This is a genomic window from Agrobacterium sp. DSM 25558 (assembly GCF_900100825.1).
Taxonomy (GTDB): Bacteria; Pseudomonadota; Alphaproteobacteria; order Rhizobiales; family Rhizobiaceae; genus Agrobacterium.
This window is the reverse complement of sequence record NZ_FMUD01000033.1, coordinates 1-53,965: the sequence shown is the minus strand read 5'-3', so window position 1 is coordinate 53,965 and position 53,965 is coordinate 1. Positions and strand designations below refer to the sequence as shown.

Here is a 53,965-nt window from a genome sequence, read left to right as displayed (position 1 = left end):
CGCTGTTTAGGGAATTCGGCAGCTTCCGGGTGGTCTATGCGGCTGCAAACCTGCTGTCGCTCACGCACCGCCAGCCGCCCTTGCCGGTCATGCCACTCAGCGTCAGCGATTGCGCGCGCGTGGAAGACGCCTTGGCCAAGCTTTCGGAACTCGATGGCCTGCCTGCCGCAACGCCATAATTCCGGCACTTTGCGGGCAGAATTGCCTTGGCATCGAAGATTGAAGGCCCTTGAAATGCGCAAGTCCCTGACGGTTGTCTCCCTGCTGGCTGTAATGGCATCTCCCGCATTTGCAGGTTCGGGCCTTGTCGAGCCGACACTGCACATGCAGCCGGGCAAGGCGCATGCGCCGCGTGTCGCCATCACGCTGGATGCCTGCATGGGCAAAACGGATTTCCGCATTCTCGATACGCTCGTCAGCGAGAAAATTCCGGCCACCATCTTCGTCACGGCCCGCTGGCTCAAGCACAACCCGCAGGCACTCGCCGTGCTGATGTCACATCCCGACCTGTTCGAGTTGGAAAATCACGGCGAAAACCATATTCCGGCTGTGGACAAGCCCGTCTCCATCTACGGCATCGCCGCGGCTGGCTCGACTGCGGCGGTAGAGCAGGAAGTGGAAGGCGGCAGGCTCGCCATCGCCGCTGCCACCGGCCATCAACCGCAATGGTTCCGCGGTGCCACGGCCAAATACACCAACTCATCCATGGCCACCATCAATCAACTCGGAGAACGGGTCGCCGGCTACTCCATCAACGGGGATGGCGGCTCGCTGCTGGGCGCGAGCATGACGGCAAAGCACATCGCTTCCGCCAAGGATGGCGACGTCGTCATCTCCCACATCAACCAGCCCACCCACGAAGCCGGGGAAGGCGTCGTTCGCGGCCTTCTCGCCCTCAAAGCCCGCGGCGTGATCTTCACCCGCCTGGACGACCCAGCCTTCAACGCGCCATCGAACTAAGAAGGCAAGTTCGGTACGACGCGGCGGGAGGGGAAGAGCTCTCGGGCTATGGTCATGCCGATCAGTGAGAGGGGCAGGGCCAGCATTGCGCCGGGAGCGCCCCACATCCATGTCCAGAAAATGATGGCGACGAAGACGAGGAATGGGTTGATTTCCATGTTTTTGCCAACCACCGCCGGGAAGGCCAGATTTTCCATCAGCAGGTGAATGGTGAAGAAAACGATGGCGGGCAGGAAGGCGAAGAGAAGGCTGTCATGGGTCAGAATACCTGCAATTGCCAGCGAAAGTGTCATGGCGGTAATGCCGAGGAATGGCACGAAGCTGGAGAGGAATGCAAACAATCCCCACAGGAATGGCATGGCGAGGCCGCCGGCATAGGCGATGATGACCATGGTCACGCCCAACCCGGCATACATCAGCGATGCCGTGGCGAAGTAGGAGCTGAGAACATGCTCGATAGATGCGATTGTGCGGATGGTGCGCAGGCGCTGATGTCTCTGCGGAAACGCCATGATCATGGCTTTGCGCAGGCGAATGCGGCTATAGAGGAACAACAGCAGTGCTGCAAAGAAGATCAGGCCCTGAACGATGGCTGGTGTGAGGTTGGATCCGACGACGGAAATAATGTCACCGCTGCGCGAGATGATGGATTCGAGCGAGATCGAGCTTAGACTGAAGGTCGCGGCGGAAAAGTTCAGCCAGCGCAGGCTTTGCAGATAGGGCACAAACCGGTCGATGGCCTTCTCGATAATGCCTGGGCCTTCCGAGGCCAAAGTGGAAAGCGGGTCGATCAGCGAGTTGATGACGAGGAACAGCACGAAGGCGACAGCGGATGAGAGAATGAGCGCCACCGCAAATCCGGGAATGCCGTAGGAGTTCAGCTTGCTTGCCGCAACGCCAAGGATCATGCCGACGACGATGGCCATGACAACCGGGATAAGAATGATCGACAGCGAGTGGATGACACCCATCAATATGATGAAGAAGATGCCGACGATGGACCATGCCACCGCCACATCCAACGCTTCGCGCCCCAGTGGCTGCTGGCTGCGTTCGTCATCTTGCGCGGAACCCAGCGCGCCGCGCATGACGATATCGCCTGCCGCTATGTTTGCCGCGTGTTTGCGGTTGGTAATCGTCTGATCATTCATCGAGCAGTCCCCCATCAGGCCGTATAACGCGTGACCGATAGTGCGGTTCCGGGGACTGAATCATTAAATGGGCAGACGTCAGCACACTGCCCGACCGGTCATCACGCCGAGAGCTTCAGACCGATCCCCCAGGGGTCTTTTACCACAATGCCGTCGCTCTGCCGTTCGGTGGCGATTTCCATCTTGTCCAGTGCCGCCAGAGCCTTGTCGAATTCCGCTTTTTCGTTGAATTTCAACGAGTAGCCGGAAAGTCCCGTCATGTTGTCTGAGCGAGCCACAGCACCACGGCTGTTCCATATATTAGCCGCGACATGGTGGTGATACGCGCCGGAGCCGAAGAAGCTCGCGCCTGGGTAACGCGCCATGATCTTGAGACCCAGCACGTCCTGATAAAACGCATCCGCCTGTGGAATGTCGCCAACCTGCAAGTGAATATGCCCGATGGCCGTACCATCCGCAGCCTTTGCGAAGGTCGCCTTCGGCGCGCTGTCATAGAGCTCCTGAAGATTGAGGCGCAGCGTCGACATGGCAACGGTACCGTCCGGCTGGTACGTCCATTCGTCCGGCGACCGGTCACGATAGACCTCGATGCCGTTGCCTTCCGGGTCGGACAGATAGATGGCTTCGCTGACGAGATGGTCCGATGCGCCCTGAAGTCCCACATTGTTGTGAGCCACATGCGTCAGCCACAAGGCCAGATCGCTGCGGCTCGGCATCAGGAAAGCGGTGTGAAAAAGACCAGCCGCACCGCTTGGCGCGCGTGTGGCGTTCTGCGATGTCGTCAGCGTCAGAAGCGGTTGGCCGTTCACGCCCAGCACTTCGCCGCTGGGCGATTTTTCGATGATCGAAAGCCCGATGATGGTCTGGTAGAATTCGGATACCAGTGGCAAATCCCGCACCACGAGATGGGCTTGGCCGACATAGGCCGGGCGGGTCAGCGCAAATTGCTTGTTTTCATTCATGCCACGCACTCCTGTTCACGTCATCACGGGAACTATGAACCGAGTTGATCGTTCAGAAAAGATAGCCATTTGGCGATGCAGCGTGTGCTATTTGTTGACAATGATACGACCGCGCAAACGCGCTTTACTTTTACGACAAGCGAGAATGCAAAGTGATCGGCTTTCGTGCCGATGGTCTTGTTCCCGTCTCATATTGCCTGCATGATCTCTAAACCAAACCGCGGGAACAGACTATGAGTGAGCTTTGGCGCTTTGGACGCCGCTATGATCTTCCAGAAATCGTCGCCGACGGAATCGTGCATGGGGTGGGCATCGTTTTTGCGCTGATCGGCGCAACGGCGCTTATCTTCTACGTCACCCTGTGGGGAAGTCTCAGCGCCATTGCGGCTGTGTGGATCTATGCGTTCGGGCTTGTCGCCTGCCTGTCCATCTCATTTACCTATAACATCTGGCCGCATTCCAACGTCAAATGGTATCTGCGCAGGCTGGATCACTCCGGTATTTTCATCCTCATCGCCGCGACATACACGCCCATTCTCCAGCGCGGTATCGAAGACCCCTTGATCGCCGTGACGCTGGCCGGAATATGGGTGGCCGCGATCTCCGGCATTCTGCTGAAATGCTTCTTTCCCGGTCGGTTCGATCGTCTGACGATCCTGCTTTATCTCAGCATGGGCTGGAGCGGCGTGATGGTGGCGGATCGTCTGTCTTACCATCTGCCGCCCTTGAGCCTGTGGCTCATCGTCATCGGCGGTATCATTTATTCCATGGGTGTCATCTTCCATGTGTGGGAACGCCTGCGGTTTCAAAATGCCATCTGGCACGGCTTCGTGGTGGTTGCCGCCGCTGTGCACTACACCGCCGTCATGACCAGTTTCAGCATGACACCAGTGACCGCTTAAAATCGCTGCACAGTTTTGCGACATGCATTATGGTCGCCGGACATTGATTTGCAGCGGATATACAGCATGACCACAGAACTACGCGACGCCACCGTCGATGATCTTCCCGGCATCATGGAGATTTATAACGATGCGGTTTTGAACACGACCGCGATCTGGAACGAGATTCTGGTCGATCTGGAAAACCGCAAGGAGTGGTTCAAGCTCCGCAAAGACCGAGGCTTTCCGGTCATCGTCGCCATAAAGGACGGAGCCGTTGCCGGTTACGCCTCTTATGGCGATTGGCGTGCCTTCGATGGCTACCGCCACACCCGCGAACACTCCATCTATGTGCATAAGGACGCGCGCGGTGCTGGCCTCGGCAAATTGTTGATGCAAGCTTTGATCGATCACGCCAAAAACAATGACGTGCATGTGCTGATCGGTGCCATCGAATCGGAGAACACCGCCTCCATTCGTCTTCATGAAACGCTCGGTTTTCGCGTTGCTGGCCGCTTCTCGGAGGTTGGCACCAAGTTCGGTCGCTGGCTGGACCTCACCTGCATGGAACTGAAACTTCCGCTCTAAGCGGCCCGCCCACCGAAGCGTTCGCGGTACGCCGCGGGCGTGGTGGAAAACTGCTGGCGGAAGTGGTGGCGCAGATTGGCGGCGCTGCCAAGCCCGCTCGTTTCCGCAATGGCCTCGATGCCCAGACTGGATGTTTCCAGCAGGTCTTTGGCCTTTGACAGCCGTTGCAACAGCAACCATTTGGCAGGCGTCGTACCCGTCGCAGCCTCGAACCGGCGCAGAAATGTACGGTTGCTCATGCCCGCCATGCTGGCCAGCCGTGCGACGGTGTAATCGTCCGTCAGCTTCGCCTGCATAGCGTCCAGCAAGGGGCCAAGCCGCGCCTTCTCATGGGTTTCGGGAACCGCCTTGTCGATGAATTGTGCCTGCCCGCCATCACGGTGCGGCACGACCACCAGCCGCCGTGCCACGGAATTGGCAGCCTTGGTGCCGAAATCACGACGGATCAGGTGCAGGCAAAGGTCGATGCCCGCAGCACTTCCCGCAGCGGTCAGCACATTGCCGCCATCCACATAGAGCACATCCGGCAGCACTTGGATGTCGCTGAACCGTGCCTTGAGCGCATCGGTGTAGCGCCAATGCGTTGTGGCCTGTCTGCCGTCGAGAAGCCCTGCAGCGGCCAGCACGAAAACGCCGGAACACAGTGACAGAAGCCGCGCGCCACTGTCATGCGCCCTGCGCAGAGCCACACATAAGGCCTCCGGCACCGGCTCGTCGATGCCGCGCCAGCCCGGTACGATGATGGTGCCTGCCTGCTCGATCAGATCCAGCCCGCCATCGGTAACGAAGCGCATGCCGCCCATTGCCCGCATTTCACCCTCATCCACTGCAGCTACGGCAAAGCGATACCAGTCCTCACCCATTTCCGGTCGCGGCAGGCCGAAGACTTCGACGGCAACGCCGAATTCGAATGTGCACAGCCTGTCATAGGCAAGGGCAACGACGAGGCGGTTGGGTTTGGATGGCGAGATCGAACGGTTTGGCATGATATTTACGATATATGGCAATCATGCCATCTGCCAGTGTTTTCGTGTCGGGCGTAGACTCTTTTCAGCAAAACACAGGAGAGACCCGTGAGCTACGTAACCGATATTCCCGCCGCATCATCGCAGGTCGCGATCGACCATTTTGTCCAGCGGCTCTCGCTTGAAACCGATTGTGCTGACGTGGCCGCATCCATGAAAAATGCAGAGCAGGATTTCGTTCTCCTGCATGTCGTCGGCTCGCCGGACATTTTTGCCCGCAAGCACATTCCCGGTGCCATTCACCTGCGCCATGCGGATATGACGGCAGAGCGCATGGCGCAGTGGCCGGTGGATACCCTGTTCGTGGTCTATTGCGCTGGCCCGCACTGCAACGGAGCCGACCGTGCTGCACTCAACCTTGCGCGTCTTGGGCGGCCGGTCAAAATCATGATCGGCGGCATCACCGGTTGGGAGGATGAGGGGTTCTCATTTGCATTAGGGGAGGTTTGAGACATCAAAAAGCCACGCCGCCTTCCGGTAACGTGGCTTTCTGAATATCAACAAACAACTCAGTCCTGCGGTTCGAAGACCATGGAATGGCCGTTGATGCAGTAGCGCAGGCCGGTTGGCGGTGGGCCGTCTGGGAAGACGTGGCCGAGGTGGCCGCCGCAATTGGTGCAGCGTATTTCGGTTCGCACCATGCCGAAGGCGGTATCGCGATGTTCGGTGACGGCATCGGGCGTTACCGGTTCGAAGTAGCTCGGCCAGCCGCAGCCGGCATCGAATTTAGTATCCGAAATGAACAGCGGCTCGTCGCAGGCGGCGCAGCGATACAAACCTTTTTCAGTGCTGTTCCAGTAGGGGCCGGTAAACGGGCGCTCGGTGCCGTGTTCGCGCAGAATGCGGTACTGGTCCGCCGTCAGTTCCTCGCGCCACTGCGCATCGGACTTGGTGATTTTGGGTGATTTGAGATCGCTCATGCTCAGATCCTTTCGTTTGTCCCCAAGATAGTGCACCAACCGCCCGGTTAAAAGAGGATGCGGGTTTAACTTGGCATCAAGGCGCTGTTATCTTCGCACCGGGCCAAAATATAAAACGCAGTCGCAAACGGCAGCAGGGTGGGGGGAGACGAGATGATCGCAAATGTCGCGCTGCTGACATTCGCCGTGCTGTTTTTGCCCTTCGTCATGGCTTTGTGCGCACCCATCGCTATCGGCAGGCTCGGCCATCGTGGCGTCTGGGTGCTGGCACTTGCGCCTGCCTTGGCCTTCGTCCACTTCTTGCGGTTCATTCCGGAAATCGCTGCTGGGGAAGTCGTGACCGGCGGTTATGTGTGGGTGCCTAGCTTCAATCTCAGCTTCTCCTGGTTCATCGATGGTCTGTCGCTCGTCTTCGCGCTTTTGATCACCGGCATCGGCACGCTGGTCGTCCTTTACGCGGGTGCCTATATGAAAGGTCACCCGCAGCAGGGCCGTTTCATGGCGTTCCTGCTTCTCTTCATGGGCGCGATGCTTGGCGTGGTGGTGTCAGATAGCCTGATGATGCTGTTCGTCTATTGGGAATTGACCTCGATCACATCGTTCCTGCTGATCGGCTTCGATCATAAGCGGGAAGCCGCCCGGCGTGCGGCCTTGCAGGCGCTGGTGGTCACCGGCGGCGGCGGACTGGCGCTTCTGGCGGGCCTCATCTTCATCTGGAACATCAGCGGCACCACCCAGCTTTCCTTGCTGGTCCATGGTGGCGATGTGCTGCGCCAGAGCCCATTTTATTTCGCCACGCTGCTGCTGGTTCTGGGCGCGGCCTTTACCAAATCGGCACAGTTTCCGTTCCATTTCTGGCTGCCCAACGCCATGGAAGCGCCGACGCCGGTCTCGGCCTATCTGCACTCCGCCACCATGGTGAAAGCCGGCGTCTACCTGCTGATGCGGCTCAACCCCATCATGGGCGAAACGGCGGCGTGGGAAATTCTGCTGCCCTTTTTCGGCGGGCTGACGATGCTGACGGGCGCGTGTCTCGCGATCCGCCAGACCGATCTCAAGCTGATGCTGGCCTATACCACCGTCTCATCGCTCGGCCTTCTGGTCATGCTCACCGGCTTCGGTTCGGAACACGCCATCGAAGCGGCGGTGCTTTATCTGGTCGCCCATTCGCTGTTCAAGGGTGCGCTGTTTATGGTCGCTGGAATCATCGATCATGAGGCGGGAACGCGGGATGTGACGAAGCTTGGCGGCCTGCGCAAAGCCATGCCCATAACCTTCATTGCGGCCATGGCAGCTGCCTTTTCCATGGCGGGCTTTCCGCCTTTGCTCGGCTTTCTTGCCAAGGAAGAAATCTATTACGCGCTGGCGCACCCCAATCCGCGTGCCATTCTCTTCACCGGCATCGCCATAACGGGCAATGCCCTGATGCTGGCCGTCGCATTTGCTGTCGCGCTGAAACCCTTCGTTGGAAAACTGACCAGAACGCCGAAACAGGCCCATGAAGGCCCAGTTCTGCTCTGGCTCGGCCCTGCCTTGCTGGCATTCGCCGGTCTTCTTGCCGCTTTGTTTTCCGGAGTTTTTCACGAATATGTCTCCACGCCCATGGCCACGGCTATCGCGGGTGAAACACGCATCGTCGACATGTCATTGGTCCCGCATATCGGCGTTCCGCTGGCGCTGTCGCTTTTCACCGTGGCGCTGGGTGTGATGGTCTATACGAAATTATCCTTCGCCCGCAGGCTGATGAACCATGCGCTGGATGCTGCCGGTCCGGGACCGGACAAGGCGTTCGATGGCGTCATGTCCGCTCTGGTAAAACTCTCGTTTCACACCACCCGCACCATCCAGACCGGCAGGCTGAAATCCTACGTCGCCATCACCTTCGCCATCATCGCACTGGTGCTGCTGGTGTCGCTGTCGGTCTATGATGAACTGCCTGCCATGCCCGCCTGGCCAGCGGATATTCAACTGCACGAACTCACCTTCATCGCCATTGCCATCATCGGGCTCATCGCCGTGCTGATCGCGACGAGCCGCCTGACGGCGATCGTCGCGCTCGGCATTCAGGGTTTTGCCGTCGCCGTGCTGTTCCTGCTGTTCGGCGCACCGGATCTGTCGTTTACCCAATTCATGGTGGAAACGCTGTCCGTCGTCATTCTCACGCTGGTCATGACGCGGCTGCACCTCTCGCCATCCGATCACCGGGAATTCCGCCAGAAACTGCTGGATGGCATCATCGCTGCTGCGTGCGGCACGGGCTTCGCGCTGATGCTGCTGAAATCCATCGAACGTCCATTCGACGCTAGCCTCACCCAATTCTTCAGCGCCTATTCCAAGCTCATCGCGCACGGAAACAATGTGGTGAATGTCATCATCGTGGACTTTCGCGGCACCGACACGCTGGGCGAAATCGCCGTGGTCATGATCACCGGCCTTGCCATTCTGGCGCTCATCCGTATCCGTTCAAAGCTCGCCGCCAATGCGGCCAAAGAAGAGGGCAGGGCATGAATACGCTGATTTTCCGCACTATTGCGCCTGTCATGACCAGCCTCATGCTGCTGTTTTCCATCTTCGTGCTGCTGCGCGGCCATAACGAACCCGGCGGCGGCTTCATTGGCGGGCTGATTGCGGTGTCGGCGCTGGCGATCTATGGCATCGCATTCGGGGTTGAAGCCGTGCGCCGCGCCATCGTCTTCCACCCGCTGTCCATCGCAGGCTTCGGCCTGCTGCTCGCCACGCTGTCCGGCATCGCATCTGTCTTTGTCGGCGTGCCGTTCATGACCGGGCTTTGGATCTATCCAAGCTTTGCCGGTGTGGAGGTGCCGCTGGCCACCGTCATCTCCTTCGATATCGGCGTCTATCTGGTCGTGGTCGGCGGCTTTACGGCCATTGCGCTCGCGCTGGAAGACAGGGAGCACGACTGATGGAAACCGTTTTTTCTGTCCTTGTCGGCATCTTCTTTTTCGCGGCGGTCTATCTCATGCTGTCGCGCCACACGGTGCGCATGCTGCTCGGCATCGCCATTCTCGGCAATGCCGTCAATTTGCTGCTTTTCACGGCGGGAAGACTAACGCGCGGCGTGCCGCCCATCATCGGCACCGGCGAGGATGTGCTGGCGTCCCATGCTGCAAACCCGTTGCCACAGGCGCTCATCCTCACGGCCATCGTTATCTCCTTCTGCTTCTTCTGCTTTCTGGCCGTGCTGGTCTGGCGGTCGTTTCAGGCGTTGAAAACCGACGACAGCAACGAGATGCGCGCCGCAGAACCGCGAAGCGAACCGCTTCCACCACTCGGCTACTGAGAAACGGACAAAATACATGGCCGTTTCCGGCTCCGCCCCCATCGATCTGACCGCCGCACTCGTCATGCAGCCGACGGCGCTTGCCGACTGGTTGATCGTGGCTCCCGTTGCGCTCTGCATTAGCGTTGGCGCAATCCTGATGATAGTGCGTCACTCAACCCGCCTTCACGCTGGCATTGCCATAATCGGCTTGGTCCTGCTTGTTGTCATCGATGGGGCATTGTTGTGGAAAGTCGCAACGCACGGCCCCTTCACCATGGTCATGGGCCGCTGGCTTCCACCCTTCGGCATCGCATTCACCGCAGACATGGCCGGTGCGGCCCTTGCGCTTGCCGGTGCCATCGTCGCCCTTGCCTGCGCCGTGCATGCCAGTGCGGATGTGGATGACAGCGGTCGGCGTTACGGCTTCTATCCGTTCCTGATGTTGCTCATGGCGGGTGTCAGCGGCGCGTTCCTGACCGGCGATATCTTCAATCTCTATGTCTGGTTCGAGGTGCTGCTGGTCTCATCCTTCGGCCTCATCGTGCTGGGTTCGACGAAGGAGCAGATCGACGGTGCGCTGAAATATGCCGTGCTCAATCTCATCGGCACCACCCTGTTCCTGATTGCCGTCGGCTATCTCTACGCCATCTTCGGCACACTCAACATGGCCGATATCGTCTTGAAGGTCACCGGAGCGGGTGAAGGCGCGCCGTTGATGACGCTGGCCGCTCTTTTCACGCTGGCCTTCGCCATGAAGGCCGCAGCTTTTCCCGTCAATTTCTGGCTGCCCGCATCCTATCACACGCCCAAAATCGTCGTATCGGCGCTGTTTGGCGGGTTGCTGACGAAGGTTGGCATCTATGCGCTGCTGCGCGTCATGATCATGCTGTTTCCCGTGCAGCGGGACGAACTGAGCCTTGCCATCGCCCTCGTTGCGGCTCTTACCATGATCCTCGGTGCCATGGGTGCGCTGGCCCAGAACGATATCAGGCGTATGCTGGGCTATGTCATCATCTCCGGCATCGGCACCATGCTCGCAGGCGTGGCCATCGGTTCTCCCTCTGCCGTGGCTGGCGTCATCTTTTATGCGCTGAATTCCGTTGTGGTCATGACGGCGCTGTACCTCACCATCGGTCACGCCGCACGGCTCGGTGGCGGGTGGACGCTGTCGGAGCTGAGTGGGCTTTATGCCAAGGCACCCTGGTTTTCGGCAATGGCGCTTGCCCTGTTTTTTGCAGGCTCCGGCCTGCCGCCCTTTTCCGGCTTCTGGCCCAAGGCCATGCTGACCAAATCCGCGATCGATATCGGTGCCTGGTGGCTGGCGACGGCGATCCTTGTTTCCGGGTTTCTGTGCACCATCGCTTTTGCCCGTGTGTTCCTGCTGTGCTTCTGGCGTCCATCACCCGCAGGCATGAAGGCGATAACCGTCTCAGCCCAACCGCCGTCGTTTGCGCCTTTGGCCGCTTTGACGCTTCTCGTCATTGGTTTCGGTCTGTTTCCGGAAGGCGTGATGCGGCTCAGCCAACACGCGGCAGATGGCCTTGCTGATCCATCGGCCTATATCCGCTCCGTCTTTCCGAATGGAGCCGCCCGATGAGCCGCTATGTGCTTGGTTTGCTGTTCGTCGTCATCTGGCTTGCCATCTCCGGCAGCCTCACCATCGCCAACACGCTGTTGGGCACGCTGGTCGCCATTCTGTCTCTCGGCCTCGTCCGCCATCGGTTGAAGGCCGCTGAAACGCATTGGCCGCGCGTACCTGCCATTGCCTCGCTCGCCCTGCTGTTCCTGAAGGAGCTCGCTCTGTCGGCTTGGACGGTCGCCATGCTCGCCATCAGGCCTAGGCTTGTGCTCAAGCCCGGAATATTCGCCTATCCACTGAAAGTGAACAGCGACTTCGAAATCACCCTGCTCGCCAATCTCATTACCCTGACGCCCGGCACACTTTCCGTCGATGTATCCGAGGATCGCGCAACGCTGTATGTCCACGCGCTGGATTGCAGCGACGTGGAGGCGACGAAACGGTCGATTGCGAACGGTTTCGAGAAAAAGATCATGGAGGCGTTTCGCACATGACACCAGAATCGCTGGTCTCCGTAGCAACCACCGTTGCCACCGTCATTCTGTCCATCGCATTCCTGATGACGGTTTACCGCGTCATCGTCGGCCCGACGTTGCCAGACAGGGTTGTCGCGCTGGACATGCTGGTCGGCATCGCCACCGGTTTTATCGCCGTCATCGCTATCAGCACCGGCTTCGATCTCTACGTCGATATTGCCCTGGCACTCTGCCTTGTCGGGTTTCTTGCAACGGTTGCATTCGCGCGGTTCATCCTGTCGCGAAACGCAGAGCAGGGGCCGCGCCGGAAAGGGGTGCTGGACGGTGCCGATGGACCGGTCGAGACCGCGAAATCCACACGGAAAAAGTCAGCTAGAACCACAAGCAGGAAAGGCCGCAAATGAGCTGGTCTATCGCCATTATCATCACGTTTCTGTTACTCGTAGGAGCGCTCTTTTCACTGGCTGCAGCCATTGGAATAAACCGGTTTCCCGACGTCTATACTCGCCTGCATGCAGCTTCGAAGGCGGGAACTGTTGGCTCGGGACTTCTTCTTGTTGCGGTGGGTATCAATGCGCTGGATATTTCTATTTTGGCGCGTTCTCTCGCAGCGTTTTGTTTTGTTGTTTTGACTGCCCCAGTATCAGCGCATTTGCTTGCCAAAGCTGCTTATCAGATGGGATATCGCCTGTCTGGCGCAACTGTAATCAATGAGTTTGAAGCAGACCGTAAGTTGAATTGATATGTTGTTAGCGCGTTAACTTTGATGCGATGCGGACATACATCCATATTTTGTTACCTGTGATTTCTTGTAGATAGAATAGCTGCTTTTTGCTTTGAAATATTGCAAAATAATAATTGGACTTTTTTTGGTTTGGTGCTATCCACATCAGGTAAAGTAACTGATGTTGATTTGCGTCGTGCGTCACTGATAGTCCGGTTAACCATTTTACTGATGGCTAATCTATTTCTTTGTAGAATATCTGGGCATCTTTTCCGTTTAACGCAGTTGTCGCAAGAATTCTCGGCCCTTTCTGTATTGTTCAGAAGTGCGGGTGGGTCTTTCGGCAAGCGCAAATCAGTGGGTTTGGGGTTAACTTCATTTCACTGGCAGACGGGCTGGACCGACGCCAGGGAAGACATGGACAGGAGAAACATACATGACTGAAACTACATACGGCGGCGCTCAGGATCTGCTTGTCGAACTGACGGCAGATATCGTTGCTGCCTATGTTAGCCACCACGTCGTTCCGGTTACGGAACTTCCAGGCCTCATTTCGGACGTTCATACAGCACTTAGCGGCACATCTACGCCTGTCGTAGCCGCCGTGAATGTCGAAAAGCAGAAGCCTGCGGTGTCTGTTCGCAAATCCGTTCAGGATGACCAGATCATCTGCCTGGAATGCGGCGGGTCTTTCAAGTCGCTCAAGCGTCACCTTACGACGCATCACAGCATCACACCGGAAGAGTACCGCGAAAAGTGGGACCTGCCTGTGGACTACCCAATGGTTGCCCCGGCCTATGCAGAAGCGCGTTCGCGCCTCGCAAAGGAAATGGGCCTCGGACAGCGTCGCAAATCTGCTCGCTGATTCCACCTCATCCGCAAATCTCGAAAGCCGGTCCCTGTGGCCGGCTTTTTTTTGGGAATCGGTAACTTCGTCGGTTAAGAAAATAATCCTTTCTGCTCCCATGCAGAAATACCGCTTAAGTTTTCAACCGCTTGTTGATTGAACGCATTTCAGCAATTGTGGTGGATATTATCATGGTGTATGAATTAATTCCTATTTTATGAGGAGTTGTATCATGTCCTTGAACCTTGAGCCATCCGGCCCCGCATCCACCATCGGCAATCTTTACCCAGCCTATCGCGCCTGCCCAGCCTCTCCCGTCCCGGAGGCACATCGGCTGGCCTGCCAGCGGGTGCGCGAGATAACCTGCACTCTGTTCGCAGACATCGTGGATCGCGACATGGTGCGGCGAGACCGGCGTCACGCCATGTCTCATATTCGCCAGATTGCCCTCTATGTCAGCCATGTCTCACTGTCGCTGCCCATTTGGGAGGTCGCCGTCTGCTTCGGGCGAGACCCCTCGACCGTCAGCATTACCTGCCAACGGGTGGAGGATCGCAGGGACGATGAAGGCTTCGACGCCTTCGTAACCGCTGTGGAGCAGGCGGCCCACCCCATTCGCGAAACGCTTCAGGCAGGTGCGCAATGAGCGAGGGCAATGAACGGGGAATGGTACGTCTTCTGCGTTTCATCGGGCACGGCCCTGCGCAGATGAAAGAGAGTGGCGTCGACATCGAAATCACCGTCCAGGGTACGACCGCATCCCGGCAGGTCGACAAGCATGTTCTGGATCAGACGCTTTCTGCCGGATTGCTGCGCAGGGAAGGGAATGCGCTTTACGTTCAGGACACCGCCAATGCCTTCATCAAGCGGGCTATGGTCAAGGAGCGCGACGAGATTTTCCAAGAGCAGCACCGACTGTGCGAGACCGTCTCCGTGGACATGGATGGCGCGCGTCACAACGCCCGTCGCAACGAATTGTCCTCGCCCCTGCTGGCACTTTCACGACTGAAGGATCGCGATGGCCAAAGCTTCTTCGGTTCCGATACGCTTGAAGCGGGCGAGAGGCTGGCCCGCGATTTCCACCGAGGCCACCTGAGCCCGCGCATCACCGCATCCTGGGAGCCACGTCTGGCGAAGCGCACCAAGGGGCAGGGCAACGGCGCGCAAGACTTGAGCGACACCGCCATGGCCGCCCGCATGCGATTTTCAAAGGCCGCCGACGCCATGGGTCCTGAACTGGCAGGCGTGGCCATCGATGTCTGCTGTTTCGAAAAGGGCCTTGAACTGGTGGAACGAGAACGGCAATGGCCGGTCCGCTCAGCCAAACTCATGCTGCGCACCGCGCTACTCGCCCTCTCCAGACACTACGCCCCACCGCCACCACCCACCCGCAAACGCGACAGCCACCATTGGGGCGCAGAGGGGTATAGGCCGGTGGTGTGAGAGGTGGCCACAAAAGCTAGCGAAGGCTATTGGTCGGCTAATTCTTTTGCGGTGATGCGGAGACGAAAGCTTTGCCAAGGCGCTTTTCGACATTGTCTTGCGATGCAGTTTTGAGCAGCGTCTCCCAGTCATCAGGCGGGTTGCCGCCGTTCAACATGTCTTTAAACACGGCATAGGCATCCGTTTTGGAGCCATATGTTCTCAGCGTGTTTTCATCATTCACCCAGGCGAAGATGATGACCTTCGCCCGGGTGCTGTAGCGAAAAAATAGACGAAATCGTGCACCGCCGAACTTCGCTCTAAACCAATGCCGACGGCTGGTGCCCAGCGTGTTTCCGTGAACATAGGATGTTGAAGTCGGGTCTTGAGGTATCTTGTCGAACAGCAGTGACTGAAGTGCCGCCAGCAACTTGGTATTGGCATTTTCCCGATAGGTTTCGGAATCTTTTCGCGCCAGATTTTCCACCTTCGCCGTCAGCTTTTCCAGTTGATCAAGCAAAAGAGGATGCGCGCGTACGGTCCAGCCGTTGATGACGGGCATCTCAGATCGTCACGTCGCCAATGATGGGATCATCCAGATCGACCTGCATGCCCTTGGTTAGCTCCATCATCCGTTGGCGCAATGCCTGTGGGAATTCCTGAATATGTTCAGGGTGCTTTTCCATATCTCGCGACAGAAAGCTAAGGAAGCTACCGACCACCGGATCGTCTTCTTCCTCGACTTCTTTTTCTATGGAAACATGCCTGTTCTCATCGATATAGAAAGCGATACGCCCGCCATATCCAAGCCCAAGCGCATCCCTGACAGATTTGGGCACCGTAACCTGGCCCTTTTCCGTGATCGTACTGACTTTTTTGAGTAAAGCGGGCATATCGAGCTCCCTATCTGGCTCGAAAATGTAAGGAAAAATCCTTACTTTGTCAATTGGACACTCAAGCAGCCAGCAACTGCGCCTCGGCGCGGATGCGGTTGACCATGGAGCGGAGGCCGTTGGCGCGTTGGGAGGAGAGGTGTTCGACGAGGCCGATTTTGCCGAAGACTTCGATGGCGTCCAGACTGGCGATTTCGGAGGCCTTTTTGCCGGAATAGACGGCGAGCACGATGGCGACGAGGCCGCGCACGATGTGGGCGTCGGAATCACCCTCGAAGGTCAGCATCGGGTCGCTCTCGCCATCGCTATGGCTGACGACCCAGACCTGGCTTGCGCAGCCCTGCACCTTGTTCTCGGCGATCTTTTTGTCTTCGGCCAGATCCGGCAGCTCTTTGCCGAGTTCGATCACGTAGCGATAGCGATCCTCCCAGTCATCGAGAAACGCAAAGTCGTCCATGATCTTGTCGAGAGAAGCCATTTGTCCGTATCCGTTGTTCGAACCGCATCAACGCCTCCCTCATTCCTGTGCTTGTCACAAGAATCCAGTCGACGCGCGTCTGCGCGGCGGGAGACTCTTTCCGACCCAAGGACTTGGGCTAACTAGATTCTTGTGACAGGCACAGGAATGAGGGAGGGGAGACCTACCGTCGCTTTAAACTTGCATATAGGTCAAACCGTCCCTGAATTGAACCGTCATACCGACGAAAAAAAGCCCTGCGACGAAGGGAATTCGTGCAGGGCTTGCAAGTCGGGCAGTCAGGCGGCTCACCGGGTGAGCCGCAAGGGGAGGACAAGAGGCGGGTTGCCTCGATGAAATGGGGGGGTAAGCTCAGAGGGCAGGGCGGCGCTGCGGCAGGGGAACGTAGGGCTGGGACTTGATCGTGCCAGTCTTGATGTCGTCGCTCTCCTGCGCAACATCCACCGTGGCTGCTGGTACGGTGACTGCGGGTGCTGTGGCATCTGCAAGCTTTGCAGGCTCTTCGCTGCCAGCCAGTTGCGCGTCGATCAGCTGGTAGGCAACCTTTGCGCCTTCACGGGCTCGTTCACCCAGGGCATGAAATGTTTCTGCACCCTTGACGCAGACGTCGGGTTTTTCCACGCAGATGGCACTGACATAACGGTAGGCTTCGCTGGCTGCCGAAACAGCGCCTGCGACGTTCATCTGTGAGGTCTGCGAATTGCTGTCGCTGGAACTACCGAAGTAGGACAGCGCCACCAGAACCAGCGAAAAGAAGATCGATGACTTGATCAAAAACCACATTGCGAAACCACCCTGTTCAACCGTCGCCCTTTTCGGGTCATCCGTGTTTGCCCTGTTCCGTTTGTTTCGTTTCGGGCTTGGCATCACCCTAGCTACAACAGACAAACAGCCATTTGCAGAAACCGGCAGGATTTAATTCAAATTGTACCTATTTGTTCCGTCGCAGGACCGACAATCGCATTTCGTTAGAGTTTTAGCCTTTGATGTTAAGCATAATTGCGGCGGTCCCCAACAAATGCAGGGGATAGCGCCGGTCCGGCCTGCCACAAAGATTAACGCAATGAGAAAAATATAACAAAATCCTTTGCTTACCCGTCATTAACCATGAAATGCAAAGTCTGGCGCAAATGCTCCGAAATGAGACCCTCAAGGGTTTTAGCGGCTTTAGGCGCAACCGCTTTTAGCCTTTCCTTAAGCCGGGGGCCTCTATTGTCGGGCATGGTTAAGGGCTGTCCGGCCCATATGGAATTCGGTGTTCAGCTATTGCGTAATATAACGGAAAAAGCGGTTGCGTTGATCGATCATGCCACGGGCATGTGGCTGTCGCGCATGGAAGAAGACGAAAGCGTGCGAACCGCAACGGTTCAGGCTTTGCGTCGTCTCGTCGCATTCGGACTTGCTGCATTTTTCGTCGTCCCAGCGGTTTTCTGCCTGATTTTTCCGGTCTCCGTCGCGCTGCCTCTCGGCGTTGCGGCCGTCTTTGCCGTGTTCCTTGCTGCCGCCGCTTCGCTGCTGGCCCTGCGCAAGCCTGTCAAGCCGGAAGCCCGTCCCAGGCTGGTGACAGATAATATGGTGCTGGCAACGCAGGTTCCGGGTCTGCTGGTGGTATTCGATGAGCACGGCGTCGTCAGAAGCGTGTCCGGTCGCGATCTCAAGCAATTTCCAGCGCGTTTCCAGAACTGCGCGGGCCATTTCTTCGCGGAGCTGGTGCATGTTTCGGATCGTATCGGCCTGATGCAGGCTTTCGATGCGCTGCGGCAGGGCGACGATAATGCCATTGCCGATCTGCGTTTTGAAAATGGCGCCGCCGCCCGTCAGACCCAGTTCATTTACGGCCGTATGGATATCACCGCCGAACGTGATCGTTTCGGCAGGCTTGTCGGGGCTATCGGGCAGTTGCGCGATATCACCGAAAAGGAAATCCTGCGCAAGGAAGTTGCCCGCAAGGTCGCGGAAGCCGAATCGGCAAATGATGCCAAGTCGCGCTTCCTTGCTGCCGTCAGTCACGAATTGCGCACGCCGCTGAATGCCGTTCTCGGTTTCTCCGATATTCTGGCAGGCGAGTATTTCGGCAAGCTGGAAAACGACCGCCAGCGCGAATATGTCTCGCTGATCCGCCAGTCCGGCGCGCATCTCCTGTCGGTGGTCAACACCATGCTGGATATGAGCAAGCTGGAAGCGGGCCATTATGATTTGCTGATGGAGCCGTTCCGCATCTCGGATGCCATCAACACCTGCGAAGGCATGCTGGGTCTTCAGGCCAAGCAGAAGGGCCTGACCCTTACGAGCCGCATCCAGCGCGACATGGGTGAAGTGGTTGCAGATCAACGCGCCATCCAGCAGGTTTTGATCAATCTGGCTGGCAATGCCATCAAGTTTACCGAATCGGGTGGTGTGGTCTCCATGGACGCATCGCTGGAAGGCGGCATGCTGAAGCTGACGGTCAGCGATACCGGCATTGGTATCGCCGCTGACAAGATCGCGCTTCTCGGCCAGCCTTTCATGCAGGTCCAGAACGAATATACCCGCCGCTACGAAGGCACGGGCCTCGGCCTTGCTTTGGTCAAGGGGTTGGTCGAATTGCATGGTGGCACCGTGACCATTACCAGCCGTCCCGGTGAGGGCACGATGGTAACGATCCTGCTGCCAGCCGATGGCTCCGGCCAGAAGACCGGCGGAGATTGGGACGATGCAAGAGAACCGGTGGAGTTTCCACCGCGCCTCAAGCCACAGACACCTGTGACTGACACGATGAAGGAGGATGTTGCGGATGGCCGCGCCAAAGCGAAAATCGCCTAGGAAAACACCGGTTCGCAAGGAGCCGGGGTTCGTTTCCGTGGCCGCTCTCGCCATCGGAAACCAGCTTCTGCGTCATCCAAAACTCGTCGGCGGCTGCACCGCCTTTCTGGTCGTGTTCGGCTTCGTTGCCGCCAATGCGCTGTGGTATCAGCCCGGCCACCACCCGTCGCCTTTCCTGCGCACCCGTGATGAGGAAAATCCGAACGGCATTCCCGGATATCGCCTGGCCTCAGGGTTAGGGGAGCACGGCAACGTCACGACCTTCCGCATCGAACGCCAGACCGATACGCCGCAACCCGCTGCGCCGCCTTCGGCTGCCACGCCGCCAGCCGATCCGCTGGCAAGTGCGATAGCGCAGGCGACGCCACACCAACCATCCGAAATTGTTGCCGAAATTCAGCGAGAGCTTGCCCGCCGTGGCCTTTACGAAGGCGTGGCGGATGGCATGCCCGGGCCCCGCACCACAGCCGCCGTGCTGTTCTTCGAAGAAACCGTCGGCATGGAGCAGACCGGCGAACCCACGAGCCGCATTCTTTCAGCTCTGAAAATAGACAGCGCCACCACGGTTGCGGCTATTCCCAAAGCCCTGCCGAAGGACCGCCCAGCAGCGGCCAATTCCGGTGGCGTGGCGATCGATCCCGTAGCGGCTGCCATTCGCAATGCCGAGAGCGATCCGCCCAAGGCGCAGCCGGTGTCGCTAACATCAGGCCCATCGGCCAAGCCTGCCGGAAAGGATCTCGTCGCCAAGATCCAGCAGGGTCTCGTAAACATCGCCTACGCCTCCGTGAAGGTGGACGGCGTGCCAGGCGAACAGACCCGCACCGCCATCCGCAACTTCGAGAAGCACTACCGCCTGCCGGAAACCGGCGAGCCAAACGAAGCCGTGCTGAAAAAGCTGAAATCCATCGGCGCTTTATGATATCCACGGAGCCTTTCCAGGTTAGATTGAAGCGTTAGGGTGGAGCAGATTTTCGTCAGGGCAACGGTGATTGGCGAAGAGCATACTCCAAGGTACGGTCGAGACAATCGCCGTTGAGCCTGACGGAAATATGCCCGCCATAACGTTTCAATCTGGCCTGGAAAGGCTCCAACATGCGTCTTAAATCCGAGATTTTTGTTTCTGCCCTTGTCCGTCGCGTGTTTTCCGCAGGCGATTTCGCTGCCATTGAGCGCAAAGGCGCGGATGCGGCGGGCGCGATCTTTATCCGTCAACGCCTTCGCACCGGTCTGGAAAACCTTTACGGTCCAGCGCCCCAGAGCTTTTCCGATGATGAAGAGGAGAGGGCGGAGCGCCGTTTCGAGCTGCGTCTGACGAATGCCGAAGCGCCGGAGGTCGAGGCGTTGCTGGAGAAGGAACGGCGTTTCGACAGTGATCTTTGGGTGGTGGAGTTGGAGACCGAGACGGTGGAGGGGTTGGTTACGGTTGTTTCGGCGTGAGGTTCGCAGGGTAGGTGGGTGTGGCTTACCCCCCTCTGTCCTGCCGGACATCTCCCCCACAAGGAGGGAGATTGGCTGGGCTTACTCTCCCTCCACCCGCAGCCTTTGAGATGGGCGAGAGGTCTCAACCTGCCGATCTCCCCACCTGTGGGGGAGATGCCCGGCAGGGCAGAGGGGGGTGAAGCCACACCCACCGCCCTACACTTCGACCAAAGAAAACCAAGCCCAACTCGTACCCCATATCCAACACGCTAAGCCGCGTTCGGCGTCTCCCAGCTGTCGGCTTCTGGGGCGGCAAAGATGGCGTTGAGATCGAGGAAGCAGATCATGACCTTGTCGCGCGCGAAAATGCCCTCCGCATAGCCGGTGGTGGCGAGGCCGGCGGTGGCTGGCACTGGCTGCAGCTCCGATGCCGGCACGGTCAGAATATCCGAAACACGGTCCACCATCATGCCGATTGTCTTGCCCTTGACGCTGGTCACGACGATGGCGCTGCGTTCATTTGCTTCGGCTGCGGGCATTCCCAGCTTGCAGGCCAGATCGATGATCGGAATGACCGTGCCGCGGAGATTCATCACACCCACGACTTCCGGAGGCGTGTGCGGCAGCGGCGTAACGGGAGCCCATCCGCGAATTTCTCGGATGGAGGTCGTGCGAACGGCAAACTGCTGATCGTTCAGCATGAAGGCGATGATTTCGAGCGCGTCATCGGCCCGTTTGACTGGGTTGTGGTCCATCAAAATTCTTCCCAGTTGCTCTTGGATGTGTCGAGAGCGGCATTGCCGGAGAAGGCAGCGCTGATCTTGCGGCCCAGCGCCCGGGCAGGGGATGCCGATGGCCGATCATGAGATGCGGCGACGCGTGGGTTGGCAGAGGTCGCGGCATAACCGTTTTCCGAAAGCTTGAACTGCGCCAGAATCTGGTTGAGGGAGCGAACTTCCTGCGCCAGCCCATGGCTTGCAGCGGTGCTTTCTTCCACCATCGCCGCGTTCTTCTGAGTGTCCTGGTCCATCTGGTTCACAGCCGTGTTGATCTGCTGGAGACCGGATGACTGTTCTTGCGCCGATTCCGCAATCGCCGCGACATGGCGGTTGATTTCCTGCACCTCGGTCACGATGGTTTCCAGCGCAACGCCCGTTTCACCAACCAGCTGCACGCCCTGCTGAACCTGCGTGTTGGAGGTGGTGATCAACGCCTTGATGTCCTTGGCGGCGTTGGCGGAACGCTGGGCCAGTTCGCGCACTTCCTGGGCAACGACTGCAAAGCCCTTGCCCGCTTCACCAGCGCGTGCCGCTTCGACACCGGCGTTCAGAGCCAGAAGATTGGTCTGGAACGCAATCTCGTCGATGACGCCGATGATGTTGGAAATCTCGCCGGAGGATTTTTCGATCTGCTGCATGGCGGCGACGGCTTTGCGCACCACCTCTCCGGATTTCTCGGCACCAAGCTTTGCCCGGCTCACCAGCTGGCCAGCGTCCTGCGCACGTCGTGTCGCGTCCTTGACGGTGGTGGTAATCTGCTCGAGCGCTGCGGCCGTTTCTTCCACGGCTGCTGCCTGCTGTTCGGTGCGCTTGGCAAGATCGTCGGCTGCGGACTTGATTTCGTTGGCACCGGAATCGATGCCGCGCGCATTCTGTGCCACGCGGTTCAGCGTCGATTGCAGCTGTTCTGCCGTGCGGTTGAAGTCGCCGCGGACACCGTCGAGGGTTTGCGCGAACGGCTGTTGCAGGCGATGCGTCGTGTCGCCGTCTGCAAGCTTGGAAAGTGCCGAGGCGAGATTGTCCACGGCGAACTGCACCTCTGCTGCTTCTTTTGTCTTCTGCGCCTCATGCGCAATGCGGTCCTTCTCGGAAGACGAGCGGTTGGCCTCCGTCTCTTGCTCCAGGCGATTGCGCTCGATGGCGTTTTCACGGAAGGCCTGCACGGCAGCGGCCATCTGGCCCACTTCATCCTTGCGGTCCATTCCGTCGATTTCGGCCTTCGTTTCCCCGGCGGCCAGTGAAGCCATCCGCTCGCGAAGACGCGCGATGGGTGCCGTGATGCCCTGGATAGAGATATAAAGACCAAGACCAACCAGAAGAGCGGAGATGAGGATGATCCCGATCAGACCGGTGAGAATGGTTTCATTGGTGTTGACGGTCAGCTGATCATTGCCTTCGTTCATCGACTTGATCAGCTGCTCGGTACCGGCGCTGATTTTCGGTGAGAGTTCAATGACCTTGGTCACCACATCCATGGCTGTCTGCTGGGCCTGCGCCTGCTGTCCGGCCTGGGCAAGGGCGACCGTTTTGTTGATGCCCGTTTCAATTTCGGTGAAGCCCTGAAGAATGTCGCGCGCGCCCGCAGTGCGCTCAGGAACCAATTGAATGATCTGCGTCTGGCGTTCGTCGGCCTGCTTCAAATTCGACGTGAAGGTCTTGAGAGCATCCGCGAAGGCGGGGCTCGACGGATCGGCCAGAGACGCACGAAGCGCCTGCATGCCCAAGCCGTTCAAGTTTCCGCTCGTGCGTGCATTCAGAACCGCTGCGTAAGCGGTCTTGCTGATGAAGTCGCCATATTGGCCGTCCGTGTTCTTATACTGCACGCTGACATAGGCCAGTCCGGCCACCGACGCTGCGCTCATCAATGCAATAACCGAAATGACTTTGGTCTTTATTTTCGTATTCGTCAGAAATGACATGGATTCCTCGAGACGGTGACTGAAGAGCGCGCATGAGTGGCACTCGAATGCAGATTGAAACATCGCGCGTAGCCATCCCCTTCATCGGGGCAGCAAGCAGTCACTGCGACACAGCCTAAAGTAGGCTGCGCTCCTCCGCTTGGTCTACTGATTCCATTCAAGAATGGAGTTTGCGGGGTGATCCTTCGACACTTTATCTAAAGATATCATTACTTGCCGACGAGAATAACTTCCGTAACGTAAGTTTGTCGAAATAATTGATTATTCTCGCTTAAAACGAGTCAATGCGCTGGCGTATATTCCACGCTCAGTTGAGTTGAGAACGTGCAAAAAGCGCTGACGGTTCTCCGACAGCGCTTCCATCGGGCATACAACTTTTACGTTTTTACCGCCTGACGACGAGCTTCTGAACAGCGGCAGGTTGCTCGCTGGATGTGCTGTCGGCGCGAGCAGGATCGGCGGTGTAGCGATCGGCGCGACGCCAGCTTTCAATGCGCTCTTCGCATTGCGCGGGGTCAAGATTTTCCAGCATGGTTTCCGCAAGCGTCATGTCGCCGTCCTGTACTTTCAGATGCGGGTAGAAGCATTCCAAGACGAAGGCGGCATCGGCGAAGTCCATGCCAAGGCCGGTCATGGTGGTGGCCAGTTGCTGGCCGGAGATATCCAGCATCACCCGCTCCGAGAGCCAGTGGGTTGCCGAAAGGGAATCCGAAAGCGCCATGGAGAACTGCCGGGCATTGCGTTCGCGTGCAAAGCGCACAAGAAGCGCTTCTTGCACATCCGTCAGGCGGCGCACGCCCAGGGTGTCGCTGACCGGGCGTTGCAGTTGCCGCGCCATGGTGCGCAGCTGACGGCGCAAATCCTCTTCGCGTTCGGCAATCGTCCGTTCCATGGACTGTGCGATGTCGGCCGTCGCGGTCTGATCTTCACGTTTTGGAGCTTGGCGCGCATGACGCAGCCCGACCAGCGCATCGATGACGGTGGGGGAAAGGTCTTCACGGCGAACGATGGTGCGCGCATGCGCCCCGCCCTGCGTGCGGGCAATGGCAATCAGCGTATCGTCATCAAGGCATTTGGAGGAGACAAGGAACGGCGCGGAAAGCCCGATGGGCTGGCTTGCGATGAAAAAAGCGACTGCCGAGGGTATGTTGGGGTTTTGCGACAATGCCGCAACTGCTTCCCTCTTCGCTTCTGCGGTAGAGGCGGAAAACAGTGGCATGAACAGCTCCGCGAATTGACGAAGCTCGGATTTGGACGGATGAGACAGCCCTTCGAAACTCGATACGGTGGCCATAAGCACAACGTCTTTCTTCCTATCGGCGCTTGGCCTTTCTAGTTCTCGAAACCGGTCGGTCAACGCAATACCCAATGTGACGCAAAACAAAACGATCCGTTCAAGTTATAACAAACGTGTTGACGCCCTGTTAACCAGCGCCAACGCAAAGCGGTTTTTTGCCGCTATGCACAGCAAATTTTTAAGACACTGAATTGGGTGGGGGAGAAGGAGAGACGCTGAAACGCGTCGAGCATCGCTGGATGCTAGCCGGGACTCGCCCGCCTTGCCGATGACATGGAAAGACGAGCCCCTGACCGCCATCATGGCGGCTACCTGCCTTAGACCTCACGCAAACGAGGCTCGTCAAACGCGTCTCGACAAAAATTTAACCAGCAATTTCCTGCATTTGGCGATTTGGTTATAAAATACAACGGCTTTCCAATTTGTGACATTTTTACGTTCACAGAAGTGTGACGTCAGGCTTTATGAAGTGTTTCTGCAATCCAGTAAATTTTAATGGGATATGTGTCGAGACGAGAACATTAGTATTAACGAATGATTAACCTATACATGTTTGTAATGGCATAGGCAGGCTGCAGATTCGGTGCTAGATTTCGAATTTGAAATTTAGCTTATACTGCAGCAAGCGATGTGCTTGCAGCGGCCTCTCGTCTCCCATGCCAGTCTGTGGACTGGAAATGCACAATGTTGTGGTGATGGCATTCCCGCGCGTGTCCAACGCATCCGCGCGCTTTATTCAACAACCAAGCGTCATGCCCCCTGAGAGGAGAAGACTATGACGGAAGTTATTTCGTTTTATGCGGCGTCCCGCCGCCTTAGCAGACCGACAAATGCGCAGGTGCCTGCAAGCGGTCCGGCGCAACTTCTGTTTTTCACCGGTGTCCGTTACGAGCGGCCCGTCGTTGATATCCAGATGGACGCGCAGAAAAAGCCCCGCAAGCGCAAGACATCCGTCATCACTGCTGAAGCCGCTCTCGGTTCCTGACCTGACGGTAAAGGCTGTGGTTCAAGACCAGGGCGTCTGCTCGCACTTTGCCTCGCTCAGAAATCTCGTTGCCTCTTCCACGAAGCTTGGCTGCGGCACCATGGTTCGCAATACGGCGTAACCCTTGTTCTGTCCCGCTTCCACCAGAATGGATTTCGACAGTTCTGTCGGCTGCGCTTTACGAATGGCCGCAAGCTGAACCTGATTGGCCACCAGAATATCCAGCTCTCCGCCCGCCGACGTGCGATCGTTCATGCTGAAAATCTCATTGGACGCGCTGTCGAAAATCGACACGGACCAGAAGGGGACAACCCCGAAGGCCGCCAGCCGCGCCGGTTTCTCACTCACATCGAAAGTGCAGACGGCCACCCGCATGAAGGGATCGCCGCTGCCAAGCTCGGTTTTTTCGCGGCTGTCATCCAGCAAATGGAAAGCGTTGGCTGCGCCCTCTGCCACTGCGCGCGTATAGGCATCACGGTTGGAAAAATGCGGTGTCGACAGCAGGATGATCAGATGCAGCACGGCGGCACCCACCAGGCCGACGAAGATGGCAAAGATGACCTTAAACATTGCCGCACCCTGTTTTCTGGATGTCCGGCATCTTGATGTCGATCAGACCCGTACTCCCTGCCACGGGCGTATCCAGCAGCGTCAGCACCAGCTTGAAATTGCCACCCTGCGGTACGGCCAGCCAGTTGTAGGTCTGCGCGGTCGCCGCAACGGAAACATCCATGCCGCCACCCTGGCCATGCAGCAGCGTGCGGGAATTCAGCGCAATGGGACGACCGGAGCCATCATCCAGAAGGTTGCCCTGCTGGTCGGCGGCATAAAGCGTCCAGAAGCGGGAAGGGGGCAGAGTGCCGGTCAATCTGTAGCGGCATTCGCCGGTCAGACGCTGTCCGCTGCTGTCGGCAGCGGCGGTAAAGCTTAAGCCTTCGGCTGTTCCATAGAGCAGCTTGCCCGCATCCGCCCGGTGCGATTTCGCGTAGGGATCGGCCTCTATCGTCTGTGCTTCGGGAAAAGCATCCCATGCGCCGATCTTGATCGAGCCGAAACCATCGGTCGCTTCAAGGGCCGCAAGTGTGGATAATATTCCGCCGCCAAAGGCGATGATGAGCGAAATTGCAACAAGAAATGGAACTCGAAACACGCTGTTTTCCCGTTTTGGAACAGGTGAGGGTTAGCACTGATTTCGTTTGGGGGAAATGGGCAGAACGATGCCGAAGCGGGCTTTCCATAAATCTCCACGCTTGTTGCTGAGGATGTGCTAATTTGGTGCCTGGAACCGCCGCCAGATGTTTGCCGAGGACGCCCATGGCCAGCACAACCGAACCCGTTTCAGCACAAGACGCCACCCATCTGATCGACCAGCGCATTGCCGAATTGTCCGATTGGCGCGGCGAAACGCTCGCCCGGTTGCGCGCCATCATCACACAGGCCGACCCTGATATCATCGAGGAATGGAAGTGGCGCGGCGTGCCGGTCTGGTCGCATCACGGCATTATCTGCACCGGCGAAACCTACAAGGCCGTCGTCAAGATGACCTTCGCCCACGGTGCGTCGCTGAGCGATCCCGCTCACCTGTTCAACGCCAGCCTTGATGGTAACACCCGCCGCGCCATCGATATTCACGAGGGTGAGGAGATCGATGCGGAGGCGTTGAAGGCGCTGGTTCTGGAGGCGATAACGCGAAACATGTCTGCCGGACGTTGAGCTAGGTGGCCTGAATCAATCCGGTTTAGACTGAAGGGCAGTGCGGGCGATGTCCGAAAGCCGGGCATTCTGAAACGCCGTTGCTAGCGCCAGTTCCGCGCCCTGAAATGCCTCCACAAGCCGCGCATTCGTCGCTTTTTCCACCGGGCAGGATGGGTGGTCGCTGGAAAGTGGGGCCTCGAGAATGGTCTCGCCCTGAAGTGCCCGCTGAACATCGAGGATTGTCAGCTCTTCCAGAGGTTTTGCCAGCGACCAGCCGCCACCGCGACCACCTTCTGAGACGACAATCCCGTGTCGCCGCAATTGGCCCATGGTTCGCCGGACCACGACGGCATTGGTGTTCAGCATCTGCGCGATACGTTCGGATGTTTCCCGCCCGCCCAGAAGCCCCATGTGAACGAGGACGTGCACCATGCGCGCCAGTCGGCCATCCCTACCCAATGCTGACGTCTCCATAAAACGTAACAATATTTGTTACGGTATCTTGATCCTGCTTATTCTGTAACATATCCTGATACGCAATGAACGCCAAGCGTCGCATTTTGAAATGGCGCTTTCCTGAAGCATGCCTTTCGAGGAGATCGATATGAAACAGCGGATGATCAAGACACAAACCCTCGACATGAACATTCTGGAAGCGGGCGAGGGACCTCTGGTGGTGCTTTGCCACGGGTTTCCGGAAACCTCGCATGCATGGCGTCACCAGATTAGCGCTTTGGCAGAGGCCGGGTTTCATGCTGTGGCACCTGACATGCGCGGCTATGGCATGACGAACGCGCCGCAGGATTCGGCACAGTTCACTGTCTTCGACCTCGTGGCTGACATGGTGGCTCTGGTCGATGCGCTGGGGGATGACAAGACAACCATCGTCGGCAATGATTGGGGTGCGACAATTGCCTGGCAGGCAGCACTTCTCCGCCCGGATCGCTTCCATAAGGTCGTTGCCATGGGCGTGCCACTGATGGGCCAACCGCCAGTCGCGCCCAGTGCCATCTTCCCAGCCACGGATGACGCACTGCTTTATGCGCTCTATTTCCAGCAGGATGAGGCGCCTGCTGAACTCGACAGAGACCCTGAAACGACGCTGCGCAAAATCTATTACGCTGCCAGTGGTGAGGCCGGGCCGCGCCTCCCGGGAGATGACACGCCCAACCCGTTCGGCATGGTGTCTCGCAGGCGTGGTTTGCTCGCCGATCTGCCGGATCGTCCCGTGTCATGGCTGACGGAGAGCGATTGGGATGTGCTTGTTAGCGCCTTCACCGCGTCCGGCTTTACGGGCGGTCTCAACTATTACAAAAATCTGGATCGGAACTGGCAGCTCCAGCACGCTCTGTCGGGCTTGAAAGTTACTATCCTAGCGCTGTTCATGGTGGGGGAGCGGGATACCGGCCTTGCCATTCCTGGCATGAAAGAGATGATCGAGGCCATGCCCTCGCTTGCGCCAGCTCTCCAGAAAACCCAGATCGTTACCGGGGCAGGCCATTGGCTACCGCAGGAGGCACCAGACGTGGTGAACCAAGCCATCATTGAATTTCTGAGAGGCTGAGGTTCATCCATCGCCCCAGCACACAGACGTTATAACGCCGTCACCGGTTGGGTAACGGCGTTATGAAGAGTCTGTTGTCAGTTCGCAGGTGCAGGGGCGGGCGCAATCGCCGGAGCTGATGGCGCAACCGGTGCTGCCGGGGCAGATGCCGTCGGGGCAACGCCACCTCCGGAAACATCATCCGTCGCAACCGGTGCCGGTGTCACTTTTCCATCCGCTGCCGCAACACGCCACACCGTATTGCCTGCATCATCCGCCACCAGCAGCGCGCCGGTGCCGTCTATGCCGACGCCTACAGGGCGGCCGCGGGCCTTGTCGCCTTGAATGAAGCCGGTGACAACATCCTGCGTCTTGCCCGCTGGCTTGCCGTTTTCGAATGGCACATAGGTCACGCGGTAACCGTTGAACGCATTGCGGTTCCAGCTGCCATGTTCACCAATGAACGCGCCGTTTGCATAGGGCGCGGGCAAAGCGGAGTTGAGCGAGAAGGTGAGGCCGAGGGCTGCAACGTGGCTGGAAAGCGCATAATCCGGTTTGATCGCTTTTTCGACCATATCAGGACGCTGTGGGTGGACGCGGGCGTCCACGTGGTTGCCGTAATAGCTCCACGGCCAGCCGTAAAAGGCGTTTTCCTTCACCGAGGTCATATAGTCGGGCACGAGGTTGGGGCCGAGTTCGTCACGTTCGTTGATGACGGCCCAGAGTTCCTTGCTTTCAGGGTTGAAGGCAAGGCCATTGGGGTTGCGCAGGCCGGAAGCGAACAGCTTGAAGGCACCGGTCCGGCGGTCCACCTGCAAGATTGCCGCGCGGTTCTTCTCGGCCTCTATGCCGTTTTCCACGATGTTGGAGTTGGAGCCGACGGAGACGTAGAGCATCTTGCCATCGGGGCTCAGCGCCAGATCCTTCGTCCAGTGGTGGTTGATCGGACCGCCGGGAAGCGGCGTCAGGATTTTTGGCTCTGCGGTAATCTCGTTCTGACCTAGCTGATAGGGGTAGGCCAGAATATTGGAGGCGGTCGCGACATAAAGCGTGTTGTCGGCAAAAGCGACGCCAAAGGGCGAGTCGAGGTTGGTCAGCAACTCGTGTCGCTCATCCACCGTGCCATCGCGGTTCGTATCGCGCAGCAAGGTGATGATGTTGCTCGGCTTCTGCGGGCCTGTTTCACCATGGGCGATGGCCATGATCCAGCCGCGAATAATGTCCTTCGGGCGCGATGGCGGCTCACCCTTCGGGCCGCGTGACTGCACAACAAGCACATCGCCATTCGGCAGCGTGTGCACGGTGCGCGGGTTGACGAGGTCTTTCTGATAGGCGGTAATCTTCAGCCCTTGAGGCACGGTTGGCGTTTCGCCATCCTTCCAGCCGACGACCTCGGCCACCTTCAGGTCTGGAATGAGGCTAGGCGATGGAGCGGGCAGAACCGGGTCGGCACCAATCTGCTGCGAGAGATCGAAATTGCCGTTCTGATCGCTACAGGCGGGCAGAATGACGGCTACGCTGCCCAGAAGGATAGCAGTACGGATAAAGCGCGGCGTGACCATCATACTCTCCAAGCCAGTCTTGCATATTTGCGGGTAGAAGCGGCAACCGCCATCAGCGACACGACGAAGGTGATAGCCGACAGAAGAAGCCCGTAAGGCACGACGGCAGTCCAGCCATCACCGGCGTGAACGAGGCTGTTGACGAAGGCCAGAAGCAGCATGATGATGAACAGAAGAATGGCGAAAAACGAAGGCCGCATGGGCCGCGTGCGCGCCCGCAACAGATCTATCAGCCCAGCCAGCAGGCCCAGACCGCCGATGACCAGCCCGGCAAACAAAAGCCAGGCGGAAAAATTCTGCCACATCAGATTGCCGGTCTGCCAAAAGGCGATATCCGTTCCCAGCGCCAGCGAAAAGCAGACGAAAGGAAACGGCACGAACAGCAATTGAAAGGGATATGCAGAGGCTTCTCTGCGAGACGAGATTTCATTCATGGAGAAGGCTCCGAAACTCAAGACGAATAGGGCAATCGCGTTGCATCGGCCACATACAGCCGCGCGTGATAAATCAACGGTTTGGCGGGGATTTGGTTGCACCGTCCAATGATGTGCATAGGAAGCGCCACGCCAGCCAAAGCCTCAAGATCCGTGCCGCGCGGAACTGCATTCCCGTCCACGCCGTTACCGAACCATGACCGACACTGATCTCGCCGCCATCTACCGCGCCTACATTGCCTGCCTGAACGCGCAGGATTGGCAAAATCTCGGAAATTTCGTCGCCGAAAACGCGGTGCATAACGGGCGCGAATTGGGCCTGTCTGGCTACCGCGATATGCTGGAGAACGACTTCCGCGAAATCCCGGACCTGAGCTTCAACATAGAGCTCCTCGTCTGCCAACCCCCCGTCATCGCCAGCCGACTGCACTTCCATTGCACGCCAAAAGGCACCTTCTTCAACCTCCCCATCAACGGCAAAACCGTGACCTTCAGCGAAAACGTCTTTTATCGGTTCAAGGGTGGAAAGATCGAGGAACTGTGGTCGGTCATTGATACGGCGGCGATTGCTGCGCAGTTGTGAGGGCGGCCTCAAGGGTGCGGGTGGAAACGCACATAGCTTTTCGGATCTGCAATTATCGCCCTGATCATCTCGAAAAATTCCGGGACTGTCTGCCCTGTCGGGTGTGGTCCGACGTCTAGCTGATAGCGTCTGGACAACTCGCCTTCGAGATCGTTGTGATAACGCTCCATGAACGCTGCCATCTCACCCAGCAATTGCCGCTTCCTTGGCTCGGCTGTGACGTTTGCATATTCCGCGATTGCCTCCGCGTCACTATCAAATTCCAGATCCATGTCCTGATGGAAGTAGTTACCAAGCAGGCCGGAGAGAGCGGGAAATTCATCGTCAGTTATGTTCATGATACTCGACTTTGCTGCCCCCAGTTTCTCGCTCCGTCGATATGTTAGGCGAAGGCAAGGCAAGCATTGATCGTAGTGTCATGACCGCCATCTGCCAAAAACCGAGCACAATTCTCGCACTCAATTGCGCGGTTCGAAGCGCAGGTAACCCTCCGGATCATCCATGATTGTTCTGAGCATCTCAAAAAACTCCGGCACTGTAAGTCCTGTGGATTCGGGTGTGAAATTAAAACCGAAACGCCTAGAGAACTCGCCATCTAGATCGTTGTTATATCGTTCGAGGAAACTCTTCATTTCATTGAATAGCATTTGCTTTTCATCGATCTCGGTAAAGCGTGCATACCCTGCCAGCGCTTCAGGCACAGTATCGTATTCCAACTCCATGTCTTGATGCAGACAGCCAGCGACGAGGCCAAAAAGTGCTGGAAAATCGTGGTCGGTTATGTTCATACCGAAAGTTAAACTTCAATTGTTTAGTCACGCGGCTCGAAACGGACATAGCACTCAGGATCAGCGAGAATTTCGCGGAGCATCGCGAAAAACTGTAAAACCGTTTGGCCGATCGTATCAGGTGTGAAGTCGAACCAGTAACGTTTCGAAAACTCGCCTTCGAGATCGTTGTGGTACCGTTCACTAAAACGCTCCATTTCCGTGAGCAGTTTCTGCTTTTCTTGGAGCTCGGTGAAGCGCGCATAACCAGCTAGTGCCTCTGGTATGCTGTCATATTCCAAATCCATATCCTGATGCAGATAGCCAGCAATGAGGCCTGCGATCGTTGGAAAATCGTCTTCAGTTGTGGTCATGGCGCTCATCATCAGGGAATAGGGAATGCCGTCAGAATATAGTGCGTCATACCGTTATAACTTTCCTTTTTTATAACAAGACGCAGTTTCGACATTTGCTGCAGTTGTCCGGATGACCGAATGACGCCGTGTCCGACGATGCGGCCCGCATCGAAGACGATAGGCGGTTGAAGGGTTGCACCGGTAGGGGCGGTTTTCGACCACTGTAAAATCCGCGCCTGGTTGACTTTCAAGGCTCGCGAAATCTGTTCTTCTGCCACGCGAAGACTGCTGAATGATGAGATTGCCGGTGGCGGTGCGCGTCCCGTCGCAGTCTGAGCTATACGTTGCCGCAGAAACGCTTCGTCCTTACCAACGTGTCGGGCAATCGTGTGCCCGCCCAGGCGTGTTCCAGCCTGTGCCTCGTGTTGCATCAATGAGATACGACCAGAGCGAACGGCAGCAGCCCTAACGGCACCCGCCATCATGGCACCGCCGATTGGCACCAGGAAATCCACGGCCATGCCTATGTTTTGCGCCGTGTTGGGGTTCGCACCGAGACTTCTCGCGATGGTCGACGTGCCGCGTTCAGTCAGCGACCGTTCGTCAAGACCGGTCCAGAGTTGACGCCCGCCAGTGGTGCATTGGTCCGCTGCATGGAGTGCGAGCGCGGTACCCCCGATTTTTGTCAGTGTCGTTGGCTCGGGAGCCAGCCAAAGCGCTCCGGCAGTGACGCCTTCTGCCGCGCATCCGAGCAGCCGCAATGCACCTATAAGGCGATTTCCCGGCGTTCCGCTTTGTTCAACGCTTTCGCCTTCCAAAACCGCGGCCAATTGCAATGCGGACACTGCAATAACCAACCCCTCATCCGCGTCCTCGAACTGCCTGGTTTCGCCCGCCATGTAACCTCCGATGAATTGCCTTAAAAACTCAATCAAAAATCATTTTACCATCAGTGATTGAGTTTTTCTGTCATTCTGTGGCAATTCCAAGGCGCGCAGCACTACGTTTGATGATTGAGAACAATGAAAGCCTGGCATTTTGTAAGGACGTCGCTCAAGCTTGCGAAAAAACGGGATAAGCCCTGTCGGCAACCTGCTCCACCATTCGTCTTCCATCCATACCATCCTGGGAGAACGGCCATGACGATAACGATCACTGCTTTTGAAACCTCGCCGGATCGCGGCAAGGGGTTGGCGCGGGATATGCGGGTGCGTTGGGCGCTGGAGGAGGTGAGGCAGCCTTATGAGGTGCGGCTTTTGTCGTTTCAGGCGATGAAAGAGCCGGATCACATGGCACTGCATCCCTTCGGGCAAATCCCGACCTTTGAGGAGGGCGACCTTGCGCTGTTCGAATCCGGGGCCATCGTTCTGCATATTGCCGAAACACATCCGGGCCTGCTGCCGACGGAGGCGAATGCGCGGGCGCGAACCATCAACTGGATGTTTGCCGCGATCAACACCGTCGAGCCACCGCTTATGGAGCGCGTGGTCGCAAAGATTGTGGAAGGTGAGCGCAGCTGGGCGCAGGAGCGCCTGCCGCTGGTCGATGCGCGCATTCATCAGAGGCTGCGCGAGCTTTCCGCCCGCCTTGGCGATGCCGAGTGGCTGGATGGTGCATTCAGCGCGGGTGATCTGTTGATGGTAACGGTGCTGTTGCGCGCAAAGGCCTCGGGCCTGTTGAACGACTACCCCAACCTTGCCGCCTATGTTGCCCGCGGCGAGGCCCGCCCGGCCTATCAACGCGCATTTGCCGCGCAACTGGCCGTGTTCAAGGCTGCCTCTGCGCAGTAGCAGGCAAGCAGTCCGTGTTCGACATCTGGTTCTCGATGGCGTATCGCAAAGCGCCAATTCCACCATGCTGAGCAGCGGGCGGAAGAGGACGCTGTTGGACGAAAGGCAGGATTTTACATGGCACCACGGGTGAAGCTTCGGGCTCTGGATGGGACTTACGGCGTGGCCCGGTTGGGTCCATCCGATGCCATTCCCAGCTGGGCGGATGGACAAGGCTTTGTTAGCATCAGCCGCACGGATGACGAACTCTCCATCGTCTGCCTGCGGGAGCGAATTCCACACGGCGTGCAGGTGGATGGCGGCTGGTCCTGCATCAAGCTTCAAGGGCCGTTCGCCTTCGATGAAACCGGCATCGTACTATCGGTCATCCAGCCGCTTTCGGAAAATGGCATCGGCATTTTCGTGGTGTCCACATTCGATGGCGACCACCTGCTGGTCAAAACCGACGATCTGGAAACCTCCCGCGATCTTTTGATAAAGGCCGGGCATTCCTTCATCTGATCACCACTCCAACCTGAAAATGACATGTGATGAACGACATAGAACAGCCGGTCCGCGAGCAGCTTGCGGCCTATAATGCCAAGGATATCGACGCCTTCATGCCGTGGTGGGCGCAGGATTGCGAATATTACGCTTTCCCATCCACACTGCTGGCCAAGGGTGTCGACGAGATCCGCGAGCGCCACATAGAGCGCTTCAAGGAGCCTGATCTCCACGGAACGTTGCTGACCCGTATCACCGTCGGCAATGTCGTCATCGACCACGAAACAGTAACCCGAACCTTTCCTGAAGGGCGCGGCGAAGTGGATGTGGTCTGCATTTACGAGATCGAAAACGACAAGATCGCCAAGGCCTGGTTCAAGTTGGGCGAGCGCCGGATTTTCTAATCGATGGATTGGGACCTTAATATTGTAATTTTTGAGCGAAATGCTATCTCAGATTGAAGCAATAAAGCGACTTCTGTTCCGGTTGGGGGTATAAATGCATCAGGTCATTTGTGTTTTCGTCTTGCTTGTCGTCGCCCTCTTATTGAATGCGTAATGGGCCACCCAAATCGCGAATGATGGAAATTGGGGAGAAGCAATTGGTACGCTGCTAGGCCGCGTCCCCATAAACGGGGTTCATCTTGTTGATGTTGTGTGATTCAATCTCTTTGGAAGGAGATTGGTATGCGCCGTCACGAATTAAGCGACGAGGAATGGGCGGTCATCGAGCCGCTTTTGCCGAACAACAGCCGTGGAATTAAACGCGTTGACGATCGTCGAGTGATCAACGGCATCTTGTGGCGTTTCAGAACAGGTTCGTCCTGGCGAGATGTACCGGAACGCTATGGCCCGCGCACGACGCTTTACAATCGGTTCTCGCGTTGGCGCAAGGCTGGCGTCTGGGACCGCCTTCTTGATGCGGTTTCAAAGCGTTACGATGGAGACATCGTGATGATAGATTCCTCATGCGTTCGCGTTCACCAGCATGGTGCCAACGCTAAAAAGGGGGCACTGCCGATCCTTGCATGGGACGTTCGCGTGGCGGCCTGACAACCAAAATCCACGCGCTTGTTGATGCCGATGGCCGACCGATCCGACTGGTGCTTACCGCCGGTCAGGCCGCCGATGCACCCATGGCCGAAAAGCTGCTGAGCGACGTGAAGCCTGGAGCAACACTACTCGCCGACAAGGCTTACGACACAGACGCTATAAGGAACTTCGTCAAGCAACGAAAATGTTGGGCGAATATCCCCGCAAAGGCCAATCGAAAACAGACCTTCAGCTTCAGCCGATGGGTATACCGCCAGCGCAATCTCGTGGAGCGTTTCTTCAACCGCATCAAACAGATGCGCGGCCTGGCCACACGATACGATCGACACGCAGAAAACTACCTCGCAGCACTCAAGCTTGCAGCGGTAAGGATATGGATCGCTTCATATAATGAGTCCGCGTCCTAATTGGTCCACTCGGCCTTTTCTATTTCATTCACACCATTATTTATTATGCGGTGCGCCTGATACGTGGCCCATCTGCGGTAGCCACTTACTCAGCCTCGAAATTGAACTACATCGCTTTTGCAGTCAGCCTTCTCGGTATCCTCGGTGCTGTGGCCCAGCGCGTACAACCGGTATGAAACGCAGTGTGACAAAGAAACTCAAAAATAAGTCTCGAAGTTTTTAAGGCGAAAATCCACGCCAATTTCTGTTCGACAGATTATGAACTTTCAAGAAAACGGCAACCGGAAATTGTTAATCCGCAAACGGGTAACGGCAAGATTTACCGCTTCACCCCATCACTGCCAACATCCGCAACCTTCTGCACCGTCAAAGATGGCGCTGAGGCTTCCTTCAGCTTTTTGCCGATGGAGCGGATGACGCGGGTGGCTTCGGTGGAGAGCGAGCGGGGGCGGGTGAGGGCTGGCAGGGCGTTGGCGTCTGCCACGACTGCGCCGGGGGCTGGTTGCGGGCGCGAGCCTTTGGGCAGCGGGTTCTGGATGCCGGGAATGGGGCGCAGTTCCATGCCCTGGTGGGCATAGTCCATCAGCCGCTTGAACGTCATCGCGGGCAGGGCACCGCCGGTCATGTTGTTCATGGAGGTGAAGTCGTCGTTGCCGAACCAGACAGCGGTCGTGTAATTGCCGGTGAAGCCCACATACCAGGCATCGCGGTAGGATTGTGAGGTGCCGGTCTTGCCGCCGGACACGATGCCATTGTCCAATGCGCCGCGCCGCGCCGTTCCCTCCACGGGAATGGTCACCAGCATGCGGTTCATCTTGGAATTGGCTTCTTCGGACAGCACACGGTGGGCTGGCGGCTCATCACGGTCGAAATCGTAGAGAACCTTGCCTTCGTAATCCAGCACCTGCTCGATGCCGTGGCGGCGCGATTGCATGCCATCTGCCGGGAACACGGCATAACCCGTGGCCTGATCCAGCACAGTGACTTCGGATGTGCCGAGCGGAATGGTCTTGTCGGTGCGCAGCGGCGTGGCAACGCCCATGGCTTTCGCCGTATCGGCAATGATCTGCGTGCCCAGCACATCCTTGGCAAGGCGCACCGGCACGGTATTGTAGGATTTCGCAAGCGCGGTCTGCAACGTCACTTTGCCCGCATAGGACCGGCCGTAGTTTTGCGGCGACCAGCCGCGCCATGTCACGGGGGCGTCGGAAATCAGCGTTTCCGGCTTGTAACCTTTCTCCATGGCGGCGGAGTAGGTATAGACCTTGAAGGACGAGCCAGGTTGGCGAAGGGCCGCGGTTGCGCGGTTGAACTGGCTTTCGCCATAATCGCGCCCGCCGACCATGGCGCGAATGCCGCCGCCATTTTCGATGGTCACCATCGCGCCCTGCTTGACACGGTAGCCCTCGCCAAACTCGCGAAGACTGCCTTCCATGGCCTGTTCTGCAGCCTGTTGCAGGCCGGCATCGATGGTGGTGCGAACGACGACCGTATGGTCCTTGATCTTGCCTTCCTTGGCCAGCTTCTGCACCTCGTCAAAGGCCCAGTCGAGGAAATAATCCGGTGCCTTCACGTCTTCGCGGTCGATGACGGTTGCCGGATTGCGGCGGGCACCGACGACCTGTCCTTCGGTCATCAACCCGCCCTGCACGAGGTTTGATAGCACGGTGTTGGCGCGCGCGCGCGCAGCGGGCAGGTTGACGTGCGGCGCGTATTTCGCCGGTGCCTTGAACAGGCCGGCCAGAATAGCGGATTCCGCCAGCGTCACATCCGTCAGATTCTTGCCAAAGTAAAATTGTGCCGCAGCTGCCGCGCCAAACGTGCCGCCGCCCATATAGGCGCGGTCGAGATAAAGGCTGAGAATCTCTTTCTTGGACATGTTGGCTTCGAGCCACAGCGCCAAAAAGGCTTCCTTGATCTTGCGTTCCAGCGAGCGCTCATTGGTCAAAAACAGGTTCTTGGCCAGCTGTTGCGTCAGCGTGGAGCCGCCCTGCACGACGCCGCCAGCGCGGGCATTCTCGCTCATGGCGCGGGCAAGGCCGATGAAATCGATGCCAAAATGCTCGAAGAAACGACGGTCTTCGGTGGCCAGAACCGCCTTGATGAAATGATCCGGCATCTGGTCGATCGGCACGGAATCTTCGTGAATGATGCCGCGATGGCCGATGGTATTGCCGTAGCGATCCAGAAATGTGACAGCGAAATCACCGCGATAACGCCAGTCCTTCTTGGTTTCCTCGAAGGCGGGCAGGGCCAGTGCCAGCATCAGCACGGTGCCGGCGGTGCCGACCGTCAGCGCATCATCGGTGATGTTGATGAGAAATTTCTTCCAGCCACGCACATGCAGCTTGCGGGATGCGACGGTGACGTCTTCCCAGAAATCGAAAAAGCGGGATGCAGATGTCCACAGGCCGGAATCGATCCATGAATCGATGCGCAGCAGAATATGGCGTTTACGGCGCGCCTGTTTCTTGTTCTTATCTTCCTGCACGTAAAACGAATTCCTGTTCGATATGTCGAATGGATGCTTGACGCAGCAACCTTGCGCGGGTCATTCCCTCACCATTACTCCGCCGGATTTAAGAATTATCTTATAATCTGACGGATTGCGATATGACCAAATGGGTTAAGCCACGTTGCAGCCCGCCGCCCCAAAATGAAACGGAAATGTTAACGATGAGTGACGCGCCATTCTGGAAAACGAAATCGCTGGCGCAAATGAGTAACACCGAATGGGAAAGCCTGTGCGATGGTTGCGGCCTGTGTTGTCTCAACAAGCTAGAGGATTGGGACACCGGCGACGTGGTGTTCACCTCCGTCGCCTGCCAGTTGTTGGATGGGGAGAGCTGTCAGTGCTCGGATTATCCCAACCGGTTCGCGACTGTGCCTGATTGCATCCAGCTCAACCTCAAGCTCGTCAACGAAATCGGCTGGCTGCCGCCGACCTGCGCCTATGCGCTGGTGCGCGATGGCGAGGATCTTTACTGGTGGCACCACCTTGTTTCGGGTGATCCTGAGACGGTGCATATCGCCGGCATTTCCGGGCGTGGCCGGACGGTGAACGAACTGAATGTGGAGGTTGACGACTTCGAGAATTACGTCGTGGATTGGCCTTTGACGGTGGGGGAGCAGCCGGAAGCGCAGCAGCGGTGAGATCATCGGGTATCCACTCCACCCTCATTCCTGTGCTTGTCACAGGAATCCAGCCAGCCCAAGTCCTTGGGCTGAAAAGAGTCCTTCCGCCGCGCAGACGCGCGACGACTGGATTCCTGTGACAAGCACAGGAATGAGGGTGGAGTCGGTGCTGTCCTATTCCTGCCCCATCTGCCCGTTATTAAAACAGCATTACTAATCTCAGACATCCGCTGCCATAACAGGCAGACATTCAAGGAAAATGCATGCTGCCCCGCTGCGCCGTTCTTAAAGCTCTGTGCCTAGCCGCTTTCAGCCTGTCGCCCGTCTGGGCTCATGCCGCCACTCAGCCATATGAATGCACGTTCGTGACATCGGTGGAAACCGGCGCGGTCATTACCCAGCAGGGCACCTGCGACCGTCGCGTGTCGCCTGGCTCCACCTTCAAGGTACCGTTGGCGCTGATCGGTTTTGATTCCGGCATTTTGCTGGATGAATTCAACCCCGCATGGGACTGGCAGAAGGGCATGGAGGCCAAGCCGGAAGAGCGCAAGAAGGTAGACCCCACGACCTGGCAGAAGGAGAGCATTCGCTGGTACTCCCGCGAAATCACCAGCCGTCTGGGGCAGGAAAAATTCGCCGCCTATGTCAAGCGTCTCGGCTTCGGCAATGCCGATGTAGCTGGAAGTGCAGGGGATAATAACGGTTTGACGGATGCCTGGGTCGGGACTTCGCTGGAAATTTCGCCGGTGGAACAGATCGGCTTCATGCGCCGCCTGCTGGCCAACAACCTGCCGTTCTCCCGCGATGCGCAGAACAAGACCAAGGCCATCATTCCCGTCTATGACGGGGCCGAAGCCTGGAGCGCCCATGGCACGACGGGCACCGGCAACCTCAAGGGCGACGACGGCAAACCAGACCCCAACCGCCCCTTCGGCTGGTTCGTGGGCTGGGCTGAACGCGAAGGCCAACACATCGTCTTCGTCCGCTTCCGCGTGGCCGACAAGCCCTCGGACAAACCGATGGGGCAGGTGGTGCGCGATGAGTTCTTACGGGATATTCCACGGTTTTCCGTGCATCGATAGGGTGATATCAAGGCTTATCTGAACAATTTGGAATGCGTTCCGGCTCGCGTAAAGATGATCAGATTTGCCTGCTCTTCGATGTGGTAGATCAATAGAAAATCGCCGCCGATATGGCATTCGCGATGATCTCGCCATTCTCCCGCCAACTCGTGATCTCGCAATTGCGCAGGCAGTAACGCATCGTTGGCGATAAGGAGCAGCATGATCTCCTTGAGTTTCACCATATCGTAACGGCCTGAAACATTTAGCCGTTTCCAGTCCTTCAGGAATTGCTTCGTGAAGTCGCTACTGCGAGGTAAGGCTGTCCGCTTAGACGCCGCTTTGCTCTCGTCGCCTTTTTGACCTTTCACTGCTTGCTGCCATCGAGAGCGTCAAAAAGTTCTTCGGCGGTATTGAAACGACTGCGTTTGCGCGCAGCAATGGAACGAGCTTCCTCTATTGCGGCCAACGTTTCCGCACTGGGGCGTGTCAACTCGATAGGGAGTGCCTTTTCGCGGGCAATCCGGGTCAGCATCATGCGCATGACATCAGAGACGGTGAGCCCAAGGCTGTCGAGAACAGCCGTGGCATCATCCTTCAAATCCTGATCGATACGCGCTCTGACATATGCATTTGCCGTCATGATCTTACTCCGTTTCGTTCCAATGTAGCTCAATTGAGCATCAATTTCAAGAAGCGGTGTCTAGCGTTCAATATCAGTAATTTCCCTTGACCTTCCCATCATGGGAAGCATTACATGAGGTCTCGAAAGGGGAAATCCCATGAACGAGACAGTCAAGACGATCATCCCGGCAGAGCCGATTTCCGTGCCCGTAGAAGGCATGACCTGCGCGTCCTGTGTGCGGCGTGTGGAGGTGGCGGCGGGCAGGGTGCCGGGGGTGGCGGCGAGTTCGGTGAATTTTGCGACGAAGAAGTTGACGGTGGAACCGGCTGACGGGTTTTCTGCAAAGACGCTGGTCGCGGCGGTGAAGAAGATCGGTTACGAGGTCGCGCCTCAGACGATAACGCTGGCCGCGCATAGCCTGAAGGGTGTGGACGATGCCGTGCGGCTGAAAGCTGTGCTCGAGGCTGCCCCGACAACCGTGAATGTGGACGTCAACCTTCAGAGCGGGGCCGTCACCATCGAAAATATTGGCGGCGCGCGGCAGCGTGAGGTGCTGGTGGAAACGGCTCGGCTTGCGGGGTTCACGTTGACCGCTCCGGCGGCCGTTGGCCATGATCACAAAGGGCATGAGCATAGCCACCACGCTGGCGACGAGGCAGCGCTGAAGCGGGATGTCATTCTGGCGGCCATCTTCACCGCGCCGCTGTTCGTGCTGGAAATGGGCGGGCATCTTTATGCGCCCATGCACCACTGGCTGATGGGCGTCATCGAAGCGCAGACGTTGTATTACGTCTATTTCGCGCTGGCGACGGTGGTGATTTTCGGGCCTGGATGGCGCTTCTTGAAGAGCGGTTTTCCGGCACTTGCGCATGGCGCGCCGGAGATGAATTCGCTTGTCGCGATGGGGGTGAGCGCTGCCTATCTCTATTCGTTGGTCACGACATTCGCGCCCGGCCTGCTGCCGGACAATGCCCGGCATGTCTATTACGAGGCAGCGACCGTCATCGTCACGCTGATCCTCATCGGGCGGTTGCTGGAGGCCCGCGCCAGCGGCAAAACGGGCGATGCCATCCGCAAACTGGCGAGCCTTCAGGCCAAGACGGCACGGGTGGAGCGGGGCGGGCAGACGCTGGATATCGCGCCGGAAGAGGTGGTGGTGGGCGACCTCATCATCATTCGCCCCGGCGAGCGTCTGGCCGTGGATGGCGAGGTGGTCGAGGGTGCGTCCTATATCGATGAATCGATGATTTCAGGCGAGCCGGTGCCGGTGGAAAAGACGGTGGGCACGCATGTTACCGGCAGCACCATCAACAAGAACGGCACGCTGAAATTTCGCGCAACCAAGGTCGGGGCCGATACGATGCTGGCGCAGATCATCCGGCTGGTAGAGCAGGCGCAAGGGGCAAAACTGCCGATCCAACTGCTGGTCGACCGTGTGACGGCGTTGTTCGTGCCTGTCGTCATCGCCATCGCGGTGTTGACCTTCATCGCCTGGGCGATGTTCGGGCCGCAGCCTGCCTACACCTTTGCGCTGATCAATGCCGTCGCCGTCCTCATCATCGCCTGCCCCTGCGCCATGGGGCTCGCCACGCCGACATCGATCATGGTCGGCACGGGGCGGGCGGCGCAGCTGGGTGTGCTGTTTCGCAAGGGTGAGGCCTTGCAAGCTTTGCGGTCTGCCGGGATCGTGGTGGTGGACAAGACGGGGACGGTGACGAAGGGCCGACCGGAACTGACGGATTTGCTGGTGGCGGAAGGGTTTGAGCGCTGGGAGGTTTTGAGGCTGGTGGCGGCGGTGGAGAGCAGGTCAGAGCATCCGATTGCGGAGGCAATTGTGCGAGCGGCGCGGGCGGAAGAACCCCTCCCCAACCCCTCCCCACAAGGGGGAGGGGCTAACCCTGCCGTTCGCACTGAGGTTGATACGGTAGCGGTTGAAACTCAGTGGGTGTCGCCTGTTTCTTCTCCCCGTCGGGGAGAAGGTGGCCCGGAGGGCCGGATGAGGGGGCCAGGGTTGAGAGATGCGGAGAGCTTGCCCCCTCATCCGCCTGCCGCGACCTTCTCCCCGGCGGGGAGAAGAACACAAAAAGCGGACTTGCTATCCATATCTGAGCAGCCTGTTGTTTTTGGTGGTAAGGGGGGCTTTGCCGCCACAATCACCAACTTCGAAAGCATCACCGGCTACGGCATCTCCGCCACAGTGGATGGCCATAAAGTGGACGTGGGCGCCGACCGTTTCATGGAAAAGCTTGGTCTGTCCGTCGCACCTTTCGCTGACACAGCACAAAAGCTGGGCGATGAGGGCAAGACGCCGCTTTATGCTGCCATCGACGGCCAATTGGCGGCGGTGATTGCGGTGGCGGACCCGCTGAAACCATCCAGCGTCCATGCCATCAAAGCCTTGAAAGCCATGGGCATCGAAGTGGCGATGGTGACGGGGGATAACGCCCGCACTGCAAAGGCCATCGCAGGCCAAGTGGGCATCGAGAAGGTGGTGGCCGAGGTGCTGCCGGAGGGCAAGGTGCAGGCGATCCATGATCTGCGGCAGGGCGGCAAGACGCTGGCCTTCGTCGGCGATGGCATCAATGATGCACCGGCGCTGGCTGAAGCCGATATCGGTATTGCCATCGGCACCGGCACGGATGTCGCCATTGAAAGTGCCGATGTGGTGCTGGTGGGCGGCGATCTGATGGGCGTGGTCCACGCTATCGAGATGAGCTGCGCCACCATGCGCAATATCCGTCAGAACCTGTTCTGGGCCTTCGGGTACAATGTGGCGCTCATTCCAGTCGCGGCAGGCGCGCTCTATCCGGCCTTCGGCATCATGCTGTCACCCATGGTCGGGGCCGGGGCCATGGCGCTTTCCTCCGTCTTCGTGCTGGGCAACGCTTTGAGATTGAAAACAGCGAAGGTATCGGCATGAACATCGGCCAGGCATCGGAAGCCTCAGGCGTATCGGCCAAGATGATCCGTTATTACGAACAGATTGGCCTGATCACGCCGGCAGCCCGCACGGGTAACAATTACCGGACCTATGGCGAGCAGGACGTGCACAATCTGCGCTTCATCAAGCGCTCCCGAACGCTGGGTTTTTCGCTGGAAGAGACGGAAACCCTGCTGAAACTGTGGCAGGACAAGACCCGAGAAAGTTCGGCGGTGAAAGACATAGCGCTCGCCCATATCGATGATCTCGAACGCAAGATCGCCGAGATGAAAGCCATGGTCAAAACGCTGTCCCATCTCGCCCATTGCTGCGGCGGCGACCACCGGCCCGATTGCCCCATTTTGGATGATCTGGCAGGTATCAACGCTTCAGTCGCACAGAAATAAATCGAAGCAATCCATTTGAAATAAAGAGGAAATTAACATGACGACCACCACCTTCACCGTACCCGACATGACCTGCGGCCATTGCGAAAAAACCGTGCGCGGCGCGCTGGCGGAGGTGCTGCCCGGCGCAGATGTTGACATTGACCTGTCTACGCACAGCGTGACGGTTACTGGCGATGCTGCAACGGCTGAGGCGGCAATGCGGGAGGTGGGGTACAGCCCGGAACGGGTGGAGTAAAGAAAAAGGGTGATCCAAGATCACCCTTTAAAACCATTAGAATTTCTCAATAATTAGACCTCGTCGAACTTCCCGCCTTCGCGGGACGGATTGCGGTCCAAGACCTTTTCTTCGATATCATCAGGCAAAGCGTCGTCGCTTTCCTGGTAGGGGTCGTCGTCGGTTTCAGCTTCTTCTTCCCGCAGTTCCTGCTCGATCTGCTGGGAGAGTTCGCCATCTTCCGGAAGATCGTCAACTTCCACGTCTACGATATCCTGATCTAGGGCATCTTCGTTTTCTGTGAGGGGCTTGCGCGGGTCCATGGTGATGTTCCTATCGGGTTGGGGGAAATAGAGCGGATTTTTGCCGTTACGCCGACTGCGTCGTCATCACCACCACCATTGCAAGGTAGACGACGAAGGCCATGATGCCGACGCCTGCAATGACCATTATGATGCCGCGCCCGGCACGGGTTTTCTCGCCCTTGTTCTCGTTGGCTTCAGATGGAAATAGAATGGGATCGGTTTCCTGAATCTTGGTCACGAAGCTCTCCTCTGGATAGTTTCTGTTACCCAGAGAACGGTGTGGGGTCAGGAATGTTCCTGAGCGCTTACTGTTTTAGCGCCCAGATCGTGGCATGTGCGATGGCTCCGTCGATGCTTTTCAGATGGGCTGCACGCACCGGCTCGAAGCTTTCGATACGCTTCGTGCCGACATAACGGCCATGGTCGGCAAAGACTTCGATGGAGCCGTAATCGAGGAAAATGCGCAGCCGGAAGGGGCGCGCACCCTCGGAAATATAGCGCGGCGAGGGGCCTTCACGACCGTCTTCGTGGCGAATCCACAGGCCCGTTTCATCGCAGACGACGCCGAGTTTGACGCCGGGATGGTCCAGTTCCAGCTCGAAGGGAAGGCCGGGTTTGGTGAGTTCGAACAGCAGTTCCACGGCCCCGGTGGACAGATCGACGCGCTCTCCGGCTGCCAGCCGGGTGCGGTCCAGAATGCGGTGGCGAAGACTTTCCGCAGCGCCGATGGGCGGTGTCAAAAGCGCGCCATGGGAGAAGTGCATGCGGCGCGGCAGGGTCATGGCGGTGGGGAAATCGATTTCCGGCGTGGCATCCGCCCAGTTGGCCAGCCAGCCGATGCCGACGATGGTATCGCCATCCAGAAATGCCTGGAAGGCGTAGTTATCCGTGCCGAAATCCAGTTCCTGGCCGAATTCCTTGACGAAGGTCTTGCCATCGAACCAGCCGACATCGGCCATGGTCAGGTTCTTGCGGCCGGTTGCTGCATCTTCCGAATGCATCAGGCCGTAGGTCAGTACCCACCGTGTTGAGCGGGCATTGGCGGGGCCATCCAGCGGCAGCAGGCAGGGGCATTCGATAGCCGTGGTCTTGTAGCGCGTTTCCACCCACAACTTGCCGACATAGGTCCAGCCGGAGGCTGCGGTCGGGTCCTGCGTCTCATAAAGCAGAATGACGCCGCCGCCATCGCTCTGGCTGCCCAGCAGCATTTTCCATAGGCCATCGGGGCCGCGAACCACGTAAGGGTCGCGGAAATCCGGCGTCAGGCCTTGCCCATCCGGGCGGTGGCCGAGAATGACATCCGCCTGGCCAGCCATGATGAGATCGGACGATGTGGCGGTCAGCTGGATCTGCTGTTCAGGCACGCGGTCCTGCACCTGCTCGGTAAAGAACACGCGGATGCCGGTGCCTTCCACCAGCGGAATGGTAGAGCCGGAATAGGCACCGCCGCGCTTGTCCGGCCGTGTCGTCAGGTCTTCGGAGGGGAAAAGGAAGATCGGAAGGTGCCGCCATCGCAGATAATCTGAGGAGACCGCATGGCCCCAATGCATGGTGTTCCAGCGCAGGCCGTGGGAATAATGCTGATAAAACAGATGCGGACGCCCTTCGAAACGGCCAAAGCCATTAGGATCGTTCATCCAGCCGAAGGGCGGGCGGAAGTGGTAACTATCCGGCAGATCGGGGGCGGCATTATCCGGCTTCGTGTGGACCACGGTTATGCCGGTTTCCAGGACGTCCGATGCAATGAACCAGTACATCACTGAAACGGCTGTCGTTACGGTATCATAGCTCAGCTCGACGCGACCGCCGCCGAAGACCTGATAAATGCGGAAATTATATTCATCGAGATTGGTGGTGGAGACCTCACCGAACTTGCCGTTGTGGTTGGAAAAGGACACCGAACCCGGCTCGTCTTCCTTTTTTGCCTTCAGCCAGATGTGGAACGTGGCATTGACCGGAAGATCGGTTTGTATGGTGCGAATGGCGCTTTCGATCTCTACGGGCAAGGCGGTATCGTTCATTCCACTATCCTTTCGTCTCTATTGCGGTGACAGGATAGCAACGAAAGTGGCAGGTTAAAGTTCAACTGCTTCAAAGTAAGCCGAGATGTCTGCGGCTTGGCGCGTCAGATATGTCTAGAACGCGCCCTTGCCCAAAGAGGCGAACTGGGTTTTGACATCCACAAGAAGACCGTGGAAGTTAAGTGACTTAGGGTCCTTCTCAATAGGGGACCGGGTGGCGGAAACCGCACGCTCTGGCGTTCGACACGTAAAGCAGGTCAGCCCCGCCATTTGCTGTTGAGCGGCACCCGTAACCGGAAAACCCACAGTCAAATCCTGCGACGAGCCCTCCATGGGCCTATAGCCATAACGGGCAAGGCCAACAGGCCGAAAACTCCGGGCCTTCGGTTGCTGAAGGGCTTGCAGCCACGAGATGGCAATGAGCCGCGAGCCTTCAGCAGAGGTATAATGAAGCACGTGTGTTTCCGTAGTCTTTTCAGCACTTTCCGCCGCAAAAATAGCGGTTTGCAACAGTGGCAGAACCGCACAGGCAGCGATTGTTCTCCTAAAGACGGACATCATCATTGGAAAGTCCCCAAGCCGAATCACCCACCCGCCTCATGTGGCAGGTTTTACGAGGGTGCTACGATTGGCGGATAATTTCAATTATAAATAATTTAGTAAGATATTTCGCACGGAAAGCGTTATTAAGATTTATCTAAAAATTGTTGTAAAACAAAAATATCGAGTAGCATGGCGTTGTTTGTGGGTTCGGTTGTATTTTAGGGCTTAGCTACAGAGAATTGAATAAAATCGGACGTCATTAAGCTGTCTGCTCGAGATAGCTACGTACCGCCGAATTGAAGAGACAGGTTCGAAACAAAGGCTTGCGCCTCCACGGCTGGAATATCGCGGCAAACCCGCCCATATAAGGGCAAACAGGGAGAAAACCCGTGATCCATTTTGACAATACCTATGCGCGCCTGCCGGAGCATTTTACGGCTGCTGCCTTGCCGACGCCGGTTGCCGCGCCGTTGTTGATTGCGTTCAACCGCCCGCTGGCTGCGGAGCTCGGGCTCGATCTTGCTGGCGCGGATGATGCGCGTCTGGCGGCGATCTTTTCCGGCAATGTCGTGCCGCCGGGGGCGGAACCTTTGGCGATGGCCTATGCGGGGCATCAGTTCGGCAACTTTGTTCCGAAGCTGGGCGATGGCCGCGCCATTTTGTTGGGTGAAGTGATTGATATCAATGGCAAACGCCGGGATATTCAACTGAAGGGTTCCGGCCCCACGCGCTTCTCACGCCGGGGTGACGGGCGGGCGGCGCTTGGGCCGGTGCTGCGGGAATATATCGTGTCGGAAGCCATGCATGCGCTCGGCATTCCCGCCACCCGCGCGCTTGCGGCAGTGGCGACGGGGGAGCGAGTACAGCGGGAAACCGGTCTGCCCGGAGGTGTGGTAACGCGAGTGGCGGCCAGCCATATTCGCGTCGGCACATTTCAGTTTTTTGCGGCGCGTGAGGACAATGATGCGATAAAAGTGCTGGCTGATTATGTGATCGAGCGGCATTATCCTGAGGCAAAGCAGGCCGAGAAGCCTTATTTCGCCTTGCTGCAAGCCATTGCGGAGCGGCAGCGCGCGCTGGTTTGTCGCTGGTTGATGGTGGGGTTCATCCATGGCGTGATGAATACGGACAATGTCGCTATATCAGGCGAGACCATCGATTTCGGGCCCTGTGCCTTTATGGATGAATATAATCCTAACAAGGTATTCTCCTCCATCGATGCGCAGGGGCGCTATGCCTATAACAGCCAGCCCGGCATTGCCCAGTGGAACATTGCACGGCTGGCGGAATGCCTGCTGCCGCTACTGGATGACGATGCCGACAAGGCGGTGGAACTGGCCAATTCCGTGCTGGCAGAGTTTGCCAGCGATTTCCCCAAACGCTGGCTTTCCGGCATGCGGCAGAAGCTGGGGCTGACGACGCAGGACGATGCTGACGAGCAGTTGGTGCAGGATCTGCTGGGTTTGATGCAGCGAAACGAGGTGGATTTTACGCTGACGTTCCGCAGGCTTTGCGATGCGGCAGACGGCAGCCCCGAGGCGTTTCGCGGCATGTTCACCGATCTTGCGGGTGCGGACGAATGGCTGGCCCGCTGGCGTCAGCGGACATGGCGCGAGAGCGCGACGGAAAGCGGCCGGGCGCAGGCGATGCGGGCGGTGAACCCGGCGGTCATTCCGCGCAATCACCGTATTGAGGAGTTGATTGCGGCTGCGGTGGAGGATGGTGATTTCGAGCCGTTTCATGCGATGGTTCGGGCAACGGCCCGGCCGTTTGATGAGGTGCCGGAGTTTGCGGTTTATATGCAAGCGCCGATGGGGCATGAGCGGGTGTTTCGGACGTTTTGTGGGACGTGAGGATGACGTTGGGCGGAGGCGGGTGTGGCTTACCCCCCTCTGTCCTGCCGGACATCTCCCCCTCAGGTGGGGAGATCGACTCGTGGTTAGCTTTCGATCTTCTCTTAGGTTGAGATTGCGCAGTGTAAGAGCGTCTAGCCGATCTCCCCCCTTGAGGGGGAGATGCCTGGCAAGGCAGAGGGGGGTGAGCCCCGCGCACAACCTGCAATAACTCTACCCCACCTTCGCCAAGCCCTCCCGAGGCGCATAATACTGCCCGAACCGGTTGGCCAGGAAATCCGCCAAGCCGATATCCTCCTGTTTCACAAAGCCTTTATGCGGCAATTTGCCTTGGCTGAGCAAATCCAGAACCGTGGTAATCCCGGCGGCGGTGGTGATCTGGATGGCGCTCATCATGCGGCCGGAGACGGGGCCAGCGTAGACTTTGTGGGCGTAGGTTTCCTGCATGAAGCGGCCAGCCTTGGTGCCGCAGACAGTGACGAAAACGATGACGACATCCTGCATGGTGGCGGGCAGGGCGTTTTCGAACAGGTCTTTCAGCACATCACGGCGGTTGCGCAGGTTGAGGTCGTTGAGCAGTGCCTTCATGATGGAAACGTGGCCGGGATAGCGGATGGTGCGGTAGTTCATGGTGCGCACCTTGCCTTCCAGCGTGGCGGCCAGCGTACCGAGGCCGCCTGATGTGTTGAAGGCCTCGTAGGTCATGCCATCGAGCGAAAATTCCTCTCGTTCCTCCAGTGCAGGCACGGCGGTGAGGCGTCCCTCGACGATGGCTTCGCAGGGCTCGATATATTCGTTGATGAGCCCATCCGTGCTCCAGGTGAGGTTATAATTCAAGGCGTTGGAGGGGTACTGCGGCAGCGCGCCGACGCGCATGCGCACGCTATCCAGCTTGTCGAAACGGGAGGCGAGATCGGCAGCGACAATGGAGATGAAGCCGGGCGCTAGGCCGCATTGCGGGATGAGCGCGCTCTCGGACGTCTCTGCCAGCTTCTTGACCTTGCGGGTGGATTCGACGTCTTCGGTGAGGTCGAGATAATGCGTGCCGACGGCGACTGCAGCTTCGGCAATGCCAGCGGTAAGGTGGAAGGGGGCGGCGGAGAGGACGGCGAATTTGTCCTTTAGCAGTGCCTGCAGGCCGATGCGATCGGTTATATCGAGGATCTCGGTATCGACCCGCTCATGGCTGGGAACGTTGGCGAGTTGGTCTGCGGAGCGGTCTGCGACCGTGACGCGGTAATAGCCTGTCACGGCGAGCATCCATGCGATAGCGGAGCCGATATTGCCCGCGCCGATGATGACGATGTGTTTCATTGTGTTCCCCTTGAGACATGCTTTTGAGGTAATAGGATGCCGCATTTTATAGACGATTCGTAGCTTCACATTGCGCGAAATGGCGCTTATTATTGTGCATATTGCCGAAAGGATTTTGCACAATGCCGATGAGTGAAAAGGACCGGTCGTTGCTCTCGTTGATGGCGGACAATGCCCGCATGCCAGTGGCGGAACTGGCGCGCAAGCTTGGCCTTTCCCGCACCACGGTGCAGGCGCGCATCGAGCGGCTGGAAGCGGACGGGGTGATCGCGGGTTACGGCATCAAATTGTCGGATGCCTATCTTTCCGGGCTGGTGCGGGCGCATGTGCTGATTACCATCGCGCCCAAGGCGCTGGCCGGTGTGACGGCTGCACTGGCGGCCATTAAGGAGGTGACGACGTTGCACTCCGTCAGCGGCAGCTTTGACCTCATCGCTATTTTGACGGCCCCTTCGATTGCTGATTTGGACCGGTTGATCGACGGGATTGGCGCGCTGGATGGGGTGGAGCGGACGCTGTCTTCGGTGATATTGTCGACGCGGATTTCGCGGTGAGGTGGGCTACTCCTCGTAGTCGAAGTCATCTTCGATATCGATGGATGGTGGTGTTTGCTGCCCGTGTCGAACCTTCAGGATGATGATTTCGTCTGGGCGAATCTCATAATCCACCAGATAAGCACCCATGACCACGCGGCGCACACCGGGGAGAGGAAGCTCTTCGGTCTCGTGGCCAATACGCGGAAATTGCGCCAGATTTTGCCGCAACCTCGCAAGGTCATCGCGGAAGTGAGTAGCTGCCTGCGGGCTGCGTTTTCGCAGATAGGCCGCTTCCGATCTGATGTAATCCCGCGCCAGCGGAGAGACGACAAGCTTCACGCCGCAGCGCCCTTTACGATATCATCAACTTCGGCAAGGACGTCATCCAGATCGAAGCTTTCGCCGTTTTCAATCTGCTGGCGGGCTTGGGCGATCTCGATGATTTCTCGGCCTTCCGCAGCGAGATATGTTTTCAACGCACGGACAAAAACCCAGCTTCGAGTCTTGTCGCAAGCTGCTGCGATCTGCTCGATTTCAGCAAGAATATCCTGCGGCAGGCGCATGGTGATGGGGTGCGATAGGTTTCTTTGATCTGACATCGATTTTTCCTCGATTTGTAATACAAAGATAAGATGTTTTCCCGCCGGCGTCAAAGGGTTTATGGGGCGGTCACACTGGGTCGGTACTGCCCCGTTTCGCCTTGAAAAACATCTTCAATCGCTGAATGTCCGGCGCGCTCCAGCCCTGTGGTTGGGTCACTTCCAGCCAGGCGTCGATGTAGTGTTCCGGCGCGTAGACGTGACCGTAGCCCATGGGGGCGGTGGTGGCGGCGGCGACGTCTAGGAGCAGTTGCAGTTCGGTGACGACCGGGAACCAGCGGAAGGAAGTGGACACGTCGCGGCCGCGGGGTTGCTTCATCCATTCAGGGCGGCGGTAGAGGGCGGCGGTTTCGAAGAACGTGATGGGGTCGCTGGCATATTGCAGATAAACGATGCGCATCGGGCCCCACGGCTTATCCGGCATATGGGCGTTGGTGTATTGATCTGCGAAGCGGATGACAGAGGAATCGCGGAATTTGGGCAGCCAGTAGGGTGAGCCGGAGGCGCGGCCTGATGTTGCCATGCGCCATGTGGGGCTGGAAAAGGGCGGGCCGCTCCACAGCGCACCCTGAAAGGGATCTGCCAGCACATCGTAGAGATCGGAGGATTTCTGGCTGTTCAGCGCGCCGAGGCTGAGGCCGTGCAAATAGAGCTTGGGGCGGGTGTCCTTGGGCAGCGTTGTCCAGTAGCCATAGATGGCTTCGAACAGGGCACGGGCGGTTTCCACGCCGTAATCGGGCTCCGTAAGAAGCGCGATCCAGCTGGAGAGGTAGGAATATTGTACGGCGACGGTGGCGACATCGCCATTGTGCAAATATTCAAGCGTATCAATGGCTTCCGGATCGATCCAGCCCGTGCCGGTTGGAGCGACGACGACAAGGGTTTCACGCTCGAAGCCGCCGGTGCGCTTGAGTTCTTCCAGCGCCAGTTTGGCGCGCTCCGCCGGTGTGGCACCGGCATTCAGACCGGCGTAAACGCGGATAGGCTCCATGGCCGGGCGGTTGGTGAAGGCGGAAATCTCTGCACTGTGCGGGCCTGTGGCGATGAATTCGCGACCCCGGCGACCGAGCGATTCCCACGACATGAGCGAGGCCTCACTGCCGGTTTTCATGGGGTCGGAGGGGCGCGGCACATCGGGCTCGATGAGGCTGTCCACCTGTTTCAGCGAGCTATCCATAAACCGCAGGCCGACATCCACCACCAGCCCGTTGAGCAACAGAACGGCGATGACGGCGGCGGCGGCAATGCCGACGACATTGGCCAGCGGGCGCGGCAAAAACCGGCGGCTGCGCAGGGCAAACAGCCGTCGGACGATTTGAAACAGGCGTCCGAAACCGATGAGGAGCGCGGATACGCCGATGGCGATGGCACCGGTTTTGACGCGGTGGGCGCTATCCAGCGGCTCCAGTTCCATCAATGCGCGAATGGAGTTCTGCCATGTTGCCGCCTGCCACAGAAACCCGACCGCCGCGACGATGGCGGCGAGCGAGACGACGAAGAGAACGCCGCGTTTGTCATGTCGCGAGGGCTGCGGCAGGCCGAGATAGATGGCGATATCCTTCAAGAATACGCCGATGAGATAACCAATGGCAAAGGAAAATCCGCACAAAACACCCTGCATGACAAAGGTGCGCGGCAGCAGCGATGGCGTGAGCGAGGCGCAGAGCAGCACCGTGCCAACGACGATGCCCGTGCTGGAAAGCGGCATGACCAAACGCCTGATCCATCTCAAGATTTTGCTTCCTTCACGATTGTTCGGAAACTCACTGTAGTATGGTGGTGATGTGCGTGGAAGGAAGATTGCGGAATAAATTTTGGGATAAATAGGAATTTAATCCTTGACGGCGTTACGGTTGTTTGGTAGTGTTTGGGTATAGTCGGAGAAGTGTGGGTGGCGGGCGTGTTGCCGCGGAAGCGGGTGCGTTTTCTTTCACATTTTTGGGTTGCGGGTGGGGCTTACCCCCCTCTGTCCTGCCGGACATCTCCCCCTCAGGTGGGGAGATCGATCGCGGTGATCTCTCGGCCATCTTGAACGTTGCTTATGAAGCGGTGAGTGCGCCTCTCGCTGATCTCCTCCCTTGAGGGGGAGATGCCTGGAAAGGCAGAGGGGGGGGCTCTTGCGCCAACATTTGACGTTCTCACCAACAGGCAAACCATGACATCCATAATAGACCAAGACCTCTCGCTTTACCGCCAGTGGCCGCAAACGCATGTTAATCCCGCAGTGCTGGAGTTGAAATCCGCGCTGCCGGACAAGACGAGTGACGAGTTGTGGCGGTTGATGAATGAGATGACTGCTGAAATGCGGGAGCAGTTTCGGTTCTTTCGCCAATTGCGAGAAGGGGCGGGGGCGGCGCTGGAGGGGGA

At 57.9% G+C, this 53,965-nt stretch carries 64 protein-coding genes and 1 pseudogene (1 of these 65 cut by a window edge); 34 read left to right on the top strand and 31 right to left on the bottom strand.

Features of this window, described 5'->3' with window-relative positions; all coding sequences use genetic code 11:
- Positions 1-179, top strand: partial view of a dihydrodipicolinate synthase family protein gene (locus DSM25558_RS22270; protein WP_077106866.1) — the 3' portion only. It extends 742 nt beyond the left edge of the window; the window shows 179 of its 921 coding nt (coding positions 743-921); its start codon lies off the left edge, out of view; the stop codon is at positions 177-179.
- A gap of 55 nt (positions 180-234) precedes the next feature.
- The gene (locus tag DSM25558_RS22265) at positions 235-960 is read left to right on the top strand and encodes a polysaccharide deacetylase family protein (RefSeq protein WP_077106865.1); all 726 of its coding nucleotides are present in this window, start codon (positions 235-237) and stop codon (positions 958-960) included.
- Here the strand turns inward: DSM25558_RS22265 and DSM25558_RS22260 are convergent.
- Together DSM25558_RS22260 and DSM25558_RS22255 are read right to left on the bottom strand one after the other, a co-directional pair.
- Positions 957-2,111 carry an AI-2E family transporter gene (locus DSM25558_RS22260; RefSeq protein ID WP_143240206.1) on the bottom strand — a complete coding sequence of 385 codons (1,155 nt, stop codon included), beginning with the start codon at positions 2,109-2,111 and terminating at the stop codon, positions 957-959. The two genes, DSM25558_RS22265 and DSM25558_RS22260, sit on opposite strands and share 4 nt — an antisense overlap.
- 101 nt (positions 2,112-2,212) lie before the next feature.
- Positions 2,213-3,073 (bottom strand): VOC family protein, encoded by an 861-nt coding sequence (locus DSM25558_RS22255; protein ID WP_077106864.1) that lies wholly within the window; start codon positions 3,071-3,073, stop codon positions 2,213-2,215.
- 233 nt (positions 3,074-3,306) lie between these two features.
- Between DSM25558_RS22255 and DSM25558_RS22250 the strand changes: the two genes are divergently transcribed.
- Together DSM25558_RS22250 and DSM25558_RS22245 are read left to right on the top strand one after the other, a co-directional pair.
- Complete coding sequence (locus DSM25558_RS22250) at positions 3,307-3,975, top strand: PAQR family membrane homeostasis protein TrhA (protein WP_077106863.1); 669 nt, start codon at positions 3,307-3,309, stop codon at positions 3,973-3,975.
- A gap of 66 nt (positions 3,976-4,041) precedes the next feature.
- Positions 4,042-4,542 carry a GNAT family N-acetyltransferase gene (locus DSM25558_RS22245; RefSeq protein ID WP_077106862.1) on the top strand — a complete coding sequence of 167 codons (501 nt, stop codon included), beginning with the start codon at positions 4,042-4,044 and terminating at the stop codon, positions 4,540-4,542.
- Here the strand turns inward: DSM25558_RS22245 and ftrA are convergent.
- Positions 4,539-5,528 (bottom strand): transcriptional regulator FtrA, encoded by a 990-nt coding sequence (ftrA, locus tag DSM25558_RS22240; protein WP_077106861.1) that lies wholly within the window; start codon positions 5,526-5,528, stop codon positions 4,539-4,541. The two genes, DSM25558_RS22245 and ftrA, sit on opposite strands and share 4 nt — an antisense overlap.
- An 87-nt stretch (positions 5,529-5,615) precedes the next feature.
- On the opposite strand from ftrA, the gene DSM25558_RS22235 reads away from it, so the two are divergent.
- Positions 5,616-6,017 (top strand): rhodanese-like domain-containing protein, encoded by a 402-nt coding sequence (locus DSM25558_RS22235; protein WP_077106860.1) that lies wholly within the window; start codon positions 5,616-5,618, stop codon positions 6,015-6,017.
- Between the two features lie 59 nt (positions 6,018-6,076).
- On the opposite strand, the gene msrB is transcribed toward DSM25558_RS22235, so the two are convergent.
- Positions 6,077-6,487, bottom strand: coding sequence for a peptide-methionine (R)-S-oxide reductase MsrB (gene msrB, locus DSM25558_RS22230; protein ID WP_077106859.1), 411 nt, complete (start codon positions 6,485-6,487; stop codon positions 6,077-6,079).
- 153 nt (positions 6,488-6,640) lie between these two features.
- Between msrB and DSM25558_RS22225 the strand changes: the two genes are divergently transcribed.
- From DSM25558_RS22225 to DSM25558_RS22180, 10 genes are all read left to right on the top strand, one after another.
- Positions 6,641-8,995, top strand: coding sequence for a putative monovalent cation/H+ antiporter subunit A (locus DSM25558_RS22225; protein ID WP_077106858.1), 2,355 nt, complete (start codon positions 6,641-6,643; stop codon positions 8,993-8,995).
- Complete coding sequence (locus DSM25558_RS22220; RefSeq protein WP_077106857.1) at positions 8,992-9,411, top strand: Na(+)/H(+) antiporter subunit B; 420 nt, start codon at positions 8,992-8,994, stop codon at positions 9,409-9,411. The genes DSM25558_RS22225 and DSM25558_RS22220 overlap by 4 nt, the downstream gene beginning before the upstream one ends.
- Positions 9,411-9,788, top strand: coding sequence for a Na+/H+ antiporter subunit C (locus DSM25558_RS22215; protein WP_077106856.1), 378 nt, complete (start codon positions 9,411-9,413; stop codon positions 9,786-9,788). The genes DSM25558_RS22220 and DSM25558_RS22215 overlap by 1 nt, the downstream gene beginning before the upstream one ends.
- A 16-nt stretch (positions 9,789-9,804) precedes the next feature.
- Positions 9,805-11,367, top strand: coding sequence for a Na+/H+ antiporter subunit D (locus DSM25558_RS22210; protein WP_077106855.1), 1,563 nt, complete (start codon positions 9,805-9,807; stop codon positions 11,365-11,367).
- Positions 11,364-11,843: a Na+/H+ antiporter subunit E gene (locus DSM25558_RS22205; protein WP_077106854.1), complete on the top strand. Its 480-nt coding sequence runs from the start codon at positions 11,364-11,366 to the stop codon at positions 11,841-11,843. Before DSM25558_RS22210 ends, DSM25558_RS22205 begins: the two co-directional genes overlap by 4 nt.
- A complete protein-coding gene (locus DSM25558_RS22200; RefSeq protein ID WP_077106853.1) occupies positions 11,840-12,229 on the top strand; it encodes a cation:proton antiporter in 390 nt (129 codons plus the stop codon). The genes DSM25558_RS22205 and DSM25558_RS22200 overlap by 4 nt, the downstream gene beginning before the upstream one ends.
- Entirely contained in the window at positions 12,226-12,567 is a 342-nt protein-coding gene (gene mnhG, locus DSM25558_RS22195; protein WP_077106852.1) for a monovalent cation/H(+) antiporter subunit G, read from the top strand. Before DSM25558_RS22200 ends, mnhG begins: the two co-directional genes overlap by 4 nt.
- A 418-nt stretch (positions 12,568-12,985) precedes the next feature.
- Positions 12,986-13,414 (top strand): Ros/MucR family transcriptional regulator, encoded by a 429-nt coding sequence (locus tag DSM25558_RS22190; protein ID WP_045231215.1) that lies wholly within the window; start codon positions 12,986-12,988, stop codon positions 13,412-13,414.
- A gap of 214 nt (positions 13,415-13,628) precedes the next feature.
- Positions 13,629-14,042, top strand: coding sequence for a hypothetical protein (locus tag DSM25558_RS22185; protein WP_159442517.1), 414 nt, complete (start codon positions 13,629-13,631; stop codon positions 14,040-14,042).
- 20 nt (positions 14,043-14,062) lie between these two features.
- Positions 14,063-14,839 carry a DUF6456 domain-containing protein gene (locus DSM25558_RS22180; protein WP_244554277.1) on the top strand — a complete coding sequence of 259 codons (777 nt, stop codon included), beginning with the start codon at positions 14,063-14,065 and terminating at the stop codon, positions 14,837-14,839.
- Positions 14,840-14,876: 37 nt separating this feature from the next.
- Here the strand turns inward: DSM25558_RS22180 and DSM25558_RS22175 are convergent, their stop codons facing one another.
- The 4 genes from DSM25558_RS22175 to DSM25558_RS22160 form a co-directional block, all read right to left on the bottom strand.
- Positions 14,877-15,380 carry a type II toxin-antitoxin system YhaV family toxin gene (locus tag DSM25558_RS22175; protein ID WP_077106849.1) on the bottom strand — a complete coding sequence of 168 codons (504 nt, stop codon included), beginning with the start codon at positions 15,378-15,380 and terminating at the stop codon, positions 14,877-14,879.
- A 1-nt stretch (position 15,381) separates the two neighbouring features.
- A complete protein-coding gene (locus DSM25558_RS22170; protein ID WP_077106848.1) occupies positions 15,382-15,711 on the bottom strand; it encodes a type II toxin-antitoxin system PrlF family antitoxin in 330 nt (109 codons plus the stop codon).
- A 61-nt stretch (positions 15,712-15,772) separates the two neighbouring features.
- A complete protein-coding gene (locus DSM25558_RS22165; RefSeq protein ID WP_077106847.1) occupies positions 15,773-16,189 on the bottom strand; it encodes a SufE family protein in 417 nt (138 codons plus the stop codon).
- Between the two features lie 351 nt (positions 16,190-16,540).
- The gene (locus DSM25558_RS22160; RefSeq protein ID WP_077106846.1) at positions 16,541-16,972 is read right to left on the bottom strand and encodes a DUF5330 domain-containing protein; all 432 of its coding nucleotides are present in this window, start codon (positions 16,970-16,972) and stop codon (positions 16,541-16,543) included.
- 492 nt (positions 16,973-17,464) lie between these two features.
- Here DSM25558_RS22160 and DSM25558_RS22155 point away from each other — a divergent pair, with 492 nt between their 5' ends.
- The 3 genes from DSM25558_RS22155 to DSM25558_RS22145 all read left to right on the top strand — a co-directional run bounded on the left by DSM25558_RS22155 (position 17,465) and on the right by DSM25558_RS22145 (position 20,428).
- Positions 17,465-18,991, top strand: coding sequence for a sensor histidine kinase (locus tag DSM25558_RS22155; protein WP_077106871.1), 1,527 nt, complete (start codon positions 17,465-17,467; stop codon positions 18,989-18,991).
- Positions 18,963-19,910, top strand: a complete 948-nt coding sequence (locus DSM25558_RS22150; protein WP_077106845.1) for a peptidoglycan-binding domain-containing protein — start codon at positions 18,963-18,965, stop codon at positions 19,908-19,910. The genes DSM25558_RS22155 and DSM25558_RS22150 overlap by 29 nt, the downstream gene beginning before the upstream one ends.
- A 173-nt stretch (positions 19,911-20,083) precedes the next feature.
- Complete coding sequence (locus DSM25558_RS22145) at positions 20,084-20,428, top strand: DUF1491 family protein (RefSeq protein WP_077106844.1); 345 nt, start codon at positions 20,084-20,086, stop codon at positions 20,426-20,428.
- Between the two features lie 251 nt (positions 20,429-20,679).
- Here the strand turns inward: DSM25558_RS22145 and DSM25558_RS22135 are convergent, their stop codons facing one another.
- From DSM25558_RS22135 to DSM25558_RS22125, 3 genes are all read right to left on the bottom strand, one after another.
- Entirely contained in the window at positions 20,680-21,165 is a 486-nt protein-coding gene (locus tag DSM25558_RS22135) for a chemotaxis protein CheW (RefSeq protein WP_077106842.1), read from the bottom strand.
- Positions 21,165-23,108 carry a methyl-accepting chemotaxis protein gene (locus tag DSM25558_RS22130; protein ID WP_077106841.1) on the bottom strand — a complete coding sequence of 648 codons (1,944 nt, stop codon included), beginning with the start codon at positions 23,106-23,108 and terminating at the stop codon, positions 21,165-21,167. Before DSM25558_RS22130 ends, DSM25558_RS22135 begins: the two co-directional genes overlap by 1 nt.
- 385 nt (positions 23,109-23,493) lie before the next feature.
- The gene (locus DSM25558_RS22125; protein ID WP_244554276.1) at positions 23,494-24,465 is read right to left on the bottom strand and encodes a DUF2336 domain-containing protein; all 972 of its coding nucleotides are present in this window, start codon (positions 24,463-24,465) and stop codon (positions 23,494-23,496) included.
- Positions 24,466-25,180: 715 nt separating this feature from the next.
- Here DSM25558_RS22125 and DSM25558_RS22120 point away from each other — a divergent pair.
- A complete protein-coding gene (locus DSM25558_RS22120) occupies positions 25,181-25,390 on the top strand; it encodes a hypothetical protein (RefSeq protein ID WP_077106839.1) in 210 nt (69 codons plus the stop codon).
- Between the two features lie 21 nt (positions 25,391-25,411).
- On the opposite strand, the gene DSM25558_RS22115 is transcribed toward DSM25558_RS22120, so the two are convergent.
- Together DSM25558_RS22115 and DSM25558_RS22110 are read right to left on the bottom strand one after the other, a co-directional pair.
- A complete protein-coding gene (locus tag DSM25558_RS22115) occupies positions 25,412-25,960 on the bottom strand; it encodes a DUF1254 domain-containing protein (protein ID WP_077106838.1) in 549 nt (182 codons plus the stop codon).
- Positions 25,953-26,540, bottom strand: a complete 588-nt coding sequence (locus DSM25558_RS22110; RefSeq protein WP_077106837.1) for a DUF1214 domain-containing protein — start codon at positions 26,538-26,540, stop codon at positions 25,953-25,955. Before DSM25558_RS22110 ends, DSM25558_RS22115 begins: the two co-directional genes overlap by 8 nt.
- Before the next feature lie 164 nt (positions 26,541-26,704).
- Here DSM25558_RS22110 and DSM25558_RS22105 point away from each other — a divergent pair, with 164 nt between their 5' ends.
- The gene (locus tag DSM25558_RS22105; protein ID WP_077106836.1) at positions 26,705-27,103 is read left to right on the top strand and encodes a DUF1801 domain-containing protein; all 399 of its coding nucleotides are present in this window, start codon (positions 26,705-26,707) and stop codon (positions 27,101-27,103) included.
- A gap of 15 nt (positions 27,104-27,118) precedes the next feature.
- On the opposite strand, the gene DSM25558_RS22100 is transcribed toward DSM25558_RS22105, so the two are convergent.
- On the bottom strand, positions 27,119-27,544 hold the full coding sequence (locus DSM25558_RS22100) for an RrF2 family transcriptional regulator (protein ID WP_143240205.1): 426 nt from the start codon (positions 27,542-27,544) through the stop codon (positions 27,119-27,121).
- 145 nt (positions 27,545-27,689) lie between these two features.
- Here DSM25558_RS22100 and DSM25558_RS22095 point away from each other — a divergent pair, with 145 nt between their 5' ends.
- Positions 27,690-28,649, top strand: a complete 960-nt coding sequence (locus DSM25558_RS22095) for an alpha/beta fold hydrolase (protein ID WP_077106870.1) — start codon at positions 27,690-27,692, stop codon at positions 28,647-28,649.
- Between the two features lie 77 nt (positions 28,650-28,726).
- On the opposite strand, the gene DSM25558_RS22090 is transcribed toward DSM25558_RS22095, so the two are convergent.
- Both DSM25558_RS22090 and DSM25558_RS22085 read right to left on the bottom strand, forming a co-directional pair.
- Positions 28,727-30,190, bottom strand: a complete 1,464-nt coding sequence (locus tag DSM25558_RS22090; RefSeq protein WP_077106834.1) for a PQQ-dependent sugar dehydrogenase — start codon at positions 30,188-30,190, stop codon at positions 28,727-28,729.
- The gene (locus DSM25558_RS22085; protein WP_077106833.1) at positions 30,190-30,624 is read right to left on the bottom strand and encodes a DUF2231 domain-containing protein; all 435 of its coding nucleotides are present in this window, start codon (positions 30,622-30,624) and stop codon (positions 30,190-30,192) included. Before DSM25558_RS22085 ends, DSM25558_RS22090 begins: the two co-directional genes overlap by 1 nt.
- 196 nt (positions 30,625-30,820) lie before the next feature.
- On the opposite strand from DSM25558_RS22085, the gene DSM25558_RS22080 reads away from it, so the two are divergent.
- Positions 30,821-31,207, top strand: a complete 387-nt coding sequence (locus tag DSM25558_RS22080) for an ester cyclase (RefSeq protein ID WP_077106832.1) — start codon at positions 30,821-30,823, stop codon at positions 31,205-31,207.
- An 8-nt stretch (positions 31,208-31,215) separates the two neighbouring features.
- Here DSM25558_RS22080 and DSM25558_RS22075 read toward each other — a convergent pair whose 3' ends face one another.
- From DSM25558_RS22075 to DSM25558_RS22060, 4 genes are all read right to left on the bottom strand, one after another.
- Entirely contained in the window at positions 31,216-31,545 is a 330-nt protein-coding gene (locus tag DSM25558_RS22075; RefSeq protein WP_077106831.1) for a contact-dependent growth inhibition system immunity protein, read from the bottom strand.
- Positions 31,546-31,665: 120 nt separating this feature from the next.
- Entirely contained in the window at positions 31,666-31,995 is a 330-nt protein-coding gene (locus DSM25558_RS22070; protein WP_077106830.1) for a contact-dependent growth inhibition system immunity protein, read from the bottom strand.
- 23 nt (positions 31,996-32,018) lie between these two features.
- Positions 32,019-32,348, bottom strand: a complete 330-nt coding sequence (locus DSM25558_RS22065) for a contact-dependent growth inhibition system immunity protein (protein ID WP_143240204.1) — start codon at positions 32,346-32,348, stop codon at positions 32,019-32,021.
- A gap of 11 nt (positions 32,349-32,359) precedes the next feature.
- The gene (locus DSM25558_RS22060; protein ID WP_077106828.1) at positions 32,360-33,229 is read right to left on the bottom strand and encodes an RNase A-like domain-containing protein; all 870 of its coding nucleotides are present in this window, start codon (positions 33,227-33,229) and stop codon (positions 32,360-32,362) included.
- A gap of 240 nt (positions 33,230-33,469) precedes the next feature.
- On the opposite strand from DSM25558_RS22060, the gene DSM25558_RS22055 reads away from it, so the two are divergent.
- The 4 genes from DSM25558_RS22055 (at position 33,470) to DSM25558_RS27905 (ending at position 36,062) form a co-directional block, all read left to right on the top strand.
- On the top strand, positions 33,470-34,120 hold the full coding sequence (locus DSM25558_RS22055; protein WP_077106827.1) for a glutathione S-transferase family protein: 651 nt from the start codon (positions 33,470-33,472) through the stop codon (positions 34,118-34,120).
- 117 nt (positions 34,121-34,237) lie between these two features.
- Positions 34,238-34,621 (top strand): ACT domain-containing protein, encoded by a 384-nt coding sequence (locus tag DSM25558_RS22050; RefSeq protein WP_077106826.1) that lies wholly within the window; start codon positions 34,238-34,240, stop codon positions 34,619-34,621.
- 29 nt (positions 34,622-34,650) lie between these two features.
- A complete protein-coding gene (locus tag DSM25558_RS22045; RefSeq protein WP_077106825.1) occupies positions 34,651-35,007 on the top strand; it encodes a nuclear transport factor 2 family protein in 357 nt (118 codons plus the stop codon).
- Between the two features lie 282 nt (positions 35,008-35,289).
- A protein-coding gene (locus DSM25558_RS27905) for an IS5 family transposase (RefSeq protein ID WP_371480390.1) occupies positions 35,290-36,062 on the top strand; the annotation gives its coding sequence in 2 pieces (ribosomal slippage) (positions 35,290-35,626 and positions 35,626-36,062; 774 coding nt in all).
- A gap of 319 nt (positions 36,063-36,381) precedes the next feature.
- Here DSM25558_RS27905 and DSM25558_RS22030 read toward each other — a convergent pair.
- A complete protein-coding gene (locus DSM25558_RS22030) occupies positions 36,382-38,553 on the bottom strand; it encodes a transglycosylase domain-containing protein (RefSeq protein WP_077106822.1) in 2,172 nt (723 codons plus the stop codon).
- A 185-nt stretch (positions 38,554-38,738) separates the two neighbouring features.
- Here DSM25558_RS22030 and DSM25558_RS22025 point away from each other — a divergent pair, with 185 nt between their 5' ends.
- Entirely contained in the window at positions 38,739-39,215 is a 477-nt protein-coding gene (locus DSM25558_RS22025) for a YcgN family cysteine cluster protein (RefSeq protein WP_077106821.1), read from the top strand.
- Between the two features lie 245 nt (positions 39,216-39,460).
- The gene (blaOXA, locus tag DSM25558_RS22015; protein ID WP_077106820.1) at positions 39,461-40,279 is read left to right on the top strand and encodes a class D beta-lactamase; all 819 of its coding nucleotides are present in this window, start codon (positions 39,461-39,463) and stop codon (positions 40,277-40,279) included.
- 14 nt (positions 40,280-40,293) lie between these two features.
- Here the strand turns inward: blaOXA and DSM25558_RS22010 are convergent, their stop codons facing one another.
- Together DSM25558_RS22010 and DSM25558_RS22005 are read right to left on the bottom strand one after the other, a co-directional pair.
- Positions 40,294-40,629 (bottom strand): type II toxin-antitoxin system YafQ family toxin, encoded by a 336-nt coding sequence (locus DSM25558_RS22010; RefSeq protein WP_077106819.1) that lies wholly within the window; start codon positions 40,627-40,629, stop codon positions 40,294-40,296.
- Positions 40,626-40,901 (bottom strand): type II toxin-antitoxin system RelB/DinJ family antitoxin, encoded by a 276-nt coding sequence (locus tag DSM25558_RS22005; RefSeq protein WP_077106818.1) that lies wholly within the window; start codon positions 40,899-40,901, stop codon positions 40,626-40,628. Before DSM25558_RS22005 ends, DSM25558_RS22010 begins: the two co-directional genes overlap by 4 nt.
- Positions 40,902-41,040: 139 nt before the next feature.
- On the opposite strand from DSM25558_RS22005, the gene DSM25558_RS22000 reads away from it, so the two are divergent.
- The 3 genes from DSM25558_RS22000 to DSM25558_RS21990 are packed head-to-tail and all read left to right on the top strand — an operon-like array spanning position 41,041 to position 44,448.
- Positions 41,041-43,803, top strand: a complete 2,763-nt coding sequence (locus DSM25558_RS22000) for a heavy metal translocating P-type ATPase (RefSeq protein ID WP_077106817.1) — start codon at positions 41,041-41,043, stop codon at positions 43,801-43,803.
- A complete protein-coding gene (gene cueR / locus DSM25558_RS21995) occupies positions 43,800-44,210 on the top strand; it encodes a Cu(I)-responsive transcriptional regulator (protein ID WP_077106816.1) in 411 nt (136 codons plus the stop codon). Before DSM25558_RS22000 ends, cueR begins: the two co-directional genes overlap by 4 nt.
- A 37-nt stretch (positions 44,211-44,247) precedes the next feature.
- Positions 44,248-44,448, top strand: a complete 201-nt coding sequence (locus tag DSM25558_RS21990; RefSeq protein ID WP_077106815.1) for a heavy-metal-associated domain-containing protein — start codon at positions 44,248-44,250, stop codon at positions 44,446-44,448.
- Positions 44,449-44,501: 53 nt separating this feature from the next.
- Here the strand turns inward: DSM25558_RS21990 and DSM25558_RS21985 are convergent, their stop codons facing one another.
- From DSM25558_RS21985 to DSM25558_RS21975, 4 genes are all read right to left on the bottom strand, one after another.
- Entirely contained in the window at positions 44,502-44,750 is a 249-nt protein-coding gene (locus DSM25558_RS21985) for a hypothetical protein (RefSeq protein WP_077106814.1), read from the bottom strand.
- Between the two features lie 46 nt (positions 44,751-44,796).
- The gene (locus tag DSM25558_RS29065; RefSeq protein ID WP_200800788.1) at positions 44,797-44,970 is read right to left on the bottom strand and encodes a hypothetical protein; all 174 of its coding nucleotides are present in this window, start codon (positions 44,968-44,970) and stop codon (positions 44,797-44,799) included.
- Between the two features lie 67 nt (positions 44,971-45,037).
- Positions 45,038-46,753, bottom strand: coding sequence for a GH32 C-terminal domain-containing protein (locus DSM25558_RS21980; protein WP_077106813.1), 1,716 nt, complete (start codon positions 46,751-46,753; stop codon positions 45,038-45,040).
- A gap of 114 nt (positions 46,754-46,867) precedes the next feature.
- The gene (locus tag DSM25558_RS21975) at positions 46,868-47,209 is read right to left on the bottom strand and encodes a hypothetical protein (protein ID WP_159442516.1); all 342 of its coding nucleotides are present in this window, start codon (positions 47,207-47,209) and stop codon (positions 46,868-46,870) included.
- Positions 47,210-47,688: 479 nt separating this feature from the next.
- Between DSM25558_RS21975 and DSM25558_RS21970 the strand changes: the two genes are divergently transcribed.
- On the top strand, positions 47,689-49,149 hold the full coding sequence (locus DSM25558_RS21970) for a protein adenylyltransferase SelO (protein WP_077106868.1): 1,461 nt from the start codon (positions 47,689-47,691) through the stop codon (positions 49,147-49,149).
- A gap of 213 nt (positions 49,150-49,362) precedes the next feature.
- Here the strand turns inward: DSM25558_RS21970 and DSM25558_RS21965 are convergent, their stop codons facing one another.
- On the bottom strand, positions 49,363-50,463 hold the full coding sequence (locus tag DSM25558_RS21965) for a saccharopine dehydrogenase family protein (RefSeq protein WP_077106811.1): 1,101 nt from the start codon (positions 50,461-50,463) through the stop codon (positions 49,363-49,365).
- Positions 50,464-50,585: 122 nt separating this feature from the next.
- Between DSM25558_RS21965 and DSM25558_RS21960 the strand changes: the two genes are divergently transcribed.
- On the top strand, positions 50,586-51,017 hold the full coding sequence (locus tag DSM25558_RS21960; RefSeq protein ID WP_077106810.1) for an Lrp/AsnC family transcriptional regulator: 432 nt from the start codon (positions 50,586-50,588) through the stop codon (positions 51,015-51,017).
- Between the two features lie 6 nt (positions 51,018-51,023).
- On the opposite strand, the gene DSM25558_RS21955 is transcribed toward DSM25558_RS21960, so the two are convergent.
- The 3 genes from DSM25558_RS21955 to DSM25558_RS21945 all read right to left on the bottom strand — a co-directional run bounded on the left by DSM25558_RS21955 (position 51,024) and on the right by DSM25558_RS21945 (position 53,306).
- Complete coding sequence (locus tag DSM25558_RS21955; RefSeq protein WP_077106809.1) at positions 51,024-51,338, bottom strand: type II toxin-antitoxin system RelE/ParE family toxin; 315 nt, start codon at positions 51,336-51,338, stop codon at positions 51,024-51,026.
- Positions 51,335-51,562, bottom strand: a complete 228-nt coding sequence (locus tag DSM25558_RS21950; RefSeq protein WP_083716616.1) for a CopG family ribbon-helix-helix protein — start codon at positions 51,560-51,562, stop codon at positions 51,335-51,337. Before DSM25558_RS21950 ends, DSM25558_RS21955 begins: the two co-directional genes overlap by 4 nt.
- Before the next feature lie 106 nt (positions 51,563-51,668).
- Complete coding sequence (locus tag DSM25558_RS21945; RefSeq protein ID WP_077106807.1) at positions 51,669-53,306, bottom strand: alpha/beta hydrolase; 1,638 nt, start codon at positions 53,304-53,306, stop codon at positions 51,669-51,671.
- 447 nt (positions 53,307-53,753) lie between these two features.
- Between DSM25558_RS21945 and DSM25558_RS21940 the strand changes: the two are divergent.
- A pseudogene (locus DSM25558_RS21940) lies at positions 53,754-53,965 on the top strand (hypothetical protein); the annotation flags it as partial.

Bases quoted from the DNA above. Each gene is read 5' to 3' on its own strand.
- DSM25558_RS22265 (WP_077106865.1), top strand. From the start codon at position 235: ATGCGCAAGTCCCTGACGGTTGTCTCCCTGCTGGCTGTAATGGCATCT.
- DSM25558_RS22260 (WP_143240206.1), bottom strand. From the start codon at position 2,111: ATGAATGATCAGACGATTACCAACCGCAAACACGCGGCAAACATAGCG.
- DSM25558_RS22255 (WP_077106864.1), bottom strand. From the start codon at position 3,073: ATGAATGAAAACAAGCAATTTGCGCTGACCCGCCCGGCCTATGTCGGC.
- DSM25558_RS22250 (WP_077106863.1), top strand. From the start codon at position 3,307: ATGAGTGAGCTTTGGCGCTTTGGACGCCGCTATGATCTTCCAGAAATC.
- DSM25558_RS22245 (WP_077106862.1), top strand. From the start codon at position 4,042: ATGACCACAGAACTACGCGACGCCACCGTCGATGATCTTCCCGGCATC.
- ftrA (WP_077106861.1), bottom strand. From the start codon at position 5,528: ATGCCAAACCGTTCGATCTCGCCATCCAAACCCAACCGCCTCGTCGTT.
- msrB (WP_077106859.1), bottom strand. From the start codon at position 6,487: ATGAGCGATCTCAAATCACCCAAAATCACCAAGTCCGATGCGCAGTGG.
- DSM25558_RS22225 (WP_077106858.1), top strand. From the start codon at position 6,641: ATGATCGCAAATGTCGCGCTGCTGACATTCGCCGTGCTGTTTTTGCCC.
- DSM25558_RS22220 (WP_077106857.1), top strand. From the start codon at position 8,992: ATGAATACGCTGATTTTCCGCACTATTGCGCCTGTCATGACCAGCCTC.
- DSM25558_RS22215 (WP_077106856.1), top strand. From the start codon at position 9,411: ATGGAAACCGTTTTTTCTGTCCTTGTCGGCATCTTCTTTTTCGCGGCG.
- DSM25558_RS22210 (WP_077106855.1), top strand. From the start codon at position 9,805: ATGGCCGTTTCCGGCTCCGCCCCCATCGATCTGACCGCCGCACTCGTC.
- DSM25558_RS22205 (WP_077106854.1), top strand. From the start codon at position 11,364: ATGAGCCGCTATGTGCTTGGTTTGCTGTTCGTCGTCATCTGGCTTGCC.
- DSM25558_RS22200 (WP_077106853.1), top strand. From the start codon at position 11,840: ATGACACCAGAATCGCTGGTCTCCGTAGCAACCACCGTTGCCACCGTC.
- mnhG (WP_077106852.1), top strand. From the start codon at position 12,226: ATGAGCTGGTCTATCGCCATTATCATCACGTTTCTGTTACTCGTAGGA.
- DSM25558_RS22190 (WP_045231215.1), top strand. From the start codon at position 12,986: ATGACTGAAACTACATACGGCGGCGCTCAGGATCTGCTTGTCGAACTG.
- DSM25558_RS22185 (WP_159442517.1), top strand. From the start codon at position 13,629: ATGTCCTTGAACCTTGAGCCATCCGGCCCCGCATCCACCATCGGCAAT.
- DSM25558_RS22180 (WP_244554277.1), top strand. From the start codon at position 14,063: ATGGTACGTCTTCTGCGTTTCATCGGGCACGGCCCTGCGCAGATGAAA.
- DSM25558_RS22175 (WP_077106849.1), bottom strand. From the start codon at position 15,380: ATGCCCGTCATCAACGGCTGGACCGTACGCGCGCATCCTCTTTTGCTT.
- DSM25558_RS22170 (WP_077106848.1), bottom strand. From the start codon at position 15,711: ATGCCCGCTTTACTCAAAAAAGTCAGTACGATCACGGAAAAGGGCCAG.
- DSM25558_RS22165 (WP_077106847.1), bottom strand. From the start codon at position 16,189: ATGGCTTCTCTCGACAAGATCATGGACGACTTTGCGTTTCTCGATGAC.
- DSM25558_RS22160 (WP_077106846.1), bottom strand. From the start codon at position 16,972: ATGTGGTTTTTGATCAAGTCATCGATCTTCTTTTCGCTGGTTCTGGTG.
- DSM25558_RS22150 (WP_077106845.1), top strand. From the start codon at position 18,963: ATGGCCGCGCCAAAGCGAAAATCGCCTAGGAAAACACCGGTTCGCAAG.
- DSM25558_RS22145 (WP_077106844.1), top strand. From the start codon at position 20,084: ATGCGTCTTAAATCCGAGATTTTTGTTTCTGCCCTTGTCCGTCGCGTG.
- DSM25558_RS22135 (WP_077106842.1), bottom strand. From the start codon at position 21,165: ATGGACCACAACCCAGTCAAACGGGCCGATGACGCGCTCGAAATCATC.
- DSM25558_RS22130 (WP_077106841.1), bottom strand. From the start codon at position 23,108: ATGTCATTTCTGACGAATACGAAAATAAAGACCAAAGTCATTTCGGTT.
- DSM25558_RS22120 (WP_077106839.1), top strand. From the start codon at position 25,181: ATGACGGAAGTTATTTCGTTTTATGCGGCGTCCCGCCGCCTTAGCAGA.
- DSM25558_RS22115 (WP_077106838.1), bottom strand. From the start codon at position 25,960: ATGTTTAAGGTCATCTTTGCCATCTTCGTCGGCCTGGTGGGTGCCGCC.
- DSM25558_RS22105 (WP_077106836.1), top strand. From the start codon at position 26,705: ATGGCCAGCACAACCGAACCCGTTTCAGCACAAGACGCCACCCATCTG.
- DSM25558_RS22095 (WP_077106870.1), top strand. From the start codon at position 27,690: ATGAAACAGCGGATGATCAAGACACAAACCCTCGACATGAACATTCTG.
- DSM25558_RS22090 (WP_077106834.1), bottom strand. From the start codon at position 30,190: ATGGTCACGCCGCGCTTTATCCGTACTGCTATCCTTCTGGGCAGCGTA.
- DSM25558_RS22085 (WP_077106833.1), bottom strand. From the start codon at position 30,624: ATGAATGAAATCTCGTCTCGCAGAGAAGCCTCTGCATATCCCTTTCAA.
- DSM25558_RS22080 (WP_077106832.1), top strand. From the start codon at position 30,821: ATGACCGACACTGATCTCGCCGCCATCTACCGCGCCTACATTGCCTGC.
- DSM25558_RS22075 (WP_077106831.1), bottom strand. From the start codon at position 31,545: ATGAACATAACTGACGATGAATTTCCCGCTCTCTCCGGCCTGCTTGGT.
- DSM25558_RS22070 (WP_077106830.1), bottom strand. From the start codon at position 31,995: ATGAACATAACCGACCACGATTTTCCAGCACTTTTTGGCCTCGTCGCT.
- DSM25558_RS22065 (WP_143240204.1), bottom strand. From the start codon at position 32,348: ATGACCACAACTGAAGACGATTTTCCAACGATCGCAGGCCTCATTGCT.
- DSM25558_RS22060 (WP_077106828.1), bottom strand. From the start codon at position 33,229: ATGGCGGGCGAAACCAGGCAGTTCGAGGACGCGGATGAGGGGTTGGTT.
- DSM25558_RS22055 (WP_077106827.1), top strand. From the start codon at position 33,470: ATGACGATAACGATCACTGCTTTTGAAACCTCGCCGGATCGCGGCAAG.
- DSM25558_RS22050 (WP_077106826.1), top strand. From the start codon at position 34,238: ATGGCACCACGGGTGAAGCTTCGGGCTCTGGATGGGACTTACGGCGTG.
- DSM25558_RS22045 (WP_077106825.1), top strand. From the start codon at position 34,651: ATGAACGACATAGAACAGCCGGTCCGCGAGCAGCTTGCGGCCTATAAT.
- DSM25558_RS22025 (WP_077106821.1), top strand. From the start codon at position 38,739: ATGAGTGACGCGCCATTCTGGAAAACGAAATCGCTGGCGCAAATGAGT.
- blaOXA (WP_077106820.1), top strand. From the start codon at position 39,461: ATGCTGCCCCGCTGCGCCGTTCTTAAAGCTCTGTGCCTAGCCGCTTTC.
- DSM25558_RS22005 (WP_077106818.1), bottom strand. From the start codon at position 40,901: ATGACGGCAAATGCATATGTCAGAGCGCGTATCGATCAGGATTTGAAG.
- DSM25558_RS22000 (WP_077106817.1), top strand. From the start codon at position 41,041: ATGAACGAGACAGTCAAGACGATCATCCCGGCAGAGCCGATTTCCGTG.
- cueR (WP_077106816.1), top strand. From the start codon at position 43,800: ATGAACATCGGCCAGGCATCGGAAGCCTCAGGCGTATCGGCCAAGATG.
- DSM25558_RS21990 (WP_077106815.1), top strand. From the start codon at position 44,248: ATGACGACCACCACCTTCACCGTACCCGACATGACCTGCGGCCATTGC.
- DSM25558_RS21985 (WP_077106814.1), bottom strand. From the start codon at position 44,750: ATGGACCCGCGCAAGCCCCTCACAGAAAACGAAGATGCCCTAGATCAG.
- DSM25558_RS21980 (WP_077106813.1), bottom strand. From the start codon at position 46,753: ATGAACGATACCGCCTTGCCCGTAGAGATCGAAAGCGCCATTCGCACC.
- DSM25558_RS21965 (WP_077106811.1), bottom strand. From the start codon at position 50,463: ATGAAACACATCGTCATCATCGGCGCGGGCAATATCGGCTCCGCTATC.
- DSM25558_RS21960 (WP_077106810.1), top strand. From the start codon at position 50,586: ATGCCGATGAGTGAAAAGGACCGGTCGTTGCTCTCGTTGATGGCGGAC.
- DSM25558_RS21950 (WP_083716616.1), bottom strand. From the start codon at position 51,562: ATGCGCCTGCCGCAGGATATTCTTGCTGAAATCGAGCAGATCGCAGCA.
- DSM25558_RS21945 (WP_077106807.1), bottom strand. From the start codon at position 53,306: ATGCCGCTTTCCAGCACGGGCATCGTCGTTGGCACGGTGCTGCTCTGC.